The sequence below is a fragment of the Streptomyces sp. NPDC127097 genome (assembly GCF_042724075.1).
In the GTDB taxonomy this organism is placed as follows: domain Bacteria; phylum Actinomycetota; class Actinomycetes; order Streptomycetales; family Streptomycetaceae; genus Streptomyces.
On the sequence record NZ_JBHXFI010000009.1, the window covers coordinates 61,077 to 117,297 of the forward strand.

50 protein-coding genes and 1 riboswitch (2 of these 51 only partly in view) are annotated in these 56,221 nt (G+C 71.3%); of the genes, 25 read left to right on the top strand and 25 right to left on the bottom strand.

Translation table 11 applies throughout. The annotated features are described in order from the left end of the window. Positions 1–1,321, top strand: the 3' portion of a protein-coding gene (locus ACFWJW_RS10315; RefSeq protein WP_387237533.1) for an MFS transporter. 239 nt of this gene lie to the left of the window's left edge; only the last 1,321 of its 1,560 coding nucleotides appear in the window; the start codon falls outside the window, past its left edge; its stop codon occupies positions 1,319–1,321. Positions 1,322–1,487: 166 nt separating this feature from the next. After that, positions 1,488–2,414 carry a LysR family transcriptional regulator gene (locus ACFWJW_RS10320; protein WP_387237536.1) on the top strand — a complete coding sequence of 309 codons (927 nt, stop codon included), beginning with the start codon at positions 1,488–1,490 and terminating at the stop codon, positions 2,412–2,414. 132 nt (positions 2,415–2,546) lie between these two features. On the opposite strand, the gene ACFWJW_RS10325 is transcribed toward ACFWJW_RS10320, so the two are convergent. Then, positions 2,547–3,467: a MerR family transcriptional regulator gene (locus tag ACFWJW_RS10325; RefSeq protein ID WP_387237539.1), complete on the bottom strand. Its 921-nt coding sequence runs from the start codon at positions 3,465–3,467 to the stop codon at positions 2,547–2,549. Between the two features lie 392 nt (positions 3,468–3,859). On the opposite strand from ACFWJW_RS10325, the gene ACFWJW_RS10330 reads away from it, so the two are divergent. The 5 genes from ACFWJW_RS10330 (at position 3,860) to mltG (ending at position 9,162) form a co-directional block, all read left to right on the top strand. After that, positions 3,860–4,174: an SAV_915 family protein gene (locus ACFWJW_RS10330; RefSeq protein WP_387237542.1), complete on the top strand. Its 315-nt coding sequence runs from the start codon at positions 3,860–3,862 to the stop codon at positions 4,172–4,174. Between the two features lie 16 nt (positions 4,175–4,190). Next, positions 4,191–5,594 carry a diaminopimelate decarboxylase gene (gene lysA / locus ACFWJW_RS10335; RefSeq protein ID WP_387237545.1) on the top strand — a complete coding sequence of 468 codons (1,404 nt, stop codon included), beginning with the start codon at positions 4,191–4,193 and terminating at the stop codon, positions 5,592–5,594. 262 nt (positions 5,595–5,856) lie between these two features. Beyond that, on the top strand, positions 5,857–6,567 hold the full coding sequence (locus ACFWJW_RS10340) for a FadR/GntR family transcriptional regulator (protein ID WP_387237548.1): 711 nt from the start codon (positions 5,857–5,859) through the stop codon (positions 6,565–6,567). 142 nt (positions 6,568–6,709) lie between these two features. Continuing rightward, a complete protein-coding gene (locus ACFWJW_RS10345; RefSeq protein WP_387237551.1) occupies positions 6,710–7,981 on the top strand; it encodes a CynX/NimT family MFS transporter in 1,272 nt (423 codons plus the stop codon). A 320-nt stretch (positions 7,982–8,301) separates the two neighbouring features. Further along, positions 8,302–9,162, top strand: a complete 861-nt coding sequence (gene mltG, locus ACFWJW_RS10350; protein WP_387237554.1) for an endolytic transglycosylase MltG — start codon at positions 8,302–8,304, stop codon at positions 9,160–9,162. 26 nt (positions 9,163–9,188) lie between these two features. Here mltG and ACFWJW_RS10355 read toward each other — a convergent pair whose 3' ends face one another. The 4 genes from ACFWJW_RS10355 to ACFWJW_RS10370 all read right to left on the bottom strand — a co-directional run bounded on the left by ACFWJW_RS10355 (position 9,189) and on the right by ACFWJW_RS10370 (position 13,018). Continuing rightward, positions 9,189–9,908, bottom strand: a complete 720-nt coding sequence (locus ACFWJW_RS10355) for an ABC transporter permease subunit (protein ID WP_387237818.1) — start codon at positions 9,906–9,908, stop codon at positions 9,189–9,191. Between the two features lie 78 nt (positions 9,909–9,986). Continuing rightward, complete coding sequence (locus ACFWJW_RS10360; protein ID WP_387237556.1) at positions 9,987–10,898, bottom strand: ABC transporter ATP-binding protein; 912 nt, start codon at positions 10,896–10,898, stop codon at positions 9,987–9,989. 103 nt (positions 10,899–11,001) lie between these two features. Beyond that, entirely contained in the window at positions 11,002–11,913 is a 912-nt protein-coding gene (locus ACFWJW_RS10365; protein ID WP_387237559.1) for an ABC transporter permease subunit, read from the bottom strand. Between the two features lie 4 nt (positions 11,914–11,917). After that, positions 11,918–13,018, bottom strand: coding sequence for an ABC transporter ATP-binding protein (locus ACFWJW_RS10370; RefSeq protein WP_387237562.1), 1,101 nt, complete (start codon positions 13,016–13,018; stop codon positions 11,918–11,920). Between the two features lie 174 nt (positions 13,019–13,192). On the opposite strand from ACFWJW_RS10370, the gene ACFWJW_RS10375 reads away from it, so the two are divergent. From ACFWJW_RS10375 to ACFWJW_RS10385, 3 genes are all read left to right on the top strand, one after another. After that, on the top strand, positions 13,193–14,062 hold the full coding sequence (locus tag ACFWJW_RS10375) for a M24 family metallopeptidase (RefSeq protein ID WP_387237565.1): 870 nt from the start codon (positions 13,193–13,195) through the stop codon (positions 14,060–14,062). 242 nt (positions 14,063–14,304) lie between these two features. Then, the gene (locus ACFWJW_RS10380) at positions 14,305–16,065 is read left to right on the top strand and encodes an SDR family oxidoreductase (RefSeq protein ID WP_387237568.1); all 1,761 of its coding nucleotides are present in this window, start codon (positions 14,305–14,307) and stop codon (positions 16,063–16,065) included. Between the two features lie 345 nt (positions 16,066–16,410). Beyond that, on the top strand, positions 16,411–17,712 hold the full coding sequence (locus ACFWJW_RS10385) for a MerR family transcriptional regulator (protein ID WP_387237571.1): 1,302 nt from the start codon (positions 16,411–16,413) through the stop codon (positions 17,710–17,712). A gap of 398 nt (positions 17,713–18,110) precedes the next feature. Here the strand turns inward: ACFWJW_RS10385 and ACFWJW_RS10390 are convergent, their stop codons facing one another. Next, positions 18,111–19,460: a carotenoid oxygenase family protein gene (locus ACFWJW_RS10390; RefSeq protein WP_387237574.1), complete on the bottom strand. Its 1,350-nt coding sequence runs from the start codon at positions 19,458–19,460 to the stop codon at positions 18,111–18,113. Beyond that, complete coding sequence (locus ACFWJW_RS10395) at positions 19,457–20,047, bottom strand: hypothetical protein (RefSeq protein WP_387237577.1); 591 nt, start codon at positions 20,045–20,047, stop codon at positions 19,457–19,459. The genes ACFWJW_RS10390 and ACFWJW_RS10395 overlap by 4 nt, the downstream gene beginning before the upstream one ends. 117 nt (positions 20,048–20,164) lie before the next feature. Here ACFWJW_RS10395 and ACFWJW_RS10400 point away from each other — a divergent pair, with 117 nt between their 5' ends. Then, positions 20,165–20,770: a PadR family transcriptional regulator gene (locus ACFWJW_RS10400; RefSeq protein ID WP_387237580.1), complete on the top strand. Its 606-nt coding sequence runs from the start codon at positions 20,165–20,167 to the stop codon at positions 20,768–20,770. A 206-nt stretch (positions 20,771–20,976) separates the two neighbouring features. Continuing rightward, the gene (locus tag ACFWJW_RS10405; RefSeq protein ID WP_387237583.1) at positions 20,977–21,519 is read left to right on the top strand and encodes an RNA 2'-phosphotransferase; all 543 of its coding nucleotides are present in this window, start codon (positions 20,977–20,979) and stop codon (positions 21,517–21,519) included. Between the two features lie 24 nt (positions 21,520–21,543). Here the strand turns inward: ACFWJW_RS10405 and ACFWJW_RS10410 are convergent, their stop codons facing one another. The 3 genes from ACFWJW_RS10410 to ACFWJW_RS10420 form a co-directional block, all read right to left on the bottom strand. Next, the gene (locus ACFWJW_RS10410) at positions 21,544–22,107 is read right to left on the bottom strand and encodes a hypothetical protein (RefSeq protein WP_387237586.1); all 564 of its coding nucleotides are present in this window, start codon (positions 22,105–22,107) and stop codon (positions 21,544–21,546) included. 65 nt (positions 22,108–22,172) lie between these two features. Further along, on the bottom strand, positions 22,173–23,072 hold the full coding sequence (gene htpX, locus ACFWJW_RS10415; protein ID WP_387237589.1) for a zinc metalloprotease HtpX: 900 nt from the start codon (positions 23,070–23,072) through the stop codon (positions 22,173–22,175). A gap of 219 nt (positions 23,073–23,291) precedes the next feature. Continuing rightward, positions 23,292–24,191, bottom strand: a complete 900-nt coding sequence (locus tag ACFWJW_RS10420; RefSeq protein WP_387237592.1) for an LLM class flavin-dependent oxidoreductase — start codon at positions 24,189–24,191, stop codon at positions 23,292–23,294. A gap of 157 nt (positions 24,192–24,348) precedes the next feature. On the opposite strand from ACFWJW_RS10420, the gene ACFWJW_RS10425 reads away from it, so the two are divergent. Next, positions 24,349–25,275 carry a Cof-type HAD-IIB family hydrolase gene (locus ACFWJW_RS10425; protein ID WP_387237595.1) on the top strand — a complete coding sequence of 309 codons (927 nt, stop codon included), beginning with the start codon at positions 24,349–24,351 and terminating at the stop codon, positions 25,273–25,275. 37 nt (positions 25,276–25,312) lie between these two features. Here ACFWJW_RS10425 and ACFWJW_RS10430 read toward each other — a convergent pair whose 3' ends face one another. From ACFWJW_RS10430 to hisC, 5 genes are all read right to left on the bottom strand, one after another. After that, positions 25,313–26,992: a GAF domain-containing sensor histidine kinase gene (locus ACFWJW_RS10430; protein ID WP_387237821.1), complete on the bottom strand. Its 1,680-nt coding sequence runs from the start codon at positions 26,990–26,992 to the stop codon at positions 25,313–25,315. A gap of 207 nt (positions 26,993–27,199) precedes the next feature. Then, on the bottom strand, positions 27,200–30,862 hold the full coding sequence (gene cydD, locus ACFWJW_RS10435) for a thiol reductant ABC exporter subunit CydD (protein ID WP_387237598.1): 3,663 nt from the start codon (positions 30,860–30,862) through the stop codon (positions 27,200–27,202). Positions 30,863–30,901: 39 nt separating this feature from the next. Next, positions 30,902–31,903, bottom strand: coding sequence for a cytochrome d ubiquinol oxidase subunit II (gene cydB / locus ACFWJW_RS10440; RefSeq protein ID WP_387237601.1), 1,002 nt, complete (start codon positions 31,901–31,903; stop codon positions 30,902–30,904). Between the two features lie 9 nt (positions 31,904–31,912). Continuing rightward, positions 31,913–33,421, bottom strand: coding sequence for a cytochrome ubiquinol oxidase subunit I (locus tag ACFWJW_RS10445; RefSeq protein ID WP_387237604.1), 1,509 nt, complete (start codon positions 33,419–33,421; stop codon positions 31,913–31,915). A 230-nt stretch (positions 33,422–33,651) separates the two neighbouring features. Next, complete coding sequence (gene hisC, locus ACFWJW_RS10450) at positions 33,652–34,731, bottom strand: histidinol-phosphate transaminase (RefSeq protein WP_387237607.1); 1,080 nt, start codon at positions 34,729–34,731, stop codon at positions 33,652–33,654. A 403-nt stretch (positions 34,732–35,134) separates the two neighbouring features. Here hisC and ACFWJW_RS10455 point away from each other — a divergent pair, with 403 nt between their 5' ends. From ACFWJW_RS10455 to ACFWJW_RS10465, 3 genes are all read left to right on the top strand, one after another. Further along, positions 35,135–36,235: a LacI family DNA-binding transcriptional regulator gene (locus ACFWJW_RS10455; protein WP_387237611.1), complete on the top strand. Its 1,101-nt coding sequence runs from the start codon at positions 35,135–35,137 to the stop codon at positions 36,233–36,235. A gap of 251 nt (positions 36,236–36,486) precedes the next feature. Then, a complete protein-coding gene (locus ACFWJW_RS10460) occupies positions 36,487–37,602 on the top strand; it encodes a metallophosphoesterase (RefSeq protein ID WP_387237614.1) in 1,116 nt (371 codons plus the stop codon). A 224-nt stretch (positions 37,603–37,826) separates the two neighbouring features. Beyond that, a complete protein-coding gene (locus tag ACFWJW_RS10465; RefSeq protein WP_387237617.1) occupies positions 37,827–38,717 on the top strand; it encodes a hypothetical protein in 891 nt (296 codons plus the stop codon). 126 nt (positions 38,718–38,843) lie between these two features. Here ACFWJW_RS10465 and thiC read toward each other — a convergent pair whose 3' ends face one another. Continuing rightward, the gene (thiC, locus tag ACFWJW_RS10470) at positions 38,844–40,622 is read right to left on the bottom strand and encodes a phosphomethylpyrimidine synthase ThiC (protein ID WP_387237620.1); all 1,779 of its coding nucleotides are present in this window, start codon (positions 40,620–40,622) and stop codon (positions 38,844–38,846) included. Beyond that, positions 40,617–40,773, bottom strand: a riboswitch (TPP riboswitch). Its footprint overlaps the gene before it by 6 nt. A 71-nt stretch (positions 40,774–40,844) precedes the next feature. On the opposite strand from thiC, the gene ACFWJW_RS10475 reads away from it, so the two are divergent. Next, complete coding sequence (locus ACFWJW_RS10475) at positions 40,845–42,257, top strand: YibE/F family protein (protein ID WP_387237623.1); 1,413 nt, start codon at positions 40,845–40,847, stop codon at positions 42,255–42,257. Positions 42,258–42,296: 39 nt separating this feature from the next. Here the strand turns inward: ACFWJW_RS10475 and ACFWJW_RS10480 are convergent, their stop codons facing one another. The 4 genes from ACFWJW_RS10480 to ACFWJW_RS10495 all read right to left on the bottom strand — a co-directional run bounded on the left by ACFWJW_RS10480 (position 42,297) and on the right by ACFWJW_RS10495 (position 44,756). Further along, the gene (locus ACFWJW_RS10480; RefSeq protein ID WP_042150901.1) at positions 42,297–42,719 is read right to left on the bottom strand and encodes an SsgA family sporulation/cell division regulator; all 423 of its coding nucleotides are present in this window, start codon (positions 42,717–42,719) and stop codon (positions 42,297–42,299) included. A 104-nt stretch (positions 42,720–42,823) separates the two neighbouring features. Next, positions 42,824–43,594: an IclR family transcriptional regulator gene (locus ACFWJW_RS10485; RefSeq protein ID WP_387237824.1), complete on the bottom strand. Its 771-nt coding sequence runs from the start codon at positions 43,592–43,594 to the stop codon at positions 42,824–42,826. Positions 43,595–43,991: 397 nt separating this feature from the next. After that, positions 43,992–44,216 (bottom strand): DUF5326 family protein, encoded by a 225-nt coding sequence (locus ACFWJW_RS10490; RefSeq protein WP_387237627.1) that lies wholly within the window; start codon positions 44,214–44,216, stop codon positions 43,992–43,994. A gap of 222 nt (positions 44,217–44,438) precedes the next feature. Continuing rightward, positions 44,439–44,756 (bottom strand): cupin domain-containing protein, encoded by a 318-nt coding sequence (locus ACFWJW_RS10495; RefSeq protein WP_387237630.1) that lies wholly within the window; start codon positions 44,754–44,756, stop codon positions 44,439–44,441. 48 nt (positions 44,757–44,804) lie between these two features. On the opposite strand from ACFWJW_RS10495, the gene ACFWJW_RS10500 reads away from it, so the two are divergent. The 5 genes from ACFWJW_RS10500 to ACFWJW_RS10520 all read left to right on the top strand — a co-directional run bounded on the left by ACFWJW_RS10500 (position 44,805) and on the right by ACFWJW_RS10520 (position 48,686). After that, positions 44,805–45,182: a phage holin family protein gene (locus ACFWJW_RS10500; protein ID WP_042150905.1), complete on the top strand. Its 378-nt coding sequence runs from the start codon at positions 44,805–44,807 to the stop codon at positions 45,180–45,182. Between the two features lie 3 nt (positions 45,183–45,185). Next, the gene (locus ACFWJW_RS10505; RefSeq protein ID WP_387237634.1) at positions 45,186–45,827 is read left to right on the top strand and encodes a low molecular weight protein-tyrosine-phosphatase; all 642 of its coding nucleotides are present in this window, start codon (positions 45,186–45,188) and stop codon (positions 45,825–45,827) included. Beyond that, positions 45,824–46,951, top strand: coding sequence for a cystathionine gamma-lyase (locus tag ACFWJW_RS10510; protein WP_387237637.1), 1,128 nt, complete (start codon positions 45,824–45,826; stop codon positions 46,949–46,951). The genes ACFWJW_RS10505 and ACFWJW_RS10510 overlap by 4 nt, the downstream gene beginning before the upstream one ends. Before the next feature lie 310 nt (positions 46,952–47,261). After that, positions 47,262–48,158, top strand: a complete 897-nt coding sequence (locus tag ACFWJW_RS10515; protein ID WP_387237640.1) for a LysR family transcriptional regulator — start codon at positions 47,262–47,264, stop codon at positions 48,156–48,158. A 48-nt stretch (positions 48,159–48,206) separates the two neighbouring features. Continuing rightward, the gene (locus ACFWJW_RS10520; RefSeq protein ID WP_387237643.1) at positions 48,207–48,686 is read left to right on the top strand and encodes an NUDIX domain-containing protein; all 480 of its coding nucleotides are present in this window, start codon (positions 48,207–48,209) and stop codon (positions 48,684–48,686) included. 44 nt (positions 48,687–48,730) lie between these two features. Here ACFWJW_RS10520 and ACFWJW_RS10525 read toward each other — a convergent pair whose 3' ends face one another. From ACFWJW_RS10525 to ACFWJW_RS10535, 3 genes are all read right to left on the bottom strand, one after another. After that, positions 48,731–49,666: a pyridoxamine 5'-phosphate oxidase family protein gene (locus ACFWJW_RS10525; RefSeq protein ID WP_387237646.1), complete on the bottom strand. Its 936-nt coding sequence runs from the start codon at positions 49,664–49,666 to the stop codon at positions 48,731–48,733. A 49-nt stretch (positions 49,667–49,715) separates the two neighbouring features. Then, positions 49,716–51,548, bottom strand: a complete 1,833-nt coding sequence (locus ACFWJW_RS10530; protein WP_387237649.1) for a globin domain-containing protein — start codon at positions 51,546–51,548, stop codon at positions 49,716–49,718. A 450-nt stretch (positions 51,549–51,998) separates the two neighbouring features. After that, a complete protein-coding gene (locus tag ACFWJW_RS10535; protein WP_387237652.1) occupies positions 51,999–52,634 on the bottom strand; it encodes an HAD family hydrolase in 636 nt (211 codons plus the stop codon). A gap of 197 nt (positions 52,635–52,831) precedes the next feature. Between ACFWJW_RS10535 and ACFWJW_RS10540 the strand changes: the two genes are divergently transcribed. Beyond that, complete coding sequence (locus tag ACFWJW_RS10540; RefSeq protein WP_387237655.1) at positions 52,832–53,389, top strand: DUF2269 domain-containing protein; 558 nt, start codon at positions 52,832–52,834, stop codon at positions 53,387–53,389. Positions 53,390–53,407: 18 nt separating this feature from the next. On the opposite strand, the gene ACFWJW_RS10545 is transcribed toward ACFWJW_RS10540, so the two are convergent. Together ACFWJW_RS10545 and ACFWJW_RS10550 are read right to left on the bottom strand one after the other, a co-directional pair. After that, positions 53,408–53,869 (bottom strand): heme-binding protein, encoded by a 462-nt coding sequence (locus ACFWJW_RS10545; protein ID WP_387237658.1) that lies wholly within the window; start codon positions 53,867–53,869, stop codon positions 53,408–53,410. A 128-nt stretch (positions 53,870–53,997) separates the two neighbouring features. Further along, positions 53,998–55,218, bottom strand: a complete 1,221-nt coding sequence (locus tag ACFWJW_RS10550; RefSeq protein ID WP_387237660.1) for an MFS transporter — start codon at positions 55,216–55,218, stop codon at positions 53,998–54,000. 132 nt (positions 55,219–55,350) lie between these two features. Between ACFWJW_RS10550 and ACFWJW_RS10555 the strand changes: the two genes are divergently transcribed. Next, complete coding sequence (locus ACFWJW_RS10555) at positions 55,351–55,878, top strand: MarR family winged helix-turn-helix transcriptional regulator (protein ID WP_387237663.1); 528 nt, start codon at positions 55,351–55,353, stop codon at positions 55,876–55,878. A 95-nt stretch (positions 55,879–55,973) separates the two neighbouring features. Then, positions 55,974–56,221 carry the 5' portion of a GNAT family N-acetyltransferase gene (locus ACFWJW_RS10560; RefSeq protein ID WP_190141608.1) on the top strand. 205 nt of this gene lie beyond the right edge of the window, so 248 of the gene's 453 nt are visible here — the first part of the coding sequence; the start codon lies at positions 55,974–55,976; its stop codon lies off the right edge, out of view.

A 56,221-nucleotide genomic window follows, 5' to 3' on the forward strand; every position in this document is an offset into this window, starting at 1 on the left:
CGCGCTGCTGATGGTGGCGGGCTCGGCCGCGGACCTCTACGGGCGGCGCCGGCTGTACGTCGCCGGGCTGACGCTGTTCGCGCTCGCCTCACTGGGCTGCGGTCTGGCCCCGGACGCGGGCGTTCTGGTCGCGGCCCGCGCCGTGCAGGGGGTGGGCGCGGCGGCGATGTTCGCCACCAACACCCCGCTGCTGATGGCCGCTTATCAGGGCCGGGACCGGGGCGTGGCGTTCGGCGTCTGGGGCGGCACCAGCGGCGCCGCGGCCGCGATCGGCCCCGTACTGGGCGGCCTGCTCACCGAGTACGTGGACTGGCGGGCCATCTTCCTGGTCAATCTGCCGCTGACCGCCGTCGCGGTGTGGATCACGATGCGCCGGGTGCCCGCGTCGCCCGGCGACCCCACCGCCCGGATCGACTGGCCGGGCGCCGCGTCCTTCACGGCCTGCGCGGGCGCGCTGACCTACGGGCTGATCCGCGGCGGCGAGCAGGGCTGGACGGAGTCCGGGACGCTCGCCGCGCTCGGCGGTGCGGCGCTGGCACTGCTGGTGTTCCTCGTCGTCGAACGGCGGGTGCACCGGCCGCTGCTGGACCTGGGACTGCTGCGCCGCCCGTCGTTCGCGGCGCTGCTGGCGGCGGCGCTGCTGCTCCAGGCCGCGGCCTTCCCGTATCTCACCTTCGTGGGGCTGTGGGTGCAGAACGTCCTCGGCCTGAGCCCCGTGCGGGCGGGCCTGGCGGTGACGCCGATGGCGCTGATGTCCCTGCTGGTCGGTGCGCTGGGCGGCCGGCGGCTCCAGCGGATGGCGCCCCACCTCCCGGTCGGTATCGGCCTGTTGCTGGTGGGCGCCGGGGTGCTGCTGGAGTACGCGCTGCTGGACGACGGTGCCGGCTGGGCGGCGCTGGTCCCCGGCCTCGCGGTGAGCGGGCTGGGCATCGGGGCGGCGATGCCGGTCCTGGTCTCGGCGGCGCTCGGCGCGGTGCCCCCGCAGCGGGCGGGGATGGCGAGCGGTGCCGTGAACACCTCCCGGCAGCTGGGCTACGCACTGGGCATCGCGGCCCTCGGCACGGTCTTCGCCGACGCGCTGCACGGCCTCCGGCCCGGGGCCTCCCGTACGGCCGTGGCCGCCGCCCATGTCGCCGGGCTGAGCGACATCTTGCTGATCTCGGGGGTGGTGGCGTCGGCGGGCGGGGTGCTGGTCCTGGTCGTCGTGCGGGGCCACCGGTCGGCGACGGAAGGACAGCAGAGCCGGAGCGGGACGGATCAGGGCCCGCTCGGGGGACGGATCGGGGTCGCGTCAGGGACGGCTCGGGGCCGGGCGGAGTAAACGCCGGGCATACGGGTCGGCACCCGGAACCGTACGGCCGTACGCGGTTCCGGGTTGCCGCCCTGGGCCCTGCGACGATCTTCGCCGCGCCCGCACACCCAAGTCAATCCTCTGATCTCCTTTCACATCCCTTAGCCATGGCTTGGGTTGGCGCTACCGTGAGCCGGTGACCCTCGATGACCTGCGCGCTTTCGTGGCCGTGTGCGAGGCGGGCAGCCTCAGCGCCGTCGCCCGCGACCTCGGGTGCACCCAATCGGCCGTCAGCCAGCGCATCAAGCGCGTCGAACGAGCGGCGGGCATCGGCCTGTTGGAACGCCGGCCACGCGGGGTGGCACCGACCCAGGCGGGCCGGATCCTGCACCGCGCGGCCGCGGACGGCCTCAGCGGGCTGGATCTGGCGCTGCGCCGGCTGGCCGATCTGCGCGCGGGCGACGGCGGCACCGTCCGGGTGACCACCGGCGCCACGACCGTGCGGCACTTCATGGCCGACGCGGTGGTCGCCTTCCGCGCCCGCCATCCGCACGTCAACCTGGAGTTCCGGACCGAGAGTTCCAGCAGCCGCTGCTTCGAGGCGGTCGCGGACGGCAGCTCCGAACTGGCCTGGATCACCATCGGCCCACCGGTGCGCGGTATCGAGCAGCATCCGGTGGTCCGCCTGCCGTGGGTGCTCGCCGTACCCGCCGATGACCCGCTCGCCGGCCGGGAGTGCATCGAGCCCGGCGAGCTGGCCGGCATCCGGCACATACGGCTGCCGGAGAACTCCACCTCCCGGATGCGCCTCGACGGCCACCTCGGCCACCAGGACACCGGCCCGGCGCCGGCCCCGAGCACCACCAGCGTCGCCGACTGGGACACCGCCCTGCTGCTGGCCGAACTCGGCGTCGGCCATGCGGTCGTTCCCCGGCTGCCGGGCCTCCAGGCCACCGCCCGGCCGGCCCTGCGGCTGATCCCGATCGCCGGCCTGCCCCCGCTGGCCACCGGCTGGGCGGTCCGCCGGTGGGCGGCGCTGAGCCCGGCGGCGGTGGCGTTCGCGGAGACGGTCACCGCGGGGCTCGGCGGGGCGGCGGCGGGCGAGGAGACCACGACGGGCTGAAGGGGGGCGTGGGCGGCGGGTGTTGTGGGGCGGCGGGTGGTCGGGCGGGGCACCTGGATTTTCCGGCCGGAGGTGACGCCCGGCGTCCGGCCTCGGGTGGCCCGGTGCCAGGCGGGGTTGCCGGGCCGGGTGTTACGCCCTGACCACCGGCTCCTGGATCTCCGTGACCCACTTCTCCTGGTCCGGCGGGCACTCCAGATACAGCTCGCGGGCGTACCCGGCGGAGCGATAGCCGTTGTCGTCGATCCAGTGCGCGAGATTCTGGGCGGTCGGCAGAATGCGGCTCATCGGGCCGCGGTGCACCACCGTGGCGGCGCTGTCCAGGCCGGGGAGGGTGACGATGTCGAAGCCGAGGCCGGTGGCGGCGGGGGTCCCGGGGCGGCCGGAGGTGTCACCGGCCGTCGCCCCCGCCTTCGCCAGCGCCTCCTCCGTGATCACCATCCCCGCGTGCACGACGACGGCGTCCGTTCCGTCACTCCCCCCGGCGGGCCGCCCGCTCCCCCCGCCCGGCTCCGGTACGTCCTCGTAGTACGCCAGCCCCGGCCCCGCCGGCGTCACCCCCGCCGTCTCCAGCAGCCGGCACAGCTCGGCGTAGAGCGGCGTGATCACCGGGCCGATGTCCTCCGGCCCGTAACTGGCGGCGGTCCCGCGCAGCTCGGCGAGCAGGACCGTTCCGGTGCGCTTGACCACCACATCGTCGGCAGACATGCGTCCCTCACTCTCGATCGTCCGGAGCCTCGCCTCGACCTGCGCCAGCCGCGCTTCCGCCGCCGTCCGCGCCGCCGCCAGCTCCGCCTGCCGCAGCCGCAGCATCCCGCGCAGCTCCGGCACGCTCACCTCCTCGGCCAGGATCGCCCCCACCTGCTGGAGGCTGAACCCGAGGTCCTTGAGGGCGATGATGCGGTTGAGCCGGGCGAGCTGGGCCGCCTCGTAGAAGCGGTAGCCGCTGACGGGGTCGGTACGGGCCGGGCGCAGCAGCCCGATCGCGTCGTAGTGGCGCAGCATGCGGGCCGACACACGGCCGTACTGGGCGAAGTCTCCGATGGTGAACATGACGCCTTCCAGTGGAGTGCTTTCCACAGTGTCAAGGTCAAGCGCGGCGGTCCACGGGCGATGGACCGGGTGGCGGACGGGGGCCGGCGGGGCCGGTCCGTGCCGGGCCGGGCCGGGCCGGGCCGGGCCGGGCCGGGCTGGGCCGGGTGCCTGGGGCCGGAGCCGGATACCGAAAGCGGGAGCCGGATGCCGGATACCGGACGCCCGGAGTCACCGCCGCCGCACAATCGGCCACCGGGCGGCAGCATCGCGTCAAGTAGCGGCCGCAACCCGTCAATGACACGTCAGCGACCGGCGGAGTGCCCCGTTCACCGGGCATAGCGTCAGAGCCGAGTCCCGGCATACGCGTTTCCCACCGGTCCGGGGCCGAGTTCCGTCCGAGGAGCAACGCCGTGTCCCACCATCTGAACGCGGAAGATCCCGAGCCTGCCGATCGTGTCCCGGCCGGACCGCTGTTCGTCCCCGTCCGGTCGGGCCCCGCGGGCTGCACGGCCCGCCTGTTCCGCACTCCGCTCGGCGGCCGTACCGCCGTCGCCTTCACCTCGCCCCAGCGGCTGGCCGCGGCCCTCGGCGGCGGCCAGCCCTGGGTCAGGCTCTCCGAGCCCGCGCTGCGTGCGCTGGCCGACCCCGTAGGGGCCACGGCCCTGACCGTGGACCCCCGATACGTCCCTGACGCTCCCCGTAGCCCTCACCTACGGGCCGCCTGAGGGAGGGGTGACCGCGATGAGTCACAGCACTCTGCCGCCAGCCGGCCACGAGGCCGGTCAACCGCCACCGGCCACCGCCGTGGCGCCCCCGCCCCGCACCGCCGCCCGACCACCGTCCGGCAGCGAGCCGCGGTCCATCTGGCCCGCGTCCACGGCACCGGTCGGCCATGACGACCTCGCCGTCGGCGGTGTCCCGCTCACCGAGCTGGCCGACCGCTTCGGCACCCCCGCCTACGTCCTGGACGAGGACGAAGTGCGCCACCGCTGCCGCGCCTACCTACGGGCCTTCCCTGACACCGAGGTCTACTACGCGGCCAAAGCCTTCCTGTGCCGCGCGATGGTGCACTGGGTGCAGGAGGAGGGCCTGGGGCTGGACGTCTGCTCCGCCGGCGAGCTGGAACTGGCCGTCACCACCGGCTTTCCGCCCGAGCGGATCGTGCTGCACGGCAACGCCAAGAGCCCGGCCGACCTGCGGGCCGCCCTGCGGCTGGGCGTCGGCCGGATCGTCATCGACAGCACCTCGGAGATCGCCCGGCTGGCCGCCGCGGTCCCGGCGGGCAGCCGCCAGAAGGTACTGATCCGGGTCGTACCGGGGATCGCCGCCGGCGGCCACGCCAAGATCCGTACCGGGACCGACGACCAGAAGTTCGGCCTGTCCATCGCCGACGGCTCCGCGCAGCACGCCATCGCCCGGGTGCTCAGCCAGCCACGCCTCGAACTGACGGGCCTGCACTGCCACTTGGGCTCGCAGATCACCACAGTGAAGCCCTATCTGTCGGCGGTACGACGGCTGATCGGCCTGCTGGCCCGCGTCCGGGAGCACCACGGCAGCACGCTGCCCGAACTGGACCTCGGCGGCGGCCACGGCGTCGCCTACCGCCCCGGCGAGCCCGCGCTCGACCCCGGCGCCCTCGGCACCAAGATCCGCGCCGAACTGGCCCGCGGCTGCGCGGCGGCCGGGCTGCCGGTGCCCCGGCTCGCCATCGAACCGGGCCGCGCCATCGCGGGCCCGGCCGGGGTCGTCCTCTACCGGGTGCTGTCCGTCAAACGGACCGGCGCCCACACCTTCGTGGCGGTGGACGGCGGGATGAGCGACAACCCGCGGCCCGCGCTGTATGGGGTGCGCTACGCGCCCCGGCTGGTCGGCCGCGCCTCGGCGGCCACGCCGGAACCCGTCACCGTCGTCGGGCGGCACTGCGAGGCCGGCGATGTCCTCGCCGCCGATGCCCAGCTCCCCGGCGACATCCGCCCCGGCGATCTGCTGGCCGTCCCCGTCGCCGGCGCGTACCACCTCTCGATGGCCTCCGGCTACAACCTCGTCGGCCGCCCGCCGGTCATCGCCGTCACGGGAGGACATGCCCGCCTTCTCGTACGGCGCGAATCCCTGGCGGACATCCAGGAGCGGGATATCGGGGTGTGAGGGTGGGGTGGGGTGAGGGGGCGGGCGGCGGGCCGCACCCTTGCCCTTGCCCTCGTCCGTGTCCGTGTCCGTCTCTGTGTCCGTGTACGATGAATCGATCAGTTGTAGGATGACTGGGCAACTGGCCGGGACGGGGCCGAGCCTCGGGGTCAGGGCCCCTACGGGTCTTACGGGTCTTACGGGTCCCGCGGATCCCTACTGGCCCTACTGGCCCCACTGGCCCTACGGCACCTACTGGTTCATCGACGCGAGCGGGATGGAAATGGCACTTCAGGCAGCGGGGCGGCAGTCCCTGGTGGACACCGTCGTCGACGCCCTGCGGTCCCAGCTGACGGCCGGCGAGTGGAAGGTGGGGTCCCGGATCCCCACCGAACATGCCCTCGCCGAGCAGCTCCAGGTCGGCCGGAACACCGTTCGCGAGGCGGTGCGGGTCCTCGTCCACGCCGGGATGCTGCGCTCACGCCAGGGCGAGGGCACCTTCGTCGTCTCCACCACGGACCCGGGCGACATCATGCGCGGCATCCAGCGGGCCGGTATCCGCGACGTACTGGAGCTGCGGATCGCGCTGGAGGCGGAGGCCGCCCGGCTGGCCGCGCTGCGTCACCGGCCCGACGACCTGGAACGGATGCGGGCCGCCCTGGACGCCGTGGCCGACCTGGCGGACGCGGAGGGAGCGCCGGACCCGGGTAATGCGGAGCTCTACGCCGATCATGACGTCGCCTTCCACAAGGCCGTCGTCGAAGCCGCGCACAACACCGCGCTGACGGCGACCTACGGCTGGTTCAGCAGCTCGGTACGGGAGGCCCTGGTCAGCGCGCTCGACGACCAGGCGATGCCGAGGATCGTGCACGGCGATCACCGCGCGGTCCTGGACGCCATCGCGGCCGGCGACCCGGACGCGGCGGAGCGCGCGACCCGCGCCCTGCTGGACAAGCCGAAGCGGGCCGTGGAGGCCCTACTGGCCGCCCGCTGACGCCGCCCCTTCCGTCTCTTCTCCCTCAGCCCGGCCCTTTCCGCCCTCTCCCCCCACACCACCCTTCTTCCGTCTTCTCTCCGCCTTCCTTCCTTCTTCCCGATCCACCATCCCGATCCGACACCTGACGAGGTATGCGCGTATGGCAGGGCCCAGGTCCGAAGCACCCTTGATCGACGCCGAGGAGGATCTGGTCCCGGCGCCGCCGGTCGCCACCGCCCGCCGTCGGCTGCGGGCCCATCCCGTGCTGGTCATGGCCGGGATCGTGCTTGCCGCGCTCAATATGCGTACGGCGCTGGCCGGGGTCTCACCGCTGCTCGGTGAGATCGGCGCGCACTACCGTCTGACCGCGACCGCCAGCAGCCTGGTGACGACCATCCCGCTGATCTTCATGGGCCTCGGCTCGATCGTCGCGCCGAAACTGGCGCGACGCTGGGGGACCGAGACGGCGCTCTGCGGGGCGCTGGTGGCGCTGTGCGGCGGCATCGTGCTGCGGATCGCCCCGCCGGTGGTCGCGCTGTTCGCCGGGGGTGCGGTGGTCGGCGGCTCGATAGCCCTGCTGAACGTGCTGATGCCGGGCCTGATCAAGCGGGACTTCCCGGAGCGGGCCGCGGGCATGACGGCGCTGTACTCGACCGCGATGATCCTGGGGGCGACCGTCTCCGCCGCCTCCGCGGTGCCGATGGAGAACGCGCTCGGCAGCTGGCAGGGCGCGCTGGTCTCCTGGGCGCTGCTGGCCGCCGTCGCCGCGGTCGTCTGGATCCCGCAGACGCTGATGGCCCGGCGCGGCACCCGCCATGGCGCGGCCGCGGCCACCCCCGTGCACCTCGCCGGGGACGGGCCGCGGCTCGGCCGCTCCCCGCTGGCCTGGCAGGTCACGCTGTTCATGGGCTCGCAGTCGCTGATCGCCTACGTGAGCATCGCCTGGATGCCGACGATCTTCACCGATCACGGCATGGGCAAGGGCGAGGCGGGTCTGGTCTTCGCCTTCAGCACGCTGGTGCAGATGGTCGGTTCGTTCGTGGTGCCGATGCTGGCGGGGCGGATGCGGCGGCAGCGGCTGCTGGGTGTGGCGGTGTCCGCGCTGATGGCCTGCGGCGTCACGGGGCTGCTGGTGGCGCCGGTGGCCGGGGCCTGGCTGTGGGCCGCGCTCCTCGGCGTCGGACAGGGCGGCGCGCTGGGCCTGGCCCTGACGATGATGGTCCTGCGCTCGGGCGACGCCCACACCGCCGCCCGCCTGTCCGGCATGGCCCAGACCGGCGGCTACCTCCTGGCCGCCGCCGGCCCCCTGGCCCTCGGCGCCGTCCACCAGGTCACCGACGGCTGGACCGTTCCCCTCGTCCTGCTCCTCGCCGTCTGTGCGGGCCTGGCCCTGCTGGGCCTGGGCGCGGGGCGGGATCGCCGGATCGGCTGACGGACGGGGCGGCGGGGCAGCCGTAGCGACGGGCAGCGGGGGGGGGACGACAGCGGCCGGGCGACGGGGCGGCGGCAGCGGCCGGGCGGCCGGGCAGCTGGGCGGCGGCAGCGACCGGGCGACACCCCGGCGTGCGCGGCCGGTCCGCCCCGTACCCCCGGCGTGCGCGGCTGGTCCCCCCCGTGCCCCCGCCGAGGCCCAGCTTTCCGGCAACGTCGCAGGTGGCGGGCGCATGACGAGCTGGTGAAGGATCTTCGTGGTGGGCAACGATCCGGCGGCGGCCGTCCCGCGGCCCGGCGGTCTCGCCTACGGTGCTCCCCATGAGCGATGCCCCGCACACCGTTCGCCGGCCAGGCCCGCGGCTCTCCCGCACCGGCCGGCGCGTTCTTGTGGCCGTGCTGTGTGTCCTGGTCGTCCTGATCGCCCTGGCCGTGCTGCTGCTGCCCCGGCTGCTGCGGGGGCCCGGCCAGACGCTGACCGTCCCGGAAGGGCAGCGGGCCACCCAGATCTACGCCGCCGCCGACAAGGCCCTGCACCTGCCCGCCGGGTCCACCGCGAAGGCGGCCAAGCGCACGCATCTCCCGCTGCCGGCCGAGGCGAAGGGCAACCCGGAGGGCTACCTCTTCCCGGCGACCTATCCGATCAGCTCGGACACCACTCCGGCGTCGCTGCTCACCTACATGGTCAAAACCGCCAAGCAGCGCCTCGCCGCCGACGGCATCAGCTCCTACCGGACGGTCCTCATCGCCAGCATCGTGCAGGCCGAGGCGGACCGGCCGGCCGATATGGGCAAGGTCGCCCGCGTCATCGACAACCGGCTCGCGCACCATATGCCGCTACAGATGGACTCGACGATCAACTACGCGCTGGGCCGCAGCACGCTCCGGACCAGCCACGCCGACACCAGGACCAAGAGCCCGTACAACACCTACCGCTACCAGGGCCTGCCGCCGACGCCGATCGACAATCCCGGTGCGGACGCGCTGAAGGCGGCCGGCGCGCCGCCCGCCGGCGACTGGCTCTACTTCGTCACCGTCAAACCGGGCGACACCCGCTTCACCGCCGACTACCAGCAGCATCTGGGCAACGTGCGGGAGTTCAACGAGCGGCAGCGCAGCGCCGGGAGCAGTGCGAATGGCGGGAGTGGTGGGAGTGGTGGGAGTGGTGGGGGCGGGGCTTAGGAACCGCCCCGTCCCCCCGGACGTCCTTACTCCTCGCCCGCCAGGGTGAGCGCCTTCAGACGACGGCCGGCGTACCAGGTGGCGACGCCGGTGAGCCCCACCAGCAGGCAGAGGGCGAGCGGCAGTTGCACATCGGAGGTGAGCGCACCGTCCGCGGCCGCCTTCTGGCCGACCGCCAGCGCCCACTGCTGGATGCTGAGGGTCTTCGCGCCCGGGATGAGCGTCCCCACGAACGTCTCCCAGATCAGGGCGTAGACCAGGCCGAACACGACGGCATGCCGGGTGACCGTGCCGAAGAGCAGGAAGAGGGCGCTGTAGGCGACCGAGGCGACGGCCGCCGCCACCGCGTACCCCACTGCCATCTGCTGGCTGTTGCCGTTGAGGAGGAAGCCGGCGAGCAGGACGGGGAGGGCGGAGAAGGCGACCGTGACGCCTATCGCGACCAGGAGTTTGGTGAGGATGATCGTCGGCCGGGGCACCGGCTTGGCCAGGAGGTAGACCACCGAGCCGTCGTCGATCTCCGGGCCGATCGCGCCCGTACCGGCGATGACGCCGATCAGCGGCACCATCGTGCCCAGCGCGAAGCCGCCCAGGATGCCGCCGGCGGTGGCATCGTCGGCACCGGCCAGCACGCGGACGGCCACCGCGAGCAGCACCAGCAGGGCGGGCAGCGCGAAGAGGATCAGGGCCCGCCGCCGGCCGAGCAGGGCGCGGTAGGTGAGCCGGGCGACGGTCGGGTGGAACAGCGAGACCTTGGGTGCGCCGGGGGGCGCGGCCGGGGCCGCCGGAGTGGTCGTGGACATGCGTCAGGGCTCCTTTCAGCCTCAGGCCGCTACGAGGTAGGAGAAGACGGATTCCAGCGACTCGTCGGAGGGCGAGACCGTCAGCAGGCGGATGCCGTGGTCGCGGGCGACCCGCGGCAGGAGTTCGGTGAAGCGGCCGAAGTCGATCGCCTGGATGCGCAGCGCGCCTTCGGTGAGGTCCACCTCGATGCCGGCCGTCGAGGGGTCGGCGATCAGCGCGCCGGCCAGCGCCCGGTCGTTGTCGGACCGGACGAGATAGCGGTGCGGGCGGTCCGTCATCAGCCGGCGGATCTTGCGGAAGTCTCCGGACGCGGCATGCCGCCCGGCCACCACCACCTCGATGTGCGCGGCGAGTTGCTCGACCTCTTCGAGGATGTGCGAGGAGAACAGGACCGTACGGCCCTCGTCGCCCATCCGCCGCAGCAGCTCCATCAGCTGCATCCGCTGGCGGGGGTCCATACCGTTGAACGGCTCGTCCAGCAGCAGCACCGACGGGTCGTGGACCAGCGCGGAAGCCATCTTCACCCGCTGCCGCATGCCCTTGCTGTACGTCGAGATCTTGCGGTCCTGGGCGTACTCCATCTCGACGGTGGCCAGCGCCCTCGCCGCCTCCGTCCGGCCGAGGCCGTGCAACTCGGCGTTGGCGAGGACGAATTCGCGCCCCGTGAGGAAGTCGTACATCGCCTCGCGCTCCGGGACGATGCCGATGTGGCGGTAGATGCCGGCGTTGCGCCAGATCGTCGTCCCGTCGAGGGTGACGGAGCCGTTGGAGGGCGCGAGGAAGCCGCCCATCATGTTGATCAGGGTGGACTTGCCGGCGCCGTTGGGGCCGAGCAGGCCGGTCACGCCGGGGCCGATGGTCATGGTGATGTCGTTGACGGCAACGACATTGCCGAACCAGCGGGAGACATGGTCGATGTGCAGAGTCGTCATGGGCGCGGCCCATTCCTTCGAAGGGTGGTGGCGGGCGACAGACGGAAGGCGCATGGGCGCAGCCCATCCCCGGGAAGGGTGGCGGTGGGTGACGGGCGGGAGGTCACAGGCCGGCCTTTCGGTAGCGGCGCATCAGGAGGGCGTAGCAGCCGACGATGACGGCCAGCGTCACGAGGAGATAGACGAAACCGGCGCCGGTGGTCGGGGCCAGGCCGTTGGGGAAGGAGCTGCTGCCGCCGAGGAATGTCGACTGCACCCCGTCGATCAGCGTGATGGGGGAGAACAGCCCCAGCCAGCCGACGGCGGACTCATTGCCCTGGACGAAGGCGATGCCCTGGACCGCGCTCACCGCGCCGTACGGGATGGTGAGGACGGCGATCACGGCGGCGACACCGAAGCCGCGGCGCGGGGTGACCGCGGCGACGACCAGGCCGATCCCGGCGAACAGCAGCGAGAGCAGCACCACGGCGACCAGCCCTTGTCCCAGGCCCTTGGTCTGGTCGAGGAAGTCCAGCTTCGCCAGCAGCGCGCCGACATAGAGGATCAGCAGCGGTATGCCGGTGAGGATGAAAAGGGCGGCGGCCATGGCCGCGAACTTCGAGGCCACGTAGTCGACCCGCTCGATGGGCCGGGAGAAATACAGCGGCATGGACTTGAACCGCAGATCGCGGGAGACCGATTGCGGGGCCTGCGCGGCCAGATACAGACCGATGACGGCCTGGAGGTAGACGGCGTAGCGGGAGTAACCGACCGGGAGGGCATCGGCCTTGGTGACCACCGCCACCGCCACCATGATCGCGGCGGGCAGGCACATCGCGACGAGGAGCAGCAGCGGCAGCACCTTGCTCTTGGCCGAACGGCCCAGACCGTAGGCGCCGCGCAGGCTCTGTGAGAAGAGCGACCGGCGGGCGTAGCCGCGGCCCAGGCGGGGACCGTCGTAGTGGCGGTAGCCGATGTTGTGGATATAGGCGTCGGCCGGTGCGCCGGAGGGGGACGCCGGGTGCGCGGACGTCATGGGCTCAGGCGACATCGTGGGCGCCTCCGTCCTGGGTGGCATACGGGGCGCCCGGGGCGCCTGCGGTGGCGGCGGCGGTGGCGGTGGCGGCCTGCGCCGCATCCGCGTCGCGGAAGACCTCGGCGATCTGGTGGCGGCGCTGTTCCATCCGGACCAGGCCGAGCCCGAGCCCGGCGACGGTGTCCCGCACCAGGTCGTACGTCTCCTCGCCGGCCGCCTCGACATACAAAAGGTGGCCGGAGGCGGCGAGACCCTCGGAGCCGGCCGCGCGGGTGGTCACCGTCGCACCGGCCGCGGCCAGGGCCGCACGCAGCGCTTCGGTGCCGTCCGGATGGGCGTCGGTGTCCGTGACCTCGACCGCCAGCGAGGCGGTGACCTGCGTGAACTCATCGGTCGAGGAGGACCGCAGGAGTTTGCCGCCGTCGATGACGACGACATGGTCACAGGTCCGCTCCAGCTCACCGAGGAGGTGGGACGTCACCAGGACGGAGATCCCGAAGTCGCTGTGGACGCGCCGGATCAGGCCGAGCATCTCGTCCCGCCCGGCCGGGTCGAGGCCGTTGGTGGGCTCGTCGAGGAACACCAGCTGCGGGTCGTGGACCAGCGCCTGGGCCAGTTTCACCCGCTGCTTCATACCGGTCGAGTAGCCGCCGATGGGGCGGTAGCGCTCCTCGTAGAGGCCGACATGGCGCAGGGTGTCCGCGGTGCGCTCGCGGGCGGCGGTCGGCGGCAGCCCGGACATCCGGGCCATGTGCACGACGAACTCCGTCGCCGAGACGTCCGGCGGCAGGCAGTCGTGCTCGGGCATGTAGCCGACCCGCTCACGGATGGCGCCGCCGTCCGTGGTCACGTCCAGGCCGAGGACATGCGCGGTCCCTTCGGTCGCCGGGGCCAGCCCGAGGAGGATCTTGATCAGGGTGGACTTTCCGGCACCGTTGGCACCCACCAGGCCCGTTACGCCGGGGGCGATGTCAACGGAGAGCCGGTCCAAGGCGGTCACCCGCGGGAACCGCTTGCTCAGGCTTTCGGTCACGATCACAGTCACGTCATCGACGGTAGTGGCACCCGCCACACCGGTCGTCAACCCAAACGATGGGATGCGCATCCCCCTGCGGTATTACGTGCCCGTAGGGGTCTCCTGCTGTGAGCTCCCCTGGCCTCAGGGCTGCCGGTGCATCTGTGCGGGCCTCTTGACGCAGCCGCCGGTCATTGTCACATTCATCAGTGTCAAGTTACGGGCACGTACCGCGATGGACGTCTCACGGACGGACGGTTGGCGATGGCCTCAGTCACCTCAGCGACCCCACCAGCAGCAGCCGGAGAACTCACCGCCGGGCCAAGGGGGTTCAGAGAGGCCCAGCGGCTCGCCTATGCCTGCGCGGAAGCGGTGGCCGCCCAGCTCAAGCCCGGGGTGACCGAGCGCGCGGCGGCACGGATGCAGCGCGAGTGGCTGCACGAGCGCGGCGTACGGGACTGGTTCCATCTGCCCTTCGCGTGGTTCGGCGACCGCACCGCCTTCGTCAACTTCCGGGTGCCGCTCCAGTTCTTCCCCACCCGGCGTGAGCTGGAGCCCGGGATGGCCTTCATCCTCGACCTGGCCCCGCTCCACAACGGCTACCCGGCCGACGTCGGCTACTCCGGCTGTCTGGGCCTCAACCCCGTGCACGACCGGCTGCTCGCCGACCTCGAAGCGCACCGGGAGCTCATCCTGCGCGAGGTGCGCGAACGACGGCCGCTGCGGGAGATCTACGCGGACGTCGACCGGCTGATGGTGCGGCAGGGCTATGCCAACCGCCACCGCGCCTACCCCTTCGGCGTCATCGCGCACAAGGTCGACCGGGTCCGGCAGCGCCGCTGGTCCCCCACCCTCTTCGGGTTCGGCATCCAGTCCCTCAGGGGCCTGGCCTCCGACGCATTGCACGGCCACCGCGACGGCTGGTCCCCGCTGTGGAGCCCGTACCGCTTCTCCGACCACCCGCCGCAGCCCGGCCTGTGGGCGGTCGAACCCCACCTCGGATTCCGGGGAACGGGCGCGAAGTTCGAGGAGATCCTGGTCGTGACGGACTCCAAGGACCCACAGGAAAGCGCCTTTTGGCTGGACGACGATCTGCCGCATGTGCGGCGCTGGCAGGAGGAGAAGGCCGCGTGAACATGGGACGAGGACGGGGAGCGGGCGACGGCCGGGGAAAGGGCGACGGCCGGGGAACGGGCGACGGCCGGGGGATGGGCAACCGACGGGGAAAGGGGAACGGCCGGGGGAAGGGCTCGGGCTCGGGGCGGGGGCAGCGGCCGGGAGCCGGGGCCGGGGTCTCGGCTGGGGCCGGGGTCGGTGCTGGGGCCTCGGCTGAGGCTGGGGTCAGGGTCGGGGCTGCGGCCGGGGCAGGGGGCACCGTGGGGCTCGCCGGGGCGCGGGAGCGCTGGGTGCGGACCGGCGGCATCGAGCTGTGCGTCGCCGAGCTGGGCGATCCGGCACAGCCCACGGTGCTGCTGGTGCACGGCTACCCGGACAGCAAGGAGGTGTGGTCCGAGGTCGCCCGCGGTCTGGCCGACCGCTTCCATGTGGTGCTCTACGACGTCCGGGGCTGCGGCCGGTCCACCGCCCCGCAGCCACTCCGGGGCGGCTTCACCCTGGAGAAGCTGACGGACGACTTCCTGGCCGTCGCCGACGCCGTCAGCCCCGACCGCCCGGTCCATCTGGTCGGTCATGACTGGGGCTCGGTGCAGGGCTGGGAGTTCGCCACGGTGCGGCGTACGGAAGGCCGGATCGCCTCCTTCACCTCCATGTCGGGCCCGTCCCTGGACCACTTCGGCCACTGGATCAAGAAGCGGACGGTGCGCCCCACCCCCCGCCGCGCCGCCCAGCTGCTCCACCAGAGCGCCAAGTCCTGGTACGTCTACATGCTGCATACCCCCGTACTGCCCGAGCTGGCGTGGAAGGGCCCACTCGGCAAGCGCTGGCCGAAGATCCTCCAGCGGGTGGAGAAGGTGCCGGGCGGTGACTACCCGACCGCTTCGCTGCCCACCGACGCGGCCCATGGCGCCTGGCTCTACCGCGACAATGTGCTCCCCCGGCTCCGCCGCCCACGCGCCGACGCCTATGCGCACTGCCCGGTCCAGCTCATCACCCCCACCGGCGACGCCTTCCTCTCGCCGCGGCTGTACGACGATCTGGAGCAGTGGGCGCCGCAGCTGGTACGCCGCACCCTCCCCGCCAAGCACTGGGTGCCCCGCACCCGCCCCGACCAGCTCGTCTCCTGGATCGGCGAGTTCATCACCGCCAAGGAGGAGGGCGACCCGGCGCGGCGGGTCGTGGCGTCCGGCGCCTACGCCGACCGGTTCGGCGGGCAGCTGGTGCTGGTGACCGGCGCGGCCGGCGGCATCGGCCGGGCCACGGCGTTCGCCTTCGCGGAGGCCGGCGCGCGGGTCATCGCCGTCGACCGGGACGCCGAGGGCGCGGCCCGGACCGCCGAGATGTCCCGGCTGATCGGTGCACCACAGGCATGGGCGGAGGTCGTCGATGTCTCCGACGAGGCGGCGATGGAGAAGCTCGCCGACAAGGTGCATACGGAGTACGGCACCGTCGATGTGCTGGTGAACAACGCCGGCATCGGCCTGTCCGGCTCCTTCCTCCAGACCGGGACCGAGGACTGGAAGAAGGTCCTGGACGTCAATCTGTGGGGCGTCATCCACGGCTGCCGGATCTTCGGCAAGCGGATGGCGGAACGCGGCCAGGGCGGCCATATCGTCAACACCGCCTCGGCAGCCGCCTTCCAGCCCTCGAAGCTGCTGCCCGCTTACAGCACCTCCAAGGCGGCCGTCCTGATGCTCAGCGAGTGTCTGCGCGCCGAGCTGGCAGGTCAGGGCATCGGCGTCTCGGCCATCTGCCCCGGGCTGGTCAACACCGGTATCACCAGCACCGCCCGCTTCACCGGAGTCTCGGCCGACGAGGAGAAGCGCCGCCAGGCCAGCGCCGCGCGGCTGTACGGGCTGCGCAACTACCCGCCGGAGAAGGTCGCCGACGCCATCCTGCGTGCGGTCGTCCGCAACCAGGCGGTGGTACCGGTCACCCCCGAAGCCCGCGGCGCCCATCTGCTCTCCCGCTTCGCCCCACGCGCCCTCCGCGCCCTCGCCCGCTTCGAGCCACGGATGTAGGGAGCGGTGGGGTGTGTACGGGGGCTCGGCACGCAGGGCCCCCGTCTGGCCGCTACGCCACCCCGTTGACCGCCGGGCCCGGAGCCTCGGGCCCGGCCCCGGCCCCAGCCCGGCGCGAGCTGGGTGCGGCAGGCCAGGCGGGTGCTAGGTGCGGCAGGGCCGGGGGGAGCTGGGTGCGCCAGGCCCGGCGGTATCGAGGGCGGCCGTACCATCCCTCGCAGGAAGGGTCGTTGCGCACGGCGTCGTCGCCTGCTGGCGTCCTCCCCGGCCGCACTGGGCTGAGGCGGGCGCAGTGGGCCAGGCAGCCGACTCGTAGCGTGCGGCCATCTCGTAAGGAGCACCACAGTGACCGAGCAGCCACGAACGGCCGAGGCCCGCATCGCTGAGTACCGCATCGAGGATCTGGCGCACCTCAGCGGCGCCACGGTGCGCACCATCCGTGCCTATCAGGACCGTGGACTGCTTCCCCGCCCGGAACGCCGCGGCCGGGCCAATGTCTACGGCGATGCCCATCTGGCCCGGCTGCGCCAGATCGCCGATCTGCTGGACCGCGGCTACACCCTCGCCAGCATCAAGGAACTCCTTGCGGCCTGGGACGCGGGTCGCGACCTCGGCGGGGTCCTGGGACTGGTCGCCGAGATCGACGGACCGTGGACCGACGAGCAGGCGTCCCGCATCAGCCGCACGGAGCTGAACGACGCCTTCGGGGGCAGCCCCGATGAGACAGCGCTCGCCGAGGCCGTCGAACTGGGCGTCCTGGAACGCATCCCGGGCCGGGACGACGAGTTCCTCGTCCCCAGCCCGCAGGAACTCGCCGTCGCCGCCGAACTGCACTCCGCCGGGGTTCCGTTGTCGGCGATCTCCGGTCATCTGCGGGAGGTGCGCGGCCAGGTCGAGCACATCGCCGCCCGCTTCCTGGACTTCACCACCGAACATGTCTTCCAGCAGTTCCTGGACCACCCGCCCACCGAGGCCGAGGCCGCGGAGGCCGCCACCCTCGTACGCCGGCTGCGCCCCCTGGCGCAGCAGACCATCGACGCCGAACTCGCCCGCGCCATGCGCACCCTGGCCACCCGCTATCTGCGCCATCACCTCAGCGAGGCACTGCCGGCCGAGGCTCGCCGACCCAACGGAACGGCCGGGGGAGCAGGAGCCGAGACCGGGGCCGGGGCAAAGGCCGGAACCGGAGCCGGACCCGGGGCAGGGGCCGAGGCCGGGGCAGCGGCAGGGCCCGAGACCGGGGCGGGACCCGGGGCAGGGACCGGGGCCGAGACAGGAGCTGGACCTGGGGCCGGGGCCGGACCCAGGAGCATCCCCACGCCTCGGGCCGCTCCCGGCCTGCCGCCCACGCCGCTGACCGCCCCCGGGCCGGCCGCGGACCCCCGTACCGCGGCTGTCCCGACGCCCGGCCCGACGGTCACCCCGGAGACGGTGCTGCTCCCCGCCGAGGCAGTGCAGGCCGTGCGGGACCTGGTCGGCGCGAACAACACGGCCGCCTTCATCGCCGCCGCCGCCCACCGGGAGGTACAGGCCCGCACGATGGACGCCCTGGTGGCGGGCAGCACCGGCAGCGTCGGCACCGGCACAGCTGTCGGCACCGGCACCGGTTGCGACACCACATCGGCAGCTGACTCGGGCAGCCCCTGACGGCACCCCCAAGGCCGGAGACCGAGCAGGAGACCAGCTCGCCCCACCAGCCCCAGACCGGACCCCAGACCAGCCCGGCCCACTCACCCCAGACCGGACCCCAGACCAGCCCGGCCCACTCACTCCAGACCGAGCCACAGACGAGGTTTCCGAGCAGCCCTCCAGCCGCACCCCAGACCAGCCGGCCGGCCCGCCCACCGGCCCACCGGCCCACCGGCCGAGCCAACACCACCAGCTCCCGGCACCACAGGGACTGACCCCGCCCCGGTCCGCAACGCAGCCCCGGCCACCCGCCCGTGCTGCCCGAGCCGAGCCCGCCGCTCCACCTCATGCGCACTCTTCAGCTATCAAGGATCAAGCGGTGCGCGGCCTCCTGCCGCGCCCTCCCCTCCCCCGCCTCAACGGACCGGGTCCGGTAGCCAGTTGCCGTGGAACCCGTACGGCACACGCTGCGGGAGATGGACGGTGGCGACCGGGTCGGCGGAGATGTCCTCCGAGTCGAGTACGACGAGGTCGCTGGTGTCGGTGGCGGCGTCGTAGACATAGGTGATCAGCCAGCCCGGCCCGCCCGGGCGGTCGTCCGCCGGGGCGAAGACCGCCTCGCCCGGTGTACGGCCCGGGCCGAAGTCATGCCGGACGGCCGCACCGGTCTGGAGGTCGTAGCGGAGCAGGGCGCCGGGTATATGGCCGGTGCCCGGCAACTCGCCGACGGTGGCATGGCCGAAGCGGGCCGGCTGCCCGGTGAGCCGGTCGTCCACCCTGGGGAACTCGCAGAACTGGTCGTCGAGTTGCTCCTCGTCGACCGTGCCCGTCACCAGATCGATCGTCCAGCGCCAGAGGTGGGCCGGGGTCCGGTCGCCGTATTCGGCGTAGCGGGAGACATGGAGAACGATCCGCTGGTCGCCGTCGTCGTGGGCGTTCAGGGCGTGGAAGACATAGCAGGGGTCGATGGGCAGCCAGCGGACCTCCCCATAGGGGTCGTCGCGGCGCAGCACACCGAGTCGGGCGCCGTACTCCGGGTTCCAGTGATACGGCATACCGGGGCGGCTGCGGTCGTAGACGACCGGGAGGTCCATGAAGATGACATGGCGGGCGGTCAGATGGAAGTCATGCATCATCGTGTGCCCCGGAACGTCGATGGGGCGGCTGATCACCAACTCCCCCGCGGCGTCGGCACGGTGGTAGGTCAGATAGGGCGGAGTGGGGCCGCCGTATCCGAAGAAATGCAGCTCGCCGGTGGTGGGGCAGGTCTTGGGGTGGGCGGTCATGGCGGTGGTGAGCCGGCCGCCGAAGTCATGGGCGCCGAGGGTCTCCAGCTCATGGCCGGGGCGGCAGTCGATTTCGTACGGGAACGACGACTCGACCAGGGCGAGGGTGCGTCCGGCGTGCCGGACGATATGGGTGTTGGCCACGCCCGCCGCCAGATTCCGGCGGCCCTGCGCGTCCACCGGACGCGCGCCCTCGGTGAAGGTGGCGGTGCGGACCCAGCGGTTGCGGTAGGAGACGGCCCGGCCGACCTCCAGGCGCAGGCCGTGGACCATGCCGTCGCCGAAGAACCAGTGGGGAGTGGCCGCATCCCTCGGGTTGGGGCCGTTGCGCAGGAACCAGCCGCTGAGTTCGGGCGGGATCGCGCCCGTCACCGGCAGGTCGTAGGCGGTCAGCTCGTCCGGCACCGGGGCGAAGTTGCCGGCCATGTGCGGTGCGGGAGCGTGGGATTCGGATGCGGTGGTCGGGGACGTGGGAGTCATGAGGTCAGACCTCCTTGGATGTCGGCCCGCGCGCCGGAGCTCTCCATGAAGCGGGCACGAGCTCGCTCCGGGTAGGCGGCGGTGAAGCGGGCGGGAAGGACGAATCCGGCGAGCTGAAGGACGATCGAGACGGCCACATGCCACCCATAGGCGGAGGCTGCGGTCTGGGCGAGCGCGGTGAGGGTGAAGGACAGCGCCCACGCGGCCGTGAGCACCACATTGATGTGGCGGAACAGCGGGGTGTGCCAGACCTCCGGCGGGGCCATCCGCCGCGCGATCCCCATCGTGAAGGGCCGTCGCACCGCGATCGACACCCAGGCGATGAGCGCCAGCCATCCCATCGACAGGGCGCTGCCGTACATCTTGAGACCGCTGTCGGGGTGGGTGAAGGCCAGGATGCCGAGGGCCGCGAAGAACACGATCGTGCCGTACTCCAGCAGGCGCAGGTCGAGTGCGAGTCCGCCGGCGCGGTCGGCGATGAGCAGTGCGACGGCCGTTGCCAGACCGGCGAGCGCGCCCCACTGCCAGCCGGCCGAGGACACCCCCGCGAAGACCAGCCACGGGATGAAGCCCCGCAGATAGTTCATGATCCCCCCTCTTCACTCGCGGTCGTCTCCCGAACCGCGCCCACATTCCAACTTCGACATGTCGAACATAGAAGCTCCACCTTTGACATGTCAACAGTGGAAGGTAAAGTGCAGGTCATGAGCCTGAGACATGCCGTGCTGGGCCTGCTGGCCGAATCCCCCGCGAGCGGCTACGACCTGATGAAGCTGTTCAACGCCTCGCTCGCCAGCGTCTGGCCGGCCACCCAGAGCCAGGTCTACGGCGAGCTCACCAAACTCACGACCGCCGGCCTGGTCGAGGTCGCCGCCCACGGCCCGCGTGGCCGTAAGGAGTACGCGATCACCGAGGACGGCCTGGCGGAGCTGCGCCACTGGCTGACCGAGGTCGAGCCCAGCGGTCCCCAGCGCCACGACGGCCTGCTGCGCGTCTTCTTCCTCGGCATCGTCACTCCGCTCGAGGCGCAGACGTTCCTCCTGCATCAGGCCGAGCGCGCCGCGCGCACCCGCGCCACGCTCGAGCACCTCGAAGAGACCGCCGAGTGGGACGAGGAAATGATTTCGGTCTATGGGCGCATCGCGCTGGAGTACGGCCTGCGGATATCGGCGATGCAGGAGGAGTGGGCCCGTTGGGCCGCCGACGAGGTGACCAGCGCGAAGGCGCGCAAGGCGAGCGAACTCGCGCGGACGCGGCACAAGGGGCAGGAGGGCCGGGACGAGGAAGTCCGGCCGGGCGAAGGGGAGTGACGCGCCGGGAGCCCTGGGGCCGGAGGACCGCAGGGCTCCCGGCCACCGAGCCCCGGCCACAGGCCCCTAAGCCGAGGACTCCCGGCCACAAGGCTCCCGGCCCCAGGCCCCTCAACCCCAGGGCTCCCAGCGCCCCCACCGCAAGCCCCCCTCCCCCCGACGGGAATTCAGGTGCCGCCCCACACCCTGCGCGGCACTCTGGAGACATGAACAACCAGCGCTCCGTGCGCCTCTCGAAGTACCTGGCGAAGCATCTGCGCCATGAACCGGAACGGATCGGCCTCACCCTCGACGCCCAGGGCTGGGTGCCCGTGGCCGAGCTCATGACGGCGGCCGCGCGGCACGGATTCCCGTTCACCCGGGACGAGTTGGCGGCCGTGGTCGCCGACAACGACAAGCAGCGTTACGCCATCGACGGCGACCGGATCCGCGCCAACCAGGGCCATTCGGTACCGGTCGACCTCGATCTGCCGCCGGCCGTGCCTCCCGCCCATCTCTTCCATGGGACCGTGGCCCGCAGCGTGGCCGCCATACGGGAGGAGGGGCTGCGGCCGATGGCGCGGCATGCCGTCCATCTCTCCCCCGACCGCGAGACCGCGACCCGGGTGGGCGCGCGACGCGGCAAGCCCGTGGTCCTGACCGTCGACGCGGGCGCCATGCACCGCGCCGGCCATGTCTTCCGGGTCAGCGCCAACGGGGTCTGGCTCACCAGCCGCGTACCGGCCCGGTTCCTGCGTTTCCCGGGCTGACCACCACACCCGTAAGACCCCGGCTCAGAGCCCCGGCGCCCCCCACACCGGGAACCACCGCGCCAGATCCTTCTCGATCGTCAGATCGTCCCCGAGCATCGCCCGCACCTGTAGTTCGAGCGGGTTGTCGCGCTTCTCGCCGCCCTCCCGCTGCGGCGCGAAGGGGTAGAACGTGCCCCTCTTGTAGAGGTAGACCAGCGCCAGCGACCGCTGCCGTTCATCCCGGAAGCCGACCAGCGAACACAGCAGCTGGGGGCCGAAGCCCGCCTCCTCCAGGGACGTGTTGACCGCATGCAGGTCGTTGACCAGGCCCGCCACGTCCTCCGGCGGATGCCGTACGAGCAGCCAGGTGTAGCCGTACGCGTCCTGGGTGAACTCCACGGAACCGTCCAGCAGGGACCGTGCCTCCTCCTGGATGCGCGCGAACGCCCCGCCCTCGACGCTCGCGAAGCACACCGACCCCAGGCCGGTGGGTACGAATCCGGCCGCGGCCTGGAGGGTCACCGCGGCGGACGGCAGCGCGAAAAGCTGGTCGAGGTCGGGACGGACCGGCTTGCTGCGGCCGAGGATGACGTCCAGAAATCCCATGTGCTAGTTACTCCTTGATCGTCACGGCCGGCCGGTCACCCGCGGGATCCCACGCGCACCGTGCCTCACGCCCGCCCCAGCTCTGTCGCGATCCGGGCCAGCTGGTCCAGCCGCTGTTCCAGCGTCGGGTGCGAGGACAGCAGCCGGCTGAAGCTCTCCTTGTTGAACGCGGGGGCGAAGTAGAAGGCGTTGAACGGCTGGGCCTTGCGCAGATCTTCGGTCGGGATCCGCGCCATCTGGCCGGTGACCTTGGTCAGCGCGGCGGCCAGTGCGGACGGCCGGCCGGTCAGCAGGGCGGCGGCCCGGTCCGCGGACAGCTCGCGGTAACGGGACAGCAGCCGGGTCAGCAGAAAGCTGATCGCGTAGACGACCACGCTGACGGCGGTCACGATGAGCACGGCGATGGCCGTGTTCTGGTCCCGGTTGTTGCGGCCGATACCGCTCCACAGGGCGGCCCGGGTGATGATCCCGGCCAATACGCCGAGGAACGAGGCGATGGTCATCACGGCGACGTCGCGGTGCGCGACATGCGAGAGCTCGTGGGCCAGCACCCCCTCCAGCTCGGCCGGCTCCAGCCGCCGGAGCAGCCCCGTGGTGGCGCACACCAGCGAGTTCTTCTGACCACGGCCGGTGGCGAACGCGTTCGGTACGTCCGACTCTGCGATCGCGACCCGCGGCTTGGGCATATCGGCCAGCGCACACAGCCGGTCGACGGCGCCGTGCAGTTCGGGCGCCTGCTCCGGGGTGACCTCACGCGCGCCCATGCTGAAGGCCGCGATCCGGTCGCTGAACCAGAACTGCGCGATGAACAGGGCGCCGGCGATCACCAGCACCACCACCCAGGCGCCCTTGAGCAGCACCACCAGCACGCCGACGACCACGACGTAGAGCAGTCCGATGAAGAACATCGTCGTGACCATGCGTGAGGTCAGCCCGCGATCCGGGGCGAATCGGGTCCGTGCCATGGCTCCTCCACAACGCCGCACTTCGCGCAGTGCGCCGACCCGCCCGCGCGCCGTCTTTGCACCGCGCGTCGAGTGCGCCCCACTGCGCCGCTGTCCCGATTCTCCCTCTTCAGGGCTATATGTGGAGTAAAGCCCAGGCCAGCGGTCCGCCCGGCGCGTCGGGCACACAAGAGCAGTGGGGCGCACCTGCCCCGTAGGGAGCGCCGGGCGGGGAGCCGTCTACCGGACGGCCAGTTGCGCCGCCCCCTCCGTGGCGATCCGCTCGAAGACCGCGAGATCGGCCTCGAAGAGCGAATCGGGGATCGGCCAGTGGAGGACCAGTTCGTCGATGCCCAGCTCGGCGTGGTGGCCGGCGAAGTCGACGAAGGCGTCCACGGAGTCCAGCGGACGGTCCGGGGTGAAGCCGGTCAGCATGATCTTCTGGAGGTCGGCGACATCGCGGCCCTGGTCGGCACATGCCTTCCCCAGCCGCTCGAACTGCCCGCGGATCGCCTCGTGCGACTCCGCCGGGGTGCCGCCCCCGTTCGACACCTTGGGATCGCCGGTCGTCACCCATGCCTGGCCGTACCGGGCCGCCAGATTCAGCCCCCGCGGGCCGGTGGCCGCCACCGCGAACGGCAGCCGCGGCCGCTGCACGCATCCGGGAATGTTGCGCACCTCGTGCGCGGAGTAGTGCCCGCCCTCGTGGGAGACGACGTCCTCGCTCAGGAGCCGGTCCAGCAGCGCGACGAACTCGGCGAAGTGGTCGGCGCGTTCGCGCGGCGCCCAGGGCTCCTGGCCGAGCGCGGTGGCGTCGAAGCCATTGCCGCCGGCGCCGACGCCGAGGGTGATCCGGCCGTCGCTGATGTCGTCGAGCGAGATCAGTTCCTTGGCGAGGGTGACCGGGTGCCGGAAGTTCGGCGAGGTGACGAGGGTGCCCAGCCGCATCCGGGAGGTGACGCCCGCCGCCGCGGTCAGCGTCGGTACCGCGCCGAACCAGGTCCGGTCGCGGAAGCTCCGCCACGAGAGGTGGTCATAGGTGTACGCGGCGTGGAAGCCCAGCTCCTCGGCGCGCTGCCACACCTCCCGCCCGCCTTCGGACCAGCGGCGGACGGGGAGTATCAGGGTGCTCAGTCGCATACTCCGAGCGTACGGCCGTCCGAAGGACCCGACGATTCTCCCGCGGTGCTCCGGGCGGCCCGGTCCACCTGCCCATACGTCCCCGGACCGGCGGCGCGCGGGCTCATACGCGCAACCCACCGCACTCCTGTGCACCGCGGTACGGGAAGATGGCCCCGTGACTGACGCCTTCGCCCCACCGTCCCGGGCGCCCGAAACGGCCGTGACGCCCCGGCTGATCGCCACCGATCTCGACGGCACCTTGTTGCACGACGACAAGACGGTCTCCGACCGCACGATCGCCGCGCTCGCCGCCGCGGAACGGGCCGGCCTGGAGGTCTTCTTCGTCACCGGACGCCCGGCCCGCTGGATGGGCGTGGTCAGCGACCATGTGCACGGTCACGGCCTGGCGATCTGCGCCAACGGCGCGGCCGTCGTCGATCTGCACCGCGGCGGCCGGATCGTCGAGGTCAGCCCGCTGGAGCGGACCGCCGCCCGGCAGGTCGTGGACGCGCTGCGCAGCGCCGCGCCCGGCACCTCCTTCGCGGTCGAGCGGACCGGCGGCATCCACTACGAGCCGCAGTACCCGCCCCTGCTCCTCGATCCGGCCGCGGTCGTCGCCCCGGCGGAGAAGCTGCTCGCCGACGACTTCGTCCCGCCGCTGGGCCCGGAGGACACCGAGCCGGACGGCCCGGACGGCGGCACCGGCCCCGCCTTCCCCGACCAGCCCGTGATCAAGCTGCTCGCGCACCACCCCGAGCTGGACCCCGACGCCTTCCTCGCGCTGGCCCACACGGCGGCCGGCGATCTCGCGACCTTCACCCGGTCCAGCCCCACCGCCCTCCTGGAGATCAGCGGTCCCGGCGTCAGCAAAGCCGGCACCCTGGCCCGCTGCTGCGCGGAGCGCGGTATCGCGCCGGAAGAGGTCGTCGCCTTCGGGGACATGCCGAACGACATAGCGATGCTGTCCTGGGCCGGCACCTCGTACGCCATGGCCAACGCGCACCCGGACGTGCTGGCCGCCACGACGCGCCGTACGGAGTCCAACAACGACGACGGTGTCGCGGCGGTCATCGAGCGGATCCTTCAGGACGGCCGCCCCTAGGGCCCGTCCGGCGCGACACCCCCGGCCCCGCGCCGTCTTACAGCGGCGCCTCCCACCGCACCATCGTGCCCGTGCCGCCCTCGCCCAGCCCCGGGCCGTACACGCTGGAGCCGCCCAGCGCCTCCGCCCGGTTGGCGAGGTTCTTGAGGCCGCTGCGGCGGCCGCTGTCCGGGATGCCGATGCCATCGTCGGCGACGGTGAGACGGACGCCGTCGGTGCCGTCCGGGAGCCGGATCGTGGCATCGACGACGACCTCGATCCGGGTTGCCTGAGCGTGCCGGAAGGCGTTCGACAGCGCCTCCCGCAGCGCGGCGATCAGGTTCTTTCCGGTCAGCTCGCCGACCCGGGTGTCGACCGGGCCGATGAAGTGGGCCGAGGGCTGGAAGCCGAGCGGTACGGCCGCGGTGCCGATCTCACGCAGGACCCGGGTCCGCAGCCCGGACGGCGCCTCGGCCGGGCCCTGTTGGAGGGCGAAGATCGCGGTGCGGATCTCCTGGATGGTGACATCCAGCTCGTCGACGGCCTTGCCGACGCCATGGGCCACCTCCGGCACGACGGTCCGGCGCTGTGCGCTCTCCAGCATCATGCCCGTCGCAAACAGCCGTTGGATCACGAGATCGTGCAGGTCACGGGCGATCCGGTCGCGGTCCTCGTAGACCGCGAGCCGCTCGCGGTCGCGCTGGGCGTCGGCCAGCACCAGCGCCAGCGCGGCCTGCGCCGCGAACTGGGTGGCCAGCGTCCGTTCCGCGGCGGTGAACGGGCGGGCGCCCCGGGACCGCGGGGTCGCGAGGGTGCCCAGCACCCGGCCGCCGCTTTTGAGCGGCAGCATCATGCTGGGGCCGAAACGCTGCGCGATATCGGTGACCATGCGCGGATCGGTGGCCGAGTCGTCCACGAACACCGGCTCCCCGGCGAGGAGTTGTTCCACCACCGGGCTGTCGGTCGGAATCTGCGTCCCCATGATCCCGGCGGGCTCGTCCGCCGACACCGCGACGATCTCCAGCCCGCCCTCCTCATCGGGCAGCAGCACGATGCCGGCCGCCGAGTCCGCCAGCTTCCGGGCCTGCTCGGCAACCACGGCGAGCGCATCGTCCACATCGCTGCCGGCGAGGAGTTCGGTGGTCACCGCCACCGAGCCGTCGATCCACCGCTCCCGCTGCCGGGTCGCCGCGTACAGCCGGGCGTTGCCGATCGCGATCCCGGCCTCGGTGGCCAGCACCCGCACCATGTGCAGGTCCTCCTCGCTGAACACCCCGCCGTCGCGCTTCTCCGTCAGATAAAGGTTGCCGAAGATGTCGCCCTGGACGCGGATCGGCACCCCGAGGAACGTCCGCATCGGCGGATGCCCCGGCGGGAAACCGGCCGAGCGGGCGTCCTTCGTGAGGTCGTCGAGGCGCAGCGGCTTGGGGTCGTGGATGAGCGCACCCAGCAGCCCCTTGTGACCGTCGGGCAGCGCGCCGATCCGCTCGTGCTGCTGCGGGGTCACGCCGTACGTCACGAAGTCCGACAGCCCCTCACGGGCCTCGTCGATGATCCCGATCGCCGCATAGCGGGCATCGGCGAGCTCGGCGGCGGTCTCCACGATCCGGTCGAGGGTGCTGTGCAGATCGAGCCCCGCGCCGACCGTGCGCATCGCCTCCAGCAACTGCGGCACCCGGGCGGTCAGCTCGGTCGACAGACCGCGCAGACTGCGGGTCGCCTCGGTGGCGGCGTCCATGGGGTCGGGGACCGCACCCGGGCCACCGCTCCCGAGGTCCCTGGGGTTTGAGGGTGGTGGTCCTGCCGTGGCTGCCATGCCATGAGCCTAATAAGGGCGGTTTTCGGGGGAAAGTCCAGTTTGCGGGGGTGGGCTGCCGGCCGGCCCGTGCACGCCACGGGCAGGCCCCGGCAGACCACCGCTGCACGCCGCCGGCCGGCCCCGGCGCTACCCCACCGGCTGGGCCTCGCCGTACGTCGCGTCCACCGCCCGCTCGCGTTCCAGCATCCGCCGGAACGGGCCGTCGGCCGCGGCCAGCTCCGCGTACGTCCCGCGCTGCACGGCCCGCCCGCGGTCCAGGACCAGCACCTCGTCGACCGCGTCCAGGCCGGTGAGCCGGTGGGTGATCAGGACCGTCGTCCGGCCCTCGGTCGCGGTCAGCAGATCGGCGGTCAGCGCATCGGCGGTGGCCAGGTCGAGATGCTCGGCGGGCTCGTCCAGGACGAGCACCGGGAAGTCCGCGAGCAGCGCACGGGCCAGCGCCAGCCGCTGCCGCTGGCCACCGGACAGCCGGGCGCCGCGCTCCCCGATCATGGTGTCCAGCCCGGCGGGCAGCCCGCGCACCCAGTCCGCAAGCCGCGCCCGGCCGAGCGCGTCCCACAGCTCCTGGTCGGCGTCCGCGGCCCCCCGCCCCTCCGGCCGGGCGAGCCTGAGGTTCTCCCGCAGCGAGCTGTCGAAGAGGTGCGCGTCCTGTGCGCACAGCCCCACCAGCCGCCGCACCGCGTCCCCGGCCATCTCCCGGGCAGCCGTGCCGCCCAGCGTGTAGGTGCCCGACTCCTCGTCCAGGAAGCGCAGCAGCACCTGCGCCAGCGTGGTCTTCCCGGAGCCGGACGCGCCCACGACGGCCAGCCGGTGCCCGGCCGTCAGGGTGAAGCCGATGCCGTCCAGCGCCGGGCGATCCTGTCCCGGGTGGCGCGCGGTCAGCTCCCGTACGGCCAGCGGGAACGGCGTCGCAGGAGCGGCGGCCGGGGTGACCGGCTCGGACACCGGCGCCGGCGCGTCCAGCACCTCGAAGACCCGCTCGGCGGCGTGCCGGGTGCGCCGGCGGTACTGCACCGCGAGCGGCAGCCCCGCCACGGCCTCGAACGCGGCCAGCGGCGTCAGCACGACGACGGCCAGCGCCACCCCCGTCAGCCGGCCCGCGTGCACGGCCTGGACACCGGCCGCCGCCGATGCCGCGACCGTCAGCCCGCACAGCAGCGCCGACAGCCCGGCGCCGGTCCCGGCCACGGCGGCCGAGCGGGAGGCGATCCGGGTCAGCTCCCGGTCCGCGCGCCGCACCGATTCCGTACGGGCACCCAGGGCGCCGGCCACCGTCAACTCGGCGGTACCGGTGAGCACATCGACGACCCGGGTGGCGAGCCGCCCGCGGGCCGGCGCCAGCCGGCGCTCCGCACGGCGGGCCAGCGCACCGGAGAGCACCGGCACCGCCACCCCCGTGAGCAACAGCCCGCCGGCGAGGATCGCCCCGGCCTCCGGCAGCAGCCATCCGGTGAACCCGACCGCACCGGCGCCGACCAGCACCGCCGCACCGACCGGCAGCAGCCAGCGCAGAAAGTAGTCCTGCACCGCATCGACATCGGCCACCAGCCGCGAGAGCAGATCGCCCCGGCTGCGCTCCCTGAGCCCGGCCGGCGCCAGTCGCTCCAGCCGCCGGAAGACGGCGACGCGCACGTCGGCGAGCATCCGGAACACCGTGTCATGGGCGACCAGCCGCTCGGCATACCGGAAGACCGCGCGCCCGATGCCGAACGCCCTGGTCGCGGTCACCGCCACCATCAGATACAGCACCGGCGGCTGCTGCGCCGCGCGCGAGATCAGCCAGCCGGACGTCGCCATCAGGCCCACCGCGCTGCCCAGCGCGAGGCTCCCGAGCAGCAGCGCCAGCGCGAACCGCGCCCGGTGGGCACGGGCCAGCCGCCGCAGCCGGCCGAGCGCCGCCCCGCGGGCGGAGTCAGCGGCGGTCCCGTGGGCGGCTTCGGGCGCGAGGTCCGCGGAGGCGGCCCCGCCGTCCCCGGAAACGGCGTCCCCGGCCGTCTCCGGACGCACCGCCGCCGGCGCGTCCGCTCCGGCACGCCGCACCACGCCCGACGCCTCGGACGTCGCGGCCCCCGCCGCCGGCCCCGGCAGCCGCACCACCCGGTCCGCCACCGCCAGCAGCGCCGGCCGGTGGACGACGAGCAGGACCGTACGGCCGACCGCGAGGCGGCGGACCGCGGCCACGATCGCCTCCTCGGTGGCGCCGTCCAGGTTCGCGGTGGGCTCGTCCAGGAGCAGGATCGGGCGGTCGGCGAGGAAGGCGCGGGCGAGCGCGAGGCGCTGGCGCTGGCCGGCGGAGAGCCCGGCACCGGACTCGCCGAGCCGGGTCGCCATCCCGTCCGGGAGCGCGTCGACGAAGTCCAGCGCGCCCGCGTCTCCCAGGGCGGTGCGCACCGCGGCGTCCTCCGCGTCCGGGCGCGCCAGCCGTACGTTCTCGGCGATGGTGCCGGCGAACAGATGCGGGTGCTGCGGCACCCAGGCGATCCGCTGCCACCAGCTCTCGGGGGACAGGGACGCGATGTCGTGGCCGTCGGCCAGGGCCCGGCCCTCGGACGGCGCGGTGAAGCCGAGCAGCACGCTCAGCAGGGTGGACTTGCCGGCGCCGGAGGGCCCGACCAGCGCGACGGTCTCCCCGGGCCGGACCTCGAACGAGGTCGCGGGGAGCGAGTCGGCGGTCCGGCCCGGGTGGCGGACCACCAGTTCCTCGACGGCCAGCGCGGTGCCCCCGGGCGCGGGCGCGGTGCCGGGCGTCCGCAGCGGGGTCTCCAGGACGGCGAAGATCTCTTCGGCGGCCGAGAGCCCCTCGGCCGCGGCGTGGTACTGCGCCCCGACCTGCCGCAGCGGCAGATACGCCTCGGGCGCCAGCACCAGGACCATCAGGCCGGTGTAGAGGTCGAGTTCACCGTGCACCAGCCGCATGCCGATGCCGACCGCGACCAGTGCGACGGAGATGGTGGCGAGGAGTTCGAGCGCGAAGGAGGAGAGAAAGGCGATCCGCAGGGTGCGCAGCGTCGCCCGGCGGTACTCCCCGGTGATGGACCGGATGGCGGTGGCCTGGGCCTTGGCCCGGCCGAAGACCTTCAGGGTGGGCAGACCCTCGACGACATCGAGGAAGTGGCCCGACAGCCGGGCGAGCAGCCGCCACTGACGGTCCATCCGCGACTGGGTGGCCCAGCCGATCAAGACCATGAACAGCGGGATCAGCGGGAGAGTGAGCACGATCGTGAGCGCCGAGAGCCAGTCGCCGGTGACGATCCGGGCCAGCACCGCGAGGGGAACGACGACCGCCAGCCCCAGCTGCGGCAGATAGCGGGCGAAGTAGTCGTCCAGGGCGTCGATGCCCCGGGTGGCGAGGGCGGTGAGTTCGCCGGTGCGCATCTCCAGGGTGCCCGCACCGGAAGCGCCGCCCGCGCCGGCCGCCTCCGGGTCCTGCGCGCCGCCGTCCGCGCGGCCGATCACCGCGCCGGGCCCCAGCCGCGCCGCCCGCTCGATCAGCCGCATCCGCAGCTCGGACTTGGCCGCCGCACCGGCGCGGTGGGCGGCCAGTTCGGTGAGCCAGGCGACCAGACCGCGTCCGGCGGAGACCGCGGCGAGCAGCGCCAGGGGTGTGGTCAGGGCGCCGAGGGCGAGATCGTGCTGGAACGCGCCGACCACGACCTCGGCGATCAGCATCGCCTGGCCCACGACCAGGCCCGCTCCGGCAAGCCCGAGCACCACCACCGCGATCAGAAAGCCGCGGGTGGCATGGGCGTAGCGGAGCAGACGCGGGTCGACGGGTTTCACGTGAAACATGTCCTCCTGCTGAGGCCGCCCCGAGGGGCGGTGGCTCAACTAGTGGGCTTCGGCTATGTGTTGGGTGCCGATGCGCTTACGGAACACCCAGTACGTCCACCCTTGGTAGAGCATCACGAGCGGTGCGGCGAAACCGGCACCCCACGTCATGATCTTCAGGGTGTAGGGGCTGGAGGCGGAGTTGCTGACCGTGAGGTTCCAGCTCTCGTTCAGCGTGGACGGCATGACGTTCGGAAAGAGCGTCAGGAAGAGCATCGTGACCACGGCCACGACGGTGAGGCCGGAGAAGGCGAACGCCCAGCCCTCGCGCCCGAGCCGGTTGGCCCCGAGCGCCGCGACCAGCGCGACCACCGCCACGATCATGGCAATCAGACTGGTGCTGTCGCCCTTGTCGGCCTGGGTCCAGCCGAGGAAGCCGACCGCCGCCACCGCGGCGACCGGTCCGAGCACGGCCGCCCTCCTGCGCGCCCGCTCCCGGATGTCACCGACCGTCTTCAGCGAGGCGAACACCGCACCGTGGAAGGTGAACAGCGTCAGCGTGACCAGACCGCCCAGGATCGCGTACGGGTTCAGCAGATCGAGCAGGCTCCCCACGTACTCCTTGTGGGCGTCGATCTTGACCCCGTGCACGATGTTGCCGAAGATCACGCCCCACAGCACCGCGGGCAGCAGCGAGGTCCAGAAGATCGTGTGCTCCCAGTTCCGCTGCCAGCGCTCCTCGGGCCGCTTGACGCGGTACTCGAAGGCGACACCGCGCAGGATCAGGCAGATGAGGATCAGCAGCAGCGGCAGGTAGAAGCCGGAGAAGAGGGTGGCGTACCACTCGGGGAAGGCGGCGAAGGTCGCACCGGCCGCACTGATCAGCCAGACCTCGTTGCCGTCCCAGACCGGCCCGATGGTGTTGATCAGTACCCGCTTCTCCTGCCGGTCACGGGCGAGGAGCTTGGTGAGGACGCCGATTCCGAAGTCGAATCCTTCGAGGAAGAAGTACCCGGTCCAGAGAAAGGCGATAAGGATGAACCAGACGTCGTGGAGTTGCACAGTCGCCTCCTAGTACGAGAAGGCCATCGGCCGGTCGGCGTCCGTGCTGTCGCCGCCGATCTTGGTGGGCGGGTTGAGGTCGGAGTCGTTGAGCTCCGGGGGGCCGGCCTTGACGTACTTCACCAGCAGCTTGATCTCGATCACGGCGAGGATCGCGTAGAGCGTGGTGAACACGATCATCGAGGTGAGGACCTCGCCCTGCGAGACGCCCGGGGACACCGCGTCCGAGGTGCGCAGCACGCCGTAGACGGCCCAGGGCTGACGGCCCATCTCGGTGAAGATCCAACCCCAGGAATTCGCGAGGAGCGGGAAGCCGAGGGTGACGAAGGCGAGCGACCAGTACCACTTGCTCAGCCGGGCACCGAGCTCCCGGTTCTTGGTGAGCACGAGCCGGGGTGGTTCCTCGTCCCCCGTACGCAGCCCCGGCGCCAGCCAGAACTTCTTACGGGTGAGCCACAGCCCGGCGAGCCCGATGGCGAACGACGACATCCCGAAGCCGATCATCCAGCGGAAGCCCCAGTAGGCGACCGGGATGTTGGGACGGTAGTCACCGGGCCCGAACTTCTGCTGCTCGGCCTTGTTGACGTCGTTGATGCCGGGGACCGGCGAGGTGAAGTCGTTGTGGGCGAGGAAGGAGAGCAGACCGGGAACCTCGATGGCGACCTTGTTGTGCCCCTTGTCGACATCCCCGTAGGCGAAGACCGAGAACGGCGCCGGCTTCTCCGTCTCCCACAGCGCCTCGGCGGCGGCCATCTTCATCGGCTGCTGCTTGAACATCACCTTGCCGAGCTCGTCACCGCTCACCGCGGTGAGGATGCCGGCGATCACCATCGTGATCAGCCCGAGCCGCAGCGAGGTCCGCATGACCTTGATGTGCTTCTTGCGCATCAGGTGGAAGGCGGAGATGCCGACCATGAACGCGGCGCCGGTCAGGAAGGCCGCGGTCAGTGTGTGGAAGACGACGACCAGGGTGGTGTCCTGGGTCATCACCTTCCAGAAGTCGGTCAGCTCGGCACGGCCGTTGGCGGCGTTGTACTTGTAGCCGACCGGGTGCTGCATCCAGGAGTTCGCCGCCAGGATGAAGTACGAGGAGAGCAGGGTGCCGATCGACACCATCCACATGCAGAAGCAGTGGATCCTCTTCGGCAGCTTGTCCCAGCCGAAGATCCACAGGCCGATGAAGGTGGACTCGAAGAAGAACGCGATGAGCGCCTCAAGGGCCAGCGGAGCACCGAAGACGTCGCCGACGAACCGCGAGTAGTCGGACCAGTTCATACCGAACTGGAACTCCTGGACGATGCCGGTGACGACACCCATCGCGATGTTGATCAGAAACAGCTTGCCCCAGAACTTGGTGGCCTTGAGGTACTTCTCCTTACCCGTACGCACCCATGCGGTCTCGAGTCCGGCCACCAGAGCGGCGAGGGAGATCGTCAGGGGGACGAACAGGAAGTGGTAGACGGTCGTGATGCCGAATTGCCATCGCGCCAGAGTCTCTGGCGCCAACGCCAGTTCCATGTCGTGCTCCTTACGTCGCCGTGTGGCACCACGGCAATGCCCCTTATGCACCCAATAAAAGGCGCATAACGGATGGGCTTGTGAACGCGTTCACATTCACAAGCAATTATCTCCTATGCCTTTTCAGCCAATCCCCGGGGGGTACGTGACCGCGGTCACGTACCGCGGAAACGCCCCGAGGCCGCGGGTCGGGCGGACCCACGGCCTCGGTACGGCGTCCTGACGACGGCCTACAGCGCCTTGCGGAACTCCTCCGCGGCCTGAAGGAACAGATCCATCGCCGAGCTCTCCCCGATCGTCACCCGCACTCCTTCACCGGGGAACGGCCGCACGACCACCCCGGCCCGCTCGCAGGCCGCGGCGAAGTCGACCGTACGGTCCCCCAGCCGCAGCCAGACGAAGTTGGCCTGCGACTCCGGGACCGTCCAGCCCTGCCCGAGCAGCCCGTCCACCACCCGCGCCCGCTCGGCCACCAGCGCATCGACCCGCTCCAGCAGCGCGCCCTCGCTGCGCAGCGACGCCACCGCCGCCTCCTGCGCGAGCTGGCTGACCCCGAACGGCACCGCCGTCTTGCGCAGCGCGGCGGCCACCGGCTCATGGGCCACCGCGAAACCGACCCGCAGCCCCGCCAGGCCGTACGCCTTCGAGAAGGTCCGCAGCACACACACGTTGGGGCGGTCGCGGTAGAGATCGATTCCGTCCGGCACCTCGGCGTCCCGGATGAACTCGCGATACGCCTCGTCCAGCACCACCAGCACATCGGCCGGCACCCGGTCCAGGAAGGACTCCAGCTCGGCACGGCGTACGACGGTGCCGGTGGGGTTGTTGGGGTTGCAGACGAAGATCAACCGGGTCCGCTCGGTGATCGCGGCAAGCATCGCGTCCAGGTCGTGCACCTCGCCGGAGGTCAGCGGGACCTGCACGGATGTGGCACCGGAGACCTGGGTGATGATCGGGTACGCCTCGAACGAACGCCAGGCGTAGATCACTTCATCACCGGGCCCGGACGTCGCCTGGACCAGCTGCTGAGCCACCCCGACCGAGCCGGTGCCGGTCGCCAGATGCTCCACCGGCACCGAGAACCGCTCGGACAGCTCCGCCATCAGGCCCGTGCAGGCCATGTCCGGGTAGCGGTTGAAGGACCCGGCAGCGGTCACCGCGCTCTCCAGGACCCCCGGCAGCGGCGGATAGGGGTTCTCGTTGGAGGACAGCTTGTACGTGACGGGGCCACCGGCCGCCGCCGGCCGGCCCGGCTTGTAGGTGGGGACGCCGTCCAGCGCAGCACGCAGCTTCGGGGTCTTCTCGCTCACCGCAGGTCCTCCTCGACCGTCCGCTCATCTCCAATACTGCACACCTTATGAGGATTAACCCGTTCGGCGGCAGCCCCGACCCGCTGGCGGCGCCTCTCCACCACCTGGACGGGCCCGCCGGAGAGCCCCGCGCAATCCCTCCTGGGAGCGCTCCCCGGACCGACGCACGCCGGTGGCTTACGCCGTGGCGCGCATCCCCCGTCAAGGTGACTTGAGACCACTTCGGGACCGGAACCGATCGACAGGTGAAGGCGGAATTTCTCCCCCGGAATGATCACCGCGAACTCCAACTCCCTTTATTTTGCAGGGAATTGGCGACTGATCACCGTGCAGAAACGTGCCTTTCCACAGTCGTTGGTCGACCCCTGTCAATTGCCTTGACGAGCCCTACTATCGGCTCGCCATGACAGCAGCAGGGAAGCACCAGGTGAGCCGGTCGACCGGCCGCCGGCTGGGGCGGGCGGGCATCCGGGACGTGGCCGCCGCAGCCGGTGTGTCGATCACGACTGTCTCCGACGCGCTCAACGGCAAGGGCCGGCTTCCGGATGCCACCCGTAGCCATGTCCGCGAGGTGGCCGACCGGCTGGGCTACCGCCCGTCCGCAGCCGCCCGCACGCTCCGTACCGGCAAGTCAGGGCTCCTCGGCCTGACCGTGACCACATACGGGGACGAACCCTTCACCTTCACCGAATTCGCCTACTTCGCCGAGATGGCCAGAGCCGCCACCTCCGCGGCCCTGGCCCGCGGCTATGCGCTGGTCATCCTCCCGGCGACCTCCCGCCACGACGTGTGGTCCAACGTCGCCCTCGACGGCACGGTCGTCATCGACCCCGCCGACGGCGACCCCGTCGTCACCGAACTCGTCCGGCACGGCATCCCCGTCGTCTCCGACGGCCGCCCCGGCGGCGCGCTGCCCGTCACCGGCTGGGTCGACAATGATCACGAGGCGGCCGTCCTCGGTCTGCTCGACCATCTCGCCGACGCCGGCGCCCGCCGCATCGGACTCCTCACGGGCAACACCACCGACACCTACACCCGGCTGTCGACCACCGCCTATCTGCACTGGTGCGAGCGGGTCGGCCAGGATCCGGTCTACGAGTCCTACCCGGCACACGACCCGTGCGCGGGGGCCGTCGCCGCCGACCGGCTGCTGGCCCGCCCGGACCGCCCGGACGCCGTCTACGGGCTCTTCGACCCCAACGGGACGGACCTGCTCGCCGCCGCCCGGCGCTACGGCCTGCGGGTTCCGGAGGACCTGCTGCTGGTCTGCTGTAGCGAGTCCACCCTCTACGCCGCCACCGAACCGCCGATCACCACGCTGTCCCTCAAACCGCGCCGCATCGGCACCGCCGTCATCCAGATCCTCATCGACGCCATCGAAGGGCTGGACAACGGGCGGCCCATCGAACAGGTGATACCTACCGATCTCATCGTCCGTGCCTCGTCCCAGCGACGGTCACCGAGAACGACCGTCAGCCCGCCGCGGGGACCGGCCGGCAACTGAGGGTGCTCCCACATACGGACGACCCGGCGTTCTCTTCTCCGCGGAAAAAACACGGCGATCTTGGGGCAAATCAGCCGCGAACGCCGGGCTCTGGCGGATTGACCACCCCCGGGTGCGTCACAACCCGCGACCAGCATTCCTATGATGGGCGCACGACACCGCGGACCGCCGTCGACCAGGCAAAGGTCCGAGAGGTGCACGGCGGCGCGACGGTGGAGGGGTCGATGACTCAGGGGGCCAGTCTGGGACCCATGGTGCGAACCATGGCGGGAGAAACTCCGGCGCCTGCTCCGCCGCCCGGAGTGCCTTCCGGCGCGCCCGCAGGGTCCCCCGTGCCGCCCGTCGGCCCGCCGCTGCACATGCCCGCCGGTGCCCCTGCCGCACCTCCGGCCGCGCCCCCCGCGGCGCCACCGGCCGAGCTGCCCGAGGAGTACACCCCGACCGCGCGGGACCTCCCGGTCATCACCCCGGGCCGTACGGACACCCTCATCGACCACCCGGCGGTCGTCCCGGTGCCCGAACCGGCCCCGGACCCCGACGCGCCCGAGGGCATGGGCCCGCTGTACGTCGTCGGCGATGTGCACGGCTACTACGACGAGCTGCGCGAGGCGCTGGCCGCCGAGGGGCTGATCGACGCCGACGGCAACTGGGCGGCGGGCAACGCCCGGCTCTGGTTCCTCGGCGACTTCACCGACCGCGGCCCGGACGGGATCGGCGTCATCGACCTCGTCATGCAGCTTTCGGCCGAGGCCGCGGCGGCCGGCGGCTACTGCAAGGCCCTGATGGGCAACCACGAACTCCTGCTGCTGGGCGCCAAGCGGTTCGGCGACACCCCCGTACAGTCCGGCGCCGGCACCGCGTCCTTCCAGGCCGCCTGGCTCCTCAACGGCGGCCAGAAGAGCGATATGGACCGCCTGGAGGACCACCACCTCCAGTGGATGGCCCGGCTGGACGCGGTGATGGAGGAGGACGGGCATCTGCTCGTGCACTCCGACACCACCGCCTACCTCGAATACGGCGACTCCATCGAGGCCGTCAACGACACCGTCCATGACGTGCTCACCCGCAGCGAAGCGGATGAAGTCTGGGATCTGTTCCGCAAGTTCACCAAGCGCTTCGCCTTCCGCGACGAGGCCGGTTCGGACGCCGTCCGGGAACTCCTCGACGCCTACGGCGGTGACCGGGTCGTCCACGGCCACAGCCCGATCCCGTATCTGCTGGGCGAGGTCGGCACGGAGGACGGCGAGAGCGAGAGCATCGCGGTCGACGGCCCGCATGTCTACGCCGACGGCCTGGCCATCGCCATGGACGGCGGCGTCACGATGGCCGGAAAGCTGTTGGTCGTGCAACTTCCGTTGGCCGGCTGAGGGTTGGCCCGTTAGTCGTACGCCTGTCCGGCCTTCGGACGGTCAGCACGAAAACGGGGAGCGGCACCGGCGGAAACCGGTCGTGGCATTACTCAATTTCCGCAAACTCTCTGTCACGACGTGCCGGAGTCGCTCTACCATCGGTCTATCCGTAGCAGGCTCTCCTCCGTTTCCGCCCACTGCCCGGCGAACGCCGGCCGTACGGCCCTACGGAGCATCGGGGGATGCACATGAACAGCGCTCCGCACCTGCTGAACGAGGATCGCGCGGAATTCGCGCGGCTCCTCGATGAGGCACTGCGTACCGCCCCATACCGCCCGGACGACCTGACCACCGCCACGGGACACCCTTTCAACACCGAGCAGTTGCGCACGATGGCGCTCAGCGCGACCACCGCCATCGCCGCCTGCGCCACGGCCGAATACCAACGCTATGTGCAGCTCCGCGCCGAGTTGCGCACCCCGACGCCCCTCGTGTCCGTCGCCGATGCGGACGGCGAGGAGCAGAGCGCTGCCGCCGACGGGAGACCGGGACCGGACAGCGCCCCGGCCCTCGACGAGGCCGAAACCACCGGCGCCGGACTGACCGCCATGATCGCCGTGCTCGCCCCCGTGCTCGCCGGTATCGCCGCCGTGCTCTTCCTCCTCATCGGGTATGTGCTGCGCGCCGTCAGCTCCGACAAGTCCCTGGCCCAGCCGCTGATCAGCGTCGGCTGGATCTTCGCGGCGCTGACCGCGGCGGGCACCCTCGTCGCCATGGCCGGCCTGCTCATCACGGCGCTGCGCAACGGCGCCTCCGCCCAGGTCGCCGGAGCGGAGGAGCCGTCCGAGGCGCTGTACCAGGCCCACGAGGCATGGCGCCGCGCCCTCCTGGAACGCGGTCTGCTGCCCTTTCTCCGTGCGGCCCTCACCGACCCCACCGCCACCCCGGACGACGACCCCGCCCGCTACGTCCCGCGCAGCACCACGTCCCCGGAGAGCCGGATCCCCACCCTCGGCTACACCCGCCCCCAGTTCACCAGCCCCGACAGCGGCTCCTCGGGCTCCCGCCCGCGCTACTCCAGCCCGGACTTCACCAGCCCGGATTACGGCGGGCCGGATCAGCGGACGGACTAGGGCCTGTCTGCGAAGTCCCGTCGTTCGCTGGTGCGGCCCTTTCGGATCCGAGCCGGTGGGGCGGCACCAGGAAGGCCCCCGCCCGTCGGGCAGGGGCCTTCCGCAGGGTGCGTCCGGACGGGCCGGCTAGTCCGCGATCGGCAGATACACGCGGTTGCCCGCCGCCGCGAACTCCTTCGACTTCTCGGCCATCCCGGCCTCGGGGTCGAGGGCCAGGTCGCCGCCGTGTTCGCGGCGGATGTCCTGGCTGATCTTCATCGAGCAGAACTTCGGGCCGCACATCGAGCAGAAGTGGGCCGTCTTCGCCGGTTCGGCGGGCAGCGTCGCGTCGTGGAAGGCGCGGGCCGTGTCCGGGTCGAGGGCCAGGTTGAACTGGTCCTCCCAGCGGAACTCGAAGCGGGCGTCGGAGAGCGCGTCATCCCATTCCTGGGCGCCCGGGTGGCCCTTGGCCAGGTCCGCCGCATGGGCCGCGATCTTGTACGTGATGACGCCGGTCTTGACGTCGTCGCGGTCCGGCAGGCCCAGGTGCTCCTTGGGCGTGACGTAGCAGAGCATCGCGGTGCCCCACCAGGCGATCATCGCCGCTCCGATACCGGAGGTGATGTGGTCGTAGGCGGGCGCGATGTCGGTGGTCAGCGGGCCGAGCGTGTAGAACGGCGCCTCTTCGCAGATCTCCTGCTGGAGGTCGATGTTCTCCTTGATCTTGTGCATCGGGACATGTCCCGGGCCCTCGATCATGGTCTGGACGCCGTGCCTCTTGGCGATGGTGTTCAGCTCACCGAGCGTCCGCAGCTCCGCGAACTGCGCCTCGTCGTTGGCGTCCGCGATGGAGCCGGGGCGCAGACCGTCACCGAGCGAGTAGGTGACGTCGTAGGAGGCGAGAATCTCGCAGAGCTCCTCGAAGTGCGTGTAGAGGAACGACTCCTGGTGGTGGGCCAGGCACCAGGCGGCCATGATCGAACCGCCGCGGGAGACGATGCCGGTCTTGCGGCGGGCCGTGAGCGGCACATAGCGGAGCAGCACACCGGCGTGCACCGTCATGTAGTCGACGCCCTGTTCGGCCTGCTCGATGACGGTGTCCTTGTAGATCTCCCAGGTCAGTTCCTCGGCCTTGCCGTCGACCTTCTCCAGCGCCTGGTAGAGGGGGACGGTGCCGATGGGGACGGGGGAGTTGCGCAGCACCCACTCGCGGGTGGTGTGGATATTGCGGCCGGTGGACAGATCCATCACCGTGTCGGCGCCCCAGCGGGTCGCCCAGGTCATCTTCTCCACCTCCTCCTCGATGGAGGAGGTGACCGCCGAATTGCCGATGTTGGCGTTCACCTTCACCAGGAAGTTCTTGCCGATGATCATCGGCTCGATCTCCGGGTGGTTGATGTTCGCCGGCAGCACCGCGCGGCCGGCCGCGATCTCGTCGCGGACGAACTCGGGCGTGACCTTCTCGCGGACGGCGACGTACTCCATCTCCGCGGTGATCTCGCCGCGCTGGGCGTACGCGAGCTGGGTGACCGGGGCACCCGCACGGCCGCGGCGCGGCTGACGGGGGCGGCCCGGGAAAACCGCGTCGAGGTTCTTGAGTCCGCCGCGCGGCGAGGTGTGCTTGAGGCCGTCGTCCTCCGGCCGCATGGGGCGGCCCGCGTACTCCTCGGTGTCGCCGCGGCCGATGATCCAGTTCTCCCGCAGCGGCGCCAGACCGCGGCGGACGTCGGTATCGATATTCGGGTCGGTGTACGGCCCTGACGTGTCGTAGAGCGTCACGTCCTTGCCGTTGGTGAGGTGCACCCGCCGGACCGGCACCCGAAGATCGGGGCGCGATCCGGAGACATAGCCCTTGTGCCAGCCGATCTGCGGCGTTTCGCCATCGTTGGCACCGTTTTCGGGCGTGCGTGCATCCTTCAGAGTCATGAGACCCCAACTCCCTACGCCGGCATTACCCGGTAACAGGTTCGGCGGTCGACGCAGCGGCTTCCGTCCGCCGGCGTTTCACGTGAAACGCCGCTGGGACGGAGGTCAGCGCCCTCTCAGCCCGGTGCTCCGAGCTCCCGCGATTGCAAAGGTGCCACCACGGTAGCGGCCGATGTGGCGCGGTGAACAGTGGGCCCCTGGAGTTCTTGCGATGATCGGGCGGTGTCCGCTCACGAGTCCCACCACCATCCCGCCGCGCACTCCCATGGGCACGGCCATGGCCCTGCGGCGCCCGTCTCCCGGCATCTGCGCAAGGTCATCGCGGCTGTCCTGATCCCGTTCGCGGCCGCAGTGGCCGTCGGTCTGGTCGTGCTCTGGCCGGGCGGTGCGCCTCCGCACAAACCGTCCGGGGTCGGCTTCGATCAGCCCACGGAGAGCGCCCGAGTGGTCAAAGTGGCGGAGGTGAACTGTGCGGATGTCCATGCCGAACAGCAGCCCCAGCCCCCGTCACCGACGGGGCAGCCACCGGCCGGGGGAGCGGACAAGGGCAAGCCCTGCCAGCAGACGACGATCGAAGTCACCACCGGGCAGCACAAGGGGCGCACCTTCCAGACGGTGGTGACCCCGGACGCCCTGCGCCACTACACCACCGGCCAGGAGGTGGTGGTGGCGTACTCCCCCAAGGCGCCGAAGGAGTTGCAGTACTCGGTCAGCGATGTCGACCGGTCGCTCCCGATGTGGCTGCTGGCCGCGATCTTCGCCTTCGCAGTGGTGATCGTCGGCCGGCTGCGTGGCGTACTCGCACTGGTGGCGCTGGCGGCCAGCTTCGTGGTCCTGACGCTGTTCATCCTTCCGGCGATCTTGCAGGGCTCCAATCCGCTGGTGGTGGCGGTGGTCGGGGGCAGCGCGATCATGCTGATCGCGCTGTACCTCTGCCATGGGCTCACGGCCCGTACGTCCGTGGCCGTGCTCGGCACCCTGGCATCCCTGCTGCTGATCGGGCTGCTCGGATCGATCTTCATCGGCTGGGCGCTGCTGACCGGCAATACGGACGACACGACCGGGCTGGTGCACGGCCTGTATCCGGACATCGAGATCCGCGGTCTGCTGCTGGCGGGGATCATCATCGGTTCGCTGGGCGTGCTCGACGATGTGACGGTGACCCAGACCGCCGCGGTCTGGGAGCTCAAGGAGGCGGACCCGTCGGCGGGCTGGCGCAAGCTGTACGGCGCCGCGATGCGGATCGGCCGGGACCACATCGCATCCGTCGTCAACACCCTGGTGCTGGCCTACGCGGGCGCCGCGCTGCCGCTGCTGTTGCTGTTCTCGATCGCACAGAGCAGCGTCGGTACGGTCGCGTCGAGCGAGGTGGTCGCGGAGGAGATCGTCCGCACACTCGTGGGCAGCATCGGGCTGGTCGCCGCGGTGCCGCTGACCACACTGCTGGCCGCGCTGGTCGTCTCGGCGGACCGGAAGGAGCAGACCGTGCCGGCGAGCGGCGGCACGGGAGCCGGACAGGAGGCCGGGGCCAGGGTGGGTGCCGGGGGCGGGGTCAGCGGCGGCGTGCCGACGAGCCCCACGGGTGGCCGGCAAGGACGCCGTGGGGGACGCGGCAAGCGGCGTAAGCAGGGATGACGGGGAGGCGGGAACAGGGGAGGGGAACGACGGGCAGGCTCAGCCGGCCGGGGCTTCCGTGAGGATCCGGTCGAGCACCGCCTCCAGGGTGTCGCAGACCTCTTCCTTGCCCAGCGGCACCAGCCGGTCCGTACGGTCCAGGAAGGCGACCAGCGGCGCCGCACTCACCCGGAACAGCGCACGCTCGGCGCCGACTTGAAGGCTGATGAGGACATCGCTGAGGTGCTCGGGGGAGGCCGGCTCGATGCGCACATCACCCTCACCGGACGGCCGGCTCAGCCCGTCCAGCAGCAGCTCCCGGCCGAACGCCCAGGTCACCGGCGCATCGCCGGGAAGATCGAAGGTGAGGCGGACGGCGTACGGATCGGCGCTGGCGAAGTCCAGCTCCACCGGAATCCGGAACGCAAGCTCCTCCGAGACGACGAAGCTCATGATCACTTCTGCCTGAACTGTGTCGGTCATCAACCACTGCCCCGCACTTGATCGGAGATGGCCGGGAAACAACGCCCGTAGCCCTGTTGGCGCCATCGTCTGCCACGTGCCAGCAGATCACAAGGAGTGAGTTTTCAGATACTGATAGAGAAGGCGAGTGTCGTTAGTGTCGCCTCCGCCATTTTCCGTAGTCGGTCTGTAACGGACCGCAATCGACGCAGTTCGTCCACGGGCAGGGATACCGCCAACGTCGCCGCGGCCGCCCCTACTTGGACGGGAATGGCGGCGCACACCGTGCCGAGGGCATATTCCTGGCGCTCATAAGCGGCATGGCCGCGACGCACCGTATCCAAACGATGCAGCAAATCGTCCTCAGTTCGCACGGAAAAGGGCGTTATCGGCTGGACGGGATGGCGCGCCAGATGCTCTTTCCTCGTTGCCTCGTCGAGCTGCGCGAGCAGACATCGCCCGATCGCATGGGCGTGCGCGGTGGTACGGAAGTCGACCCACTCCACCACCGGCGGCCGCGCCGGGTCATCGGTCACCGCCACCACCTCGACTTCACCCTCCCGGTAGACCGCGAAGTAGACGGCGGCGCCCAGCTCCTGGCCCGCCACGGCCAGCGCATCGGAGAGATGGGCGCGTTGTCGGCGCCTGGCCCCGGCCCGGCCGATGACCTCGGCCGCCGCACCGAGGACGAAGACCCCGTTCTCCCGCTGGAGATAGCCCTCGTGCGTCAGGGTCCGCAGCAGGTGGTAGGCCGTCGGCAGCGGCAGCCCGGCCTCCCTGGCCAGCTGCTTGGCAGGCGCGCCATCGGCATGCGCACCCACCGCCTCCAGCAGCCGGAGCGCCCGCTGCACCGATCCGATCAAGGTGGGGTGGGAGGCCGATTCGCCGTTCACGATTGCCAACGCCAACCCCCAGGTCCGCTCACAGAGGGGCACGGGCCCCGGTCACGGGACCAACTCCCGTGACCGCGCGCCTCCCAGGCACCCGATGGCGCCCGGACCCGGGCTCGTCCCACCCGGGGTTTCCGGAACGCCACCGTCCGGAACGCGCCTGCGATCGGCACTCTAGCCCGACAGGTCGGGGCGAAAGGCCGAAAGGCGGAGGAGTCACCCCGCCCGCGCACCACCGAGCGGGGCTGTGCGGGCGGGGTTCGACATCAGACCCAACTACGTCGCGATGAGGTGTTTTTGAGGGATTTGCGAGGTGAGCTGTTCCGCGATCCTCGGCGAGCCGAGCGGGTCACGGCCGACCGCCGGCGATCGAGCACCGGCGGTCGGTCGTGCCGGCGGTGGGCTACCAGTCGCTCTTCGACGAGGAAGACGACGAGCCGCTGACCCGGCGGACGAGGTAGATGACTCCGGCGATCAGGGCCGCCGCGATGAGGACCTTGAACAGCACGCCGATCAGGAAGCCCAGTGCGCTGGCGATCAGTCCGCCGAAGACGACGATCACGACGACGGGCACCACGACCCAGGTGACCCACCACGGAAGCCCTGCGAATATCCCCTTACCGGCCACTGCTCTCCCCTGCTTTCTGTCTTTCGCGCTGTCGTTGTCCGTACCGCGCTTCTGTCCGCCGCGCTGTGTCGCGCCGATGGCACCGTCCGCGTGCTGCGGGTCCGCCGCCTCGCGCCTCAGGTTCCCTTCACCAACGATGCTAGGGCGCGGACCACGGCCGCGGGGGCCTCGCAGCCCCGGTCCTTCCCTGACCCTTCCCCTACGGGTTCCGGGGTCCGGCCCTTAGCTCTCAGGAGGAGAAAAGACCACCATCACCCGGAGGTCCTCGCTGATGTGGTGGAACTTGTGGGGCACCCCCGCCGGCACATAGACCACGCTGCCCCGCGCCACCGACTGCGTCTCCTGCCCGACCGTGATCGCCGCCCGGCCGCTGACCACGAAATACACCTCGTCCTGCGCGTGCGGCTGCTGTGGATCGACGCTGCCGGCATCCAGCGCATACAGCCCGACCGACATGTTGCGTTCCCGGAGGAACTGAAGATACGCACCGTCGTTCGCGGCCCGCTCCGCTTCCAGCTCTTCCAGTCGGAAAGCCTTCATGCCGTTCGCACCCCTCGATGATTCAGACTCGTCTGCGACGATCTCACCATGAAGCATTTTCTGGTCAAGACGATCGCCAATGCCGCGGCGCTTGCCGTGGCCATCTGGCTGCTCAAGGACATCACGCTCACCGGTGAGAACACCGGCCGCCAAATACTGACCCTGATCCTCGTCGCGCTGATCTTCGGGCTGGTCAATTTCCTGGTCAAGCCCCTGGTGAAGTTGCTCTCGTTCCCCCTGTTCATCCTCACGCTCGGCCTGATCACGCTGGTCGTGAACGCGCTGATGCTGCTGCTGACCTCCTGGCTCGCCGGCCAGGCCGATCTCGCCTTCCATGTGGAGGGCTTCTGGACGGCACTGCTCGGCGGCGTGATCATCTCCATCGTCGCCTGGGCGATGCATGTGATCCTTCCCGACGAGGACTGACCCTTGACCGCTCCCTTCCGCATCTGCTTCGTCTGCACCGGCAACATCTGCCGGTCGCCGATGGCGGAGTCCGTCTTCCGTGCCCGCCTCACGGAGGCCGGACTCGACGGCCTGGTCGAGGTCGACAGCGCGGGGACCGGCGGCTGGCACGAGGGCGATGGAGCCGACCCGCGCACGGTCGCCGTACTGCGCGCGGGCGGCTATGAACACGCTCACACCGCCCGGCAGTTCCACGCCTCCTGGTTCGACCGCCTCGACCTGGTCATCGCGCTCGACTCGGGCCATCTGCGCGAGCTGCGCCGGCTGGCCCCCACCCCACGGGACGCCGCCAAGGTCCAGCTGCTGCGTGCGTACGGGACGGGCGCGAGCACGGGCGGCGCCCCGGGCCCGGGGGCCGACCCCGCCCCCGTCCCCGGCCTCGGCCCCGACCACTCCGGCGATCTCGACGTACCCGATCCGTACTACGGCGCTTTCGAGGGCTTCGAGGAGTGCCTGGAGATGGTCGAGACGGCGAGCGACGGCCTGCTGGCCGCGATCAGCGCCACGCTCCCGGCCCGTACCGTCGTCACGGCCCGCGTCCCCGACCACGACCACGACCGCGCTGCCCAGGAACCACAGCCGCCGCAGGAGAAGGAGAGCGCATGACGGGCGACGGCACCCGCGCCGTACGAGCCGGGCTCCCGGGGCCCGAAGCCTATGAGCCGGCCCTCCCCGGACCGGTCTTCGCGGCCCACTACCACCTCCCCGGCGACGCCGTCGGCCCCTACACCTACGGCCGCGATGCCAACCCGACGTGGACCCGTCTGGAACAGGCCATCAGCGCACTCGAATCGCCGGACGAGAGCGCCCACACCGTCGCCTTCGCTTCCGGAATGGCGGCGATCAGCGCGGTGCTCTTCTCCCACCTGCGCTCCGGTGACGCGGTGGTGCTCCCCAGCGACGGCTATCAGCTGCTGCCTGCCGTGCGCACGCGCCTGGAGAGCTACGGCATCGAGGTCCGTACCGCCCCGACCGCACACGACGCACAGCTCGATGCGCTGGACGGCGCCCGGCTGCTGTGGATCGAGACGCCCTCCAACCCCGGCCTCGAGGTCTGCGACATCCGGCGGCTGGCCGACGCGGCGCACCGCCGGGGCGCGCTGGTCGCCGTCGACAACACCCTCGCCACCCCGCTCGGCCAGCGCCCCCTCGACCTGGGCGCGGACTTCTCGGTGGCCAGCGGCACCAAGGCGCTGACCGGCCATGGCGACGTCCTGCTGGGCTATGCCAGCACCCGTGATGCCGCGCTCGCCGATTCCGTACGGCTGTGGCGCAAGACCGTGGGCGCGATTCCCGGCCCCATGGAGAGCTGGCTCGCGCACCGCTCGCTCGCCACCCTCGCGCTGCGCGTCCGCCAGCAGTCGGCCGGTGCCCTGGCGCTGGCCACGGCCCTGGCCAAGCGCCCGGAGATCACCGGCCTGCGCCATCCCGGCCTGCCGTCCGATCCGTCCCATGAGCTCGCCACCCGGCAGATGCGCACGGGCCGCTTCGGCTCCGTGGTGTCCTTCGTGCTGCCCGACAAGTCCTTCGCGGAGCGGTTCCTGGACGCGCTGACCTTGGTCGACGATGCGACCAGCTTCGGGGGCGTACGGTCCAGCGCGGAGCGGCGGGCCCGTTGGGGCGGAGACGCGGTGCCGGAGGGCTTCATCCGCTTCTCGGTCGGCATCGAGGAGCCCGAGGATCTGATCGCGGATGTCCTCCGGGCGCTGGACCTGGCCGCACAGAGCTGACCCGGCAAACCCGGATGAACCGCATCATCGACATGAGTCGAACAAGCGGGGCGCACCGCCGCGTCCGGCACGCCTGAAGACGTAAGGGCGGCCGGCAGGGTATCCCCCCTCGTCGCCCTGCCGGCCTGCGGTTCCACATGGCCCCGAGTCCACGCGTTTCACGTGAAACGAGATGTTCCACGTGAAACCAACCGCTCGAACAAGGCTAGTTGACCGAGCGTCAGTGTCCAATCACGCTAGCGACACATCCCTATCGACAAATTTATAGTTGGCCCGCGACCAGGCTTCCGAGTGGCGCAGGAGGTACGCGATGGATCTGGCTCTGCTGCGCACCTTTGTCACGGTGCACCGAGCCGGCTCCTTCACCCGCGCCGCGGCCTTACTCGGCCTCTCCCAGCCCGCGGTGACCAGCCAGATCCGGGCGCTGGAACGCCAGTTGGGCCGCCCGCTCTTCCTCCGGTACGCCCGTGGGGTCACCCCGACCACCATCGGCGACGAACTCGCCCACAAGGTGGCGCCGCACCTGGATGCGCTCACCGAGATCACCGAGGCGGGCCTGGACCGGGACTCCGTCACCCGTACTCTCCATCTCGCCGGTCCCCCGGAGTTCCTCGCCGAGCGCGCGCTCCCGGCGCTGGCCCCGCTGATATCCCAGGGCCTGTCCATCCGCACCTCCTTCGGGCCCGCGGAGGAGATGCTGACCGGTCTGGCGGACGGTCACCACGATCTGACCGTCACCACGACCCGGCCGCGCGGCGGGCTGCTCACCGCCACCCCGCTGTGCGACGAGGAGCATGTACTGATCGCCGCGCCGCACTGGGCGGATCAGCTGGGCGGCCCGGCGGTACTGGAGGCCGGTGGCGTCCGCCTGCTGGATCCCGTACCGATCGTCGAGGTGCACGAAAGCCTGCCGCTGATCGCCCGCTACTGGTCCACGGTCTTCGACGCCAAGCCCACGGCCTCCGCGGCCGTGATCGCCGGCGATCTGCGGGCGGTGCTGTCCTGCGTCGCGGCCGGCGCGGGGCTCGCCGTCCTGCCCCGCTATCTGTGCGCCGACGCGCTCGCCGGCGGCGATGTCATCACCCTGCTCGATCCGCCGGTGCCCCCGCTGCGGACCTACTTCCTGGCCGTACGGACCGGGACGCTCGGCCTGCCGCATATCGCGCGGGCACAGGAATGGCTGCTGCGCACCGCTGTCGACTGGTGACCGAGGGGCGAGGGTTTCACCAGGCCGTGACTGCGGCATCTGTCCCCTATGAACGAACGGCCAGTCGTCAAACGCACCGCCCGCGCGATCCTGCTCGACGGTGCGGACCTCGTTCTGATCAAGCGCACCAAGCCGGGCCGCGCCCCGTACTGGATCACGCCGGGCGGCGGCGTCGAGCCCGAGGACGCCACCGTCATCGACGCCCTCCACCGTGAGCTCGACGAAGAGCTGGGCGCGAAGATCAAGGATGTGGTGCCGGTCTTCGTGGACACCGTCGAGCACTTCAGCGACGGCGGGGTGGACGGCGTCAAGGTCCAGCACTTCTTCGTTTGCCGGCTCGACTCGATGGACCCCGCACGCCGGCACGGCCCCGAGGTCGAGGAGCCCTGCGGGGACTACGAGATCGTGCGGGTGCCCTTCACCCGTGTCGGAATCGCCTCCGTCGAGGTCGTCCCACTGTCACTGCGGCACTACCTGGACGGCAACATCGAGGGCGTGCGGGCCATGCACGCCCCCGACCTGGGCTGAGCGGCCGCCGCGCCACCGCGACGCCCGCTGCCTCGCACGCTGTATCAGCCGTCGCGCCGGTCGAACCATCCGCGGAATCCGGCCTCGTCCTCCGCGGGACGACGGGGCTGGGCGCGGGCGAGCACCCGCTCGACGCGGTCCAGGAACTCCGCGTTCAGCTCCTCCACGAAATCCCGCCGGCCGGCGGCCTCGGTCCCGGCGCCATATCCGGGCTCGGCTCGTGCGGCATGGGGCAGGCCGGCGTGCGCGGGGTCGCCGCCGTACACCGCAGCCGCGCCCTGGTAGGCCGCCTCGCCGGTGTCCTCGTGCAGTCCGCCCCGCAGATGCTCGTTCGTGCGCGCCGCGCGCCGGAACGGCGGCCGTTCGCTCGCCTCGGCCGCCGCGCCGAAGAAGTCGCCGCCCTTGCGCTTGCTGTCGTCGGTGCCCCACGCCCGCGCCCCGCGCTGCTGCGCCGGGACCTTCTGGAGATGCGGAATGTGCTTGGCGCAGTGGATGTACGCCTCTTCGACCTCGACCGTGACCCACAGCTGGGCGCGCCGCCCGGGGATCGGGTCGACCGGCAGATCCGCGTGGTGCGCCCGCATCTCCTCGTCCATGACGACCCGCGCGCGGCCGTTGATGTGCAGCCCGATGCGGTCCCGGGTGAAGTCGATCATCAGGATGCCCAGGCGGGGGTTCTCCGAGATATTGCCGATGGACGCCATGACACCGTTGCCACGGTATTCCGGGTACGCCAGCGTCCGGTCGTCGAGCACCCGGACGAAACCCGGCGGGCCGGCCCGGAACGTCGAGTCGCAATCGCCGTGCCGGTCGGCCGTGGCCAGGAAGAACATCTCCTGCCGGGCCACGAACTCCCGCATCCGGTCATTGAGATGGTCCAGGACCTGATCCCCGTAGAAGCGGTCGGCGCGCTCGGTCGTACCGAGTCGCTGCTGCACCAAGTGCTCGCCGTCGCTCCCGGGGCGCTCCTGCCTCGGCATGCCCCACCCCTCCCCTGTTGGACCGTCTTCGCCCTGCACTGCCAAGACTTCAATCTCCCGCTGAGACCAGCTCTTCTATGGAGTCGTGCCGTATGCGGTCGGTCGGGACGCCGACCCCCACCAAAGCGTCCACACCGCTGCGGATCAACCCTGGCGGCCCGGAAAGATAGGCGTCGTATTCCCGGTACGGACCGTATTGCCGCACTGCGTCCGGAAGTTGCCCGGTTTCGCTGCTCGTCCCGCCACGCACCGCCGGTCCGGTGGCGACCACCGGGCGGACGGAGAGCCAGGGGTGGGCCTGTTCCAGGCGCAGCATGGTGTCGAGGTCATAGAGGTCCTGGTCGCTGCGGGCGCCGTAGAAGACCTCGACGGGGCGCCGGACCCCGTGTTCCGCGACGTCCTCGACCAGGGCCTTGATGGGCGCGATGCCGGTGCCGCCGCCGACGCACAGCAGACCGCTGCGCGTGGTGTGGTCGATGGTCATCGAGCCGCCGGGGGCCCCGAGCCGGATGACATCGCCGGGGCGGGCGCGATGGACCATGGCGTTGGAGACCCAGCCGGCCGGGACCGCCTTGACATGGAAGGAGAGCAGCCCGTCGGAGCGGGGCGCGGAAGCGAAGGAGTAGTGCCGCCAGATGCGCGGCCACCAGGGGGTTTCCACGCTGGTGTACTGCCCGGCGAGGAACGGGTAGGGCTGGTCGGGGCGGACCGTGACCACCGCGATATCGGGCGTGCGCAGCTCGTGCGAGACGACTTCGGCCTGCCACCAGGCGGGCGCCACGGCCTCGTCCTCGGCGGCCGCGTCGATCATGATCTGCGAGATCGCCGTGTAGGCACGCACCCAGGCGGCCTGGGTCTCCGGCCCCCAACTGGACGTCGCATAGCGCGCGAGCGAGCTGAGCAGGCATTCGCCGACCGCCGGATAGTGGTCGGGCTGGGTGCCGTATTTGCGGTGCCCGCGGCCGAGGTTCGCCAGGTACGCGGTGAGCACCTCGGCGTCGTCGACATGCTGGGCCGCGGTGAGCAGCGCCTTGAAGAGACGGTCGCGCTGGGTGTCCATCGAGGCGGGGAACAGCGCCCGCAGATCGGGGTACTGCACGAAGAGCAGCGCGTAGAAGTACGAGGTGACCTTGTCGGCCACCGGCTCGATCTCCGCCATGGTGCGCCGGATGAGAACCGCGTCGGGAGAGGCGGGTTCCGCGGCGGACGCCGAGGCGGTCACGGCCTCGAGCGAGGGCTCCGGTGCGGGGGCGGCGGGGCGGGTCCTGGGGGTGAAAGCGGAGGGGGCGGGGGCCGCGTTCTGGGCGGGCGGTGCCGGGGCGGCGCTGCCCGTGGGCGCTCCCGTGGTGCGCGCCGACTGGTGTACGGGCTCGGGCTCCCCGCCGCGGACGGACGCGCGCTCCCAGGCCGGCTGACCTCCGCGGGCCGGCTGGCGGTCCCAGGAGGGCGCGGCCTCGCGTCGCGGCGGTGCGGACGCCGGGGCGGCGTACCCGGAGGCGGCCGCGGGCGGTTCGGTGGGGGTGGGTGCGGTGGGCGCGCCGCCCGGGTGCCGCGCGGGCGGGACCTGCGACGGCTCCGTCTCGCGCACCCGCTCGGCGGCGGTACCTACCGGCCGGATCGGATTGACCGGCCGACTGGGTATCTGTTCCCGGTCGTTCGGCTCGTCTCGCGCGTCGTGGTCTCTGTGGTCACCGCGGTCGGGGTGTGCACTCCGGTCGTCCGGTTCGGCCCGGCCGTCCTGGCCTTGTTGCCGGTCCTGGCTGTTTTGCCGCTCCTGCTGTTCTCCGGAGGACTTCTTTGCCGGCGGAGTGAACCAACCCCAATCGCCACTGCTCCCGCCGGAAGAGCCGTTATCGGCCGACGTAGTGGTCGGAGCGTCCATGGTCTGCCTCGCCTCGAACGTCTTTCGGTCGTCTTCGCACTTCCGTTGATCGGAACTGCCCGGAATTCCCCCGCCCTGCCCCGGAATTCTTCATCGCCTCAAGCCATTCCGGCAACATCCTCCAAAGCGGACAAATCTCACTTCCCTGCGACATTGTGGAGCAGATGCCGTGTCAGCAGCATGCCACCACTGCTCACGACAGTGGACAAATAGTCGGAAGCCCGGGTGTCGCGGGCCGCTTCGCCGCTAGGCTGGCGAGCTTTGCCCGCCCTTCGCGCACCCGCGGAAGCCCTCACTCCGCCAAGCCGGACTCGACCATACCGGCAGTAGTTGAAACCACAAGTCCTGATCTTGGAACACTGTGCGCGGCCCTTCCGATAACAGTGATCCTCCCCACAGACTGCATTTTCAGCGCACACAGCGGACGAATCCTCCGTGGAAAATACGGAATTACTGACCAGTACGCACCAGTGCGTATGCCTCGCGCAGATCGCGTCCCGCATACGCATATGAGGCCAGGTCACTGACATGGTGATCCGCATTCACGGCCACGGAGCGCGGAACTGCCGCAAACAGTTCGGTGTCCGACAGCGAGTCGCCGTACGCCACGCAGTCGGCGCGGGTCAGCCCGTACCGCACGCAGAGTTCATCTGCGATACGCACCTTCGCCGCCGAGGTGAGGATGCCGGCCGGCTCCACCGCCTGCCGGATCGGCACCGCCGGCCAGCGGGAACCGTGCGCCGCGTCGGCGCCCCAGGCCAGCAGCCGTTCTACAAAGAAGGCCGGGGACAGGGAAATCACCGCGCACCGTTCGCCACGAGCCCGGATATCCGCCCAGACGTCCCGGATTCCGGTCAGCCACGGCGCACCGTCGAAGGCCGCGGCCACCTGAAGTTCGGTCAGCTCGGCGGCCCATAGCTCACACGCCCGCTGCGCGAATTGCACGGGCGTCAACCGACCCGCCGCAAATCCGCGCTCCAGCTCGCCGATTTCCCGGTCCAGCCCGAGCTGCCGGGAGATCTCGACCGCGGCCGCGGACCCGTGGAGCAGGGTCCCGTCCATGTCGAACAGATGCAGCTTGCTCATGGCCCCGGAGCCTAGGGTGCCCGGCGGCGGGAGGCGCGGGCGGGAGGGGGTATGGGTGCAACTGGGTTCGTACGGCCCCAAAACCGGCGAAGCGTGTGCCCCTCCGCATCATGGCCGGGTGCGTACTCAAGACCGCGTACCCGCGGATACTCCCGCCGGCAGATGTACCGCGCGGCGCGGGGCGGGACCGTGTCGGTATGCAGCAGCTCAGCCGCCCCGTCCGCCGGGCCGTCCTCGTCCTTCACCTCGCCGCATCCGTCAGCTGGCTCGGCCTCACCCTCGGGCTGCTCACGCTCGGCATCACCGGCTACACCACCGGCTCCCCCGAGATGGTGACGGTCGCCTACCGGGCGATGAAGATCTTCGGTGACTGGCTGGTCCTCCCACTCGCCTTTGCCTCGCTGGTCAGCGGGCTGGTGCTGTCCCTGGGCACCGCCTGGGGGCTGGCCCGGCACCGCTGGGTCGTCGTGAAGTTCTGGCTGACGCTCATCACCGTGCTGCTGTCGGTCTTCTCACTCCGGCCCGGCATCAACCACCTCGCCGCCGAGGCCGCCGCGGGCACTCCGGTCGCCGACATCAGCCTCGTCGTCGCGCCGTCGGTCGCCACGGCCACCTATCTCTTCCTCACCGCGATCTCCGTCCTCAAGCCCTGGGGGCCGACCGCACGCGGCAGCCGGCTGCGCGAGGCGGAGACGGCCGAGGCCCGCGCCGGCCGCGCACGAAGGAACGGCATCAAGGGCGCGGGCGTCCGTTAGCGCGGGACGGGGCCGGGGTCAGGCGAGGTCGGCCTCCGCTATCGCGGCGGTGACGATCCGGTGGTCCTGTTCGGGGGCGCCGCCGCCAAAGCCGAGTGCGCCGATCAGCCGGCCGTCCCGATGCAGCGGCACCCCGCCCGCGAGGAAGAGCAGCGGCCGGTCCAGCGCCGTGGGCAGGGTGTGGAAGAGCCCGTCGGGGCGTACGAGATCGACGAGGTCGGCGGTCGGCGCGTCCAACTGAAGGGCGGTGTACGCCTTGCGGGTGCTGGTCTCCCCGGAGATCAGCACGGCCGTGTCGTCCCGCCGGAAGCCGAGCAGCTGACCGCCGGCGTCGAGGACGGTGACGCTGCCCCGCACACCGAGTCCCTCGGCGGCGCGGACGGCGGCCTCGATCAGGGCATCGGCCTCGCGGGTGGTGAGAGGGCGGACTGTGGGGGTGGCCGTGGGAGTGGCCATGGAGGTGATGGTGGGGGTGCTCATGAGAGTGGTCCTTGGGGTGTGGTGACGACGGCCGTGCCGGTGGAACACGGAGCGCCGGGGGGGGCGCGGGTGGTGCGAGGCTTCGGGTGGTGCGGGTGTTCCGGGGTGGTGCGGTACGGACGCAGCCGTCAGCCGTGTGCTGCCGGTACGGGCTCGTCGGCGATCGCGGTGGGTCCGCCGGCGGCGACCACCTGGCCACGGCCCGTCTGACGCCGCTCCAGGGCGGAGGCGAATATCGCCACCCCGAGCGCCGCGACGGTCATCAGCGCACCGACCCAGTTGGGCGCGGTGTAGCCCAGGCCGGCGGAGATGACGATCCCGCCGAGCCAAGCGGCCAGTGCGTTACCGAAGTTGAAGGCCGCGATATTGCCGGCCGAGGCGAGGGTGGGCGCCGAGGCCGCCTGGTCCATCACCCGCTTCTGTAGCGGCGGCACGGTGGCGAAGCCGAAGATGCCGATCAGCGCGAGGGTGACGGTGGCGGCGACCTTGTCGTGCGCGGTGAAGGTGAACGCGGCCAGCGAGAGCGCCAGACCGGTCAGCGACACAAAGAGCATCGGCATCATGGCGCGGTCGGTGAAGCGGCCGGAGACCAGGTTTCCGCCGACCATGCCGAGCCCGAAGAGGGCCGTCAGCCAGATCACGGAGGACGGTGCGAAGCCGGTGACCTCGGTCATCATCGACGCGAGGTAGGTGACGGCCGCGAAGACGCCGCCGAAGCCCAGGATCGTCATCAGCATCGCGAGGCCGACCTGCGGGTTGCGGAACACCGCGAGTTCGCTGCCCATGGGAGAGGCCGCCTTCGCCCGCTGTGCGGGAACCAGCTTGACGATCCCCAGCAAGCCGATCACGCCGAGCGCGGTGATGGCGTAGAAGGTGGTGCGCCAGTCGAATTGCTGGCTGAGCATGGTGCCGGCCGGTACGCCCACGACGTTGGCGACGGTCAGACCGCTGAACATCAGCGAGAGGGCGGTGGCCCGCTTCTCGGGCGCGACGAGATCGGCGGCCACCAGCGCGCCGATGCCGAAGAACGCGCCATGCGTGAACGCGGCCACGATCCGCCCGGCCAGCATGATCCCGAAGTTGGGCGCGATGCCCGTGAGCAGATTGCCCACGATGAAGAGGCCCATCAGCAGCATCAGCATCTGCTTGCGGGTGAAGCGCGTGCCGAGAGCCGTCATCAGCGGCGCCCCTATGACCACGCCGAGGGCATAGAGGGTGGTCGCGTATCCGGCGAGGGGGATGGAGACACCGAAGCCGGCCGCCATGTCGGGCAGCAGGCCCATGACCGCGAACTCGGTCGTTCCGATCCCGAAGGCACCGATGGCGAGAGCCAGGAGTGCGAGTGGCATGACGGATCCCTTCAGATCATTGCGTCCGTCCCTTACGAGCGTCCACAATAATTGCAGACGCGGGTTAATTGCAAGCGCCGTATATTTCGGAGGTGGCCTATCCTGGTCGTGCGCCCCATGAGGAGGTCTTCGATGACGCAGCGGACACGGGAAAAGCGCGAGACGCAGGAGACGGCGGTCCCGCAGCCGACAGCGGCCGCGCCCGGCTGCCCCCCGGCGGAGCCCCCCGGGCCGGCGCAGGGCTGGTGCGCCCTGTCCGCACTGCACGGCCGTATCGAGTCGCACATCGAACGCGCGCTTCAGGCCGCGCACGACCTCAGCGTCCGGGAGTTCTCGGTCCTCAACGTGCTCAGCGAGCAGCACGACGGGCCGGGCGGTCATCTGCGGATGCACCAGGTCGCGGACTCCGTCGTGCTCAGCCAGAGCGCCACGACCCGCCTGGTCACCCGGCTCGAGGAGCGCGGACTGCTCTCGCGCTACCTGTGCCCCGACGACCGGCGCGGCATCTACACCGACGTGACGCCCGACGGCCTCGCGCTCCTGGTGGAGGCCCGGCCCACCCACAACGGCGCACTGCGCGAAGCCCTCAAGGACGCTGCCCGGCGCCCCGAGCTGGCCCCCCTGGTCACCGCTGTCGAAACGCTCGCGCCGCCGGAATGACGCCGAGGGGCGGATGAAGGACGGGCTTGCGGCGGTACGGGGGCAGGGCCGCCTCCCTGCCGCCGCCGGTGATCGCACGGAATAAGGTCGCGCCCATGAGCGATATCGAGATACGCCGCGCGACCGAATCCGATCTCCCCGCCATCGTCGCGATGCTCGCCGACGACCCCCTGGGCGCCACCCGCGAGTCACCGGACGACCTGACTCCGTACCGTGCCGCGTTCGAAACGCTGGTCGCCGACCCGCAGCAGCACCTGGTCGTCGCGGTCCGTGCGGGGCAGACGGTCGGCACGCTCCAGCTCACCGTCATTCCCGGCCTGTCCCGGCGCGGCGCCACCCGCTC

Bases quoted from the DNA above. Each gene is read 5' to 3' on its own strand.
- ACFWJW_RS10325 (WP_387237539.1), bottom strand. From the start codon at position 3,467: ATGTTCACCATCGGAGACTTCGCCCAGTACGGCCGTGTGTCGGCCCGC.
- lysA (WP_387237545.1), top strand. From the start codon at position 4,191: ATGAGTCACAGCACTCTGCCGCCAGCCGGCCACGAGGCCGGTCAACCG.
- ACFWJW_RS10340 (WP_387237548.1), top strand. From the start codon at position 5,857: ATGGCACTTCAGGCAGCGGGGCGGCAGTCCCTGGTGGACACCGTCGTC.
- ACFWJW_RS10345 (WP_387237551.1), top strand. From the start codon at position 6,710: ATGGCAGGGCCCAGGTCCGAAGCACCCTTGATCGACGCCGAGGAGGAT.
- mltG (WP_387237554.1), top strand. From the start codon at position 8,302: ATGAGCGATGCCCCGCACACCGTTCGCCGGCCAGGCCCGCGGCTCTCC.
- ACFWJW_RS10360 (WP_387237556.1), bottom strand. From the start codon at position 10,898: ATGACGACTCTGCACATCGACCATGTCTCCCGCTGGTTCGGCAATGTC.
- ACFWJW_RS10365 (WP_387237559.1), bottom strand. From the start codon at position 11,913: ATGACGTCCGCGCACCCGGCGTCCCCCTCCGGCGCACCGGCCGACGCC.
- ACFWJW_RS10370 (WP_387237562.1), bottom strand. From the start codon at position 13,018: ATGCGCATCCCATCGTTTGGGTTGACGACCGGTGTGGCGGGTGCCACT.
- ACFWJW_RS10375 (WP_387237565.1), top strand. From the start codon at position 13,193: ATGGCCTCAGTCACCTCAGCGACCCCACCAGCAGCAGCCGGAGAACTC.
- ACFWJW_RS10390 (WP_387237574.1), bottom strand. From the start codon at position 19,460: ATGACTCCCACGTCCCCGACCACCGCATCCGAATCCCACGCTCCCGCA.
- ACFWJW_RS10395 (WP_387237577.1), bottom strand. From the start codon at position 20,047: ATGAACTATCTGCGGGGCTTCATCCCGTGGCTGGTCTTCGCGGGGGTG.
- ACFWJW_RS10400 (WP_387237580.1), top strand. From the start codon at position 20,165: ATGAGCCTGAGACATGCCGTGCTGGGCCTGCTGGCCGAATCCCCCGCG.
- ACFWJW_RS10405 (WP_387237583.1), top strand. From the start codon at position 20,977: ATGAACAACCAGCGCTCCGTGCGCCTCTCGAAGTACCTGGCGAAGCAT.
- ACFWJW_RS10410 (WP_387237586.1), bottom strand. From the start codon at position 22,107: ATGGGATTTCTGGACGTCATCCTCGGCCGCAGCAAGCCGGTCCGTCCC.
- htpX (WP_387237589.1), bottom strand. From the start codon at position 23,072: ATGGCACGGACCCGATTCGCCCCGGATCGCGGGCTGACCTCACGCATG.
- ACFWJW_RS10420 (WP_387237592.1), bottom strand. From the start codon at position 24,191: ATGCGACTGAGCACCCTGATACTCCCCGTCCGCCGCTGGTCCGAAGGC.
- ACFWJW_RS10430 (WP_387237821.1), bottom strand. From the start codon at position 26,992: ATGGACGCCGCCACCGAGGCGACCCGCAGTCTGCGCGGTCTGTCGACC.
- cydD (WP_387237598.1), bottom strand. From the start codon at position 30,862: ATGTTTCACGTGAAACCCGTCGACCCGCGTCTGCTCCGCTACGCCCAT.
- ACFWJW_RS10445 (WP_387237604.1), bottom strand. From the start codon at position 33,421: ATGGAACTGGCGTTGGCGCCAGAGACTCTGGCGCGATGGCAATTCGGC.
- ACFWJW_RS10455 (WP_387237611.1), top strand. From the start codon at position 35,135: ATGACAGCAGCAGGGAAGCACCAGGTGAGCCGGTCGACCGGCCGCCGG.
- ACFWJW_RS10460 (WP_387237614.1), top strand. From the start codon at position 36,487: ATGGTGCGAACCATGGCGGGAGAAACTCCGGCGCCTGCTCCGCCGCCC.
- ACFWJW_RS10465 (WP_387237617.1), top strand. From the start codon at position 37,827: ATGCACATGAACAGCGCTCCGCACCTGCTGAACGAGGATCGCGCGGAA.
- thiC (WP_387237620.1), bottom strand. From the start codon at position 40,622: ATGACTCTGAAGGATGCACGCACGCCCGAAAACGGTGCCAACGATGGC.
- ACFWJW_RS10480 (WP_042150901.1), bottom strand. From the start codon at position 42,719: ATGACCGACACAGTTCAGGCAGAAGTGATCATGAGCTTCGTCGTCTCG.
- ACFWJW_RS10495 (WP_387237630.1), bottom strand. From the start codon at position 44,756: ATGAAGGCTTTCCGACTGGAAGAGCTGGAAGCGGAGCGGGCCGCGAAC.
- ACFWJW_RS10500 (WP_042150905.1), top strand. From the start codon at position 44,805: ATGAAGCATTTTCTGGTCAAGACGATCGCCAATGCCGCGGCGCTTGCC.
- ACFWJW_RS10510 (WP_387237637.1), top strand. From the start codon at position 45,824: ATGACGGGCGACGGCACCCGCGCCGTACGAGCCGGGCTCCCGGGGCCC.
- ACFWJW_RS10515 (WP_387237640.1), top strand. From the start codon at position 47,262: ATGGATCTGGCTCTGCTGCGCACCTTTGTCACGGTGCACCGAGCCGGC.
- ACFWJW_RS10520 (WP_387237643.1), top strand. From the start codon at position 48,207: ATGAACGAACGGCCAGTCGTCAAACGCACCGCCCGCGCGATCCTGCTC.
- ACFWJW_RS10525 (WP_387237646.1), bottom strand. From the start codon at position 49,666: ATGCCGAGGCAGGAGCGCCCCGGGAGCGACGGCGAGCACTTGGTGCAG.
- ACFWJW_RS10530 (WP_387237649.1), bottom strand. From the start codon at position 51,548: ATGGACGCTCCGACCACTACGTCGGCCGATAACGGCTCTTCCGGCGGG.
- ACFWJW_RS10535 (WP_387237652.1), bottom strand. From the start codon at position 52,634: ATGAGCAAGCTGCATCTGTTCGACATGGACGGGACCCTGCTCCACGGG.
- ACFWJW_RS10540 (WP_387237655.1), top strand. From the start codon at position 52,832: ATGCAGCAGCTCAGCCGCCCCGTCCGCCGGGCCGTCCTCGTCCTTCAC.
- ACFWJW_RS10545 (WP_387237658.1), bottom strand. From the start codon at position 53,869: ATGAGCACCCCCACCATCACCTCCATGGCCACTCCCACGGCCACCCCC.
- ACFWJW_RS10550 (WP_387237660.1), bottom strand. From the start codon at position 55,218: ATGCCACTCGCACTCCTGGCTCTCGCCATCGGTGCCTTCGGGATCGGA.
- ACFWJW_RS10555 (WP_387237663.1), top strand. From the start codon at position 55,351: ATGACGCAGCGGACACGGGAAAAGCGCGAGACGCAGGAGACGGCGGTC.